Origin of the sequence: Pantoea endophytica, from assembly GCF_002858935.1 — a bacterium.
In the GTDB taxonomy this organism is placed as follows: domain Bacteria; phylum Pseudomonadota; class Gammaproteobacteria; order Enterobacterales; family Enterobacteriaceae; genus Pantoea; species Pantoea leporis.
Map to the genome: position 1 here is coordinate 115344 of NZ_PJRT01000031.1, position 57398 is coordinate 172741.

Annotated in this window: 52 protein-coding genes, 1 tRNA gene and 1 riboswitch (2 of these 54 cut by a window edge); of the genes, 34 read left to right on the forward strand and 19 right to left on the reverse strand. The window is 56.8% G+C overall.

The features are described 5' to 3' along the window. From dppA to PZBJ_RS19205, 5 genes are all read right to left on the reverse strand, one after another. Positions 1–1253: the 5' portion of a dipeptide ABC transporter periplasmic-binding protein DppA gene (gene dppA, locus PZBJ_RS19185; RefSeq protein ID WP_101763804.1), read on the reverse strand. It extends 358 nt beyond the left edge of the window; the window shows 1253 of its 1611 coding nt (coding positions 1–1253); the start codon lies at positions 1251–1253; the stop codon falls past the left edge of the window. A 957-nt stretch (positions 1254–2210) separates the two neighbouring features. Then, positions 2211–2287: transfer RNA gene (locus tag PZBJ_RS19190), tRNA-Pro, on the reverse strand. A gap of 104 nt (positions 2288–2391) precedes the next feature. Continuing rightward, complete coding sequence (eptB, locus tag PZBJ_RS19195) at positions 2392–4083, reverse strand: kdo(2)-lipid A phosphoethanolamine 7''-transferase (RefSeq protein WP_101763805.1); 1692 nt, start codon at positions 4081–4083, stop codon at positions 2392–2394. A 269-nt stretch (positions 4084–4352) separates the two neighbouring features. Next, positions 4353–4781: an organic hydroperoxide resistance protein gene (locus PZBJ_RS19200; protein WP_101763806.1), complete on the reverse strand. Its 429-nt coding sequence runs from the start codon at positions 4779–4781 to the stop codon at positions 4353–4355. Between the two features lie 99 nt (positions 4782–4880). After that, positions 4881–5345: a MarR family winged helix-turn-helix transcriptional regulator gene (locus tag PZBJ_RS19205; protein ID WP_101763807.1), complete on the reverse strand. Its 465-nt coding sequence runs from the start codon at positions 5343–5345 to the stop codon at positions 4881–4883. 62 nt (positions 5346–5407) lie between these two features. On the opposite strand from PZBJ_RS19205, the gene PZBJ_RS19210 reads away from it, so the two are divergent. After that, entirely contained in the window at positions 5408–6001 is a 594-nt protein-coding gene (locus tag PZBJ_RS19210; protein ID WP_101763808.1) for an HD domain-containing protein, read from the forward strand. Positions 6002–6044: 43 nt separating this feature from the next. Here the strand turns inward: PZBJ_RS19210 and PZBJ_RS19215 are convergent, their stop codons facing one another. The 7 genes from PZBJ_RS19215 to PZBJ_RS19245 form a co-directional block, all read right to left on the reverse strand. Then, positions 6045–6341 carry an HTH-type transcriptional regulator gene (locus PZBJ_RS19215; RefSeq protein ID WP_008104629.1) on the reverse strand — a complete coding sequence of 99 codons (297 nt, stop codon included), beginning with the start codon at positions 6339–6341 and terminating at the stop codon, positions 6045–6047. Positions 6342–6588: 247 nt separating this feature from the next. Further along, positions 6589–10188 (reverse strand): urea carboxylase, encoded by a 3600-nt coding sequence (gene uca / locus PZBJ_RS19220; protein WP_101763809.1) that lies wholly within the window; start codon positions 10186–10188, stop codon positions 6589–6591. 79 nt (positions 10189–10267) lie between these two features. Continuing rightward, positions 10268–10903, reverse strand: a complete 636-nt coding sequence (locus tag PZBJ_RS19225; protein WP_101763810.1) for an urea amidolyase associated protein UAAP2 — start codon at positions 10901–10903, stop codon at positions 10268–10270. Then, positions 10903–11610, reverse strand: coding sequence for an urea amidolyase associated protein UAAP1 (locus PZBJ_RS19230; RefSeq protein ID WP_101763811.1), 708 nt, complete (start codon positions 11608–11610; stop codon positions 10903–10905). The genes PZBJ_RS19225 and PZBJ_RS19230 overlap by 1 nt, the downstream gene beginning before the upstream one ends. 11 nt (positions 11611–11621) lie before the next feature. Further along, positions 11622–12368 carry an ABC transporter ATP-binding protein gene (locus tag PZBJ_RS19235; RefSeq protein WP_101763812.1) on the reverse strand — a complete coding sequence of 249 codons (747 nt, stop codon included), beginning with the start codon at positions 12366–12368 and terminating at the stop codon, positions 11622–11624. A 10-nt stretch (positions 12369–12378) separates the two neighbouring features. Next, positions 12379–13191, reverse strand: a complete 813-nt coding sequence (locus PZBJ_RS19240; RefSeq protein WP_101763813.1) for an ABC transporter permease — start codon at positions 13189–13191, stop codon at positions 12379–12381. A gap of 14 nt (positions 13192–13205) precedes the next feature. Further along, positions 13206–14264: a putative urea ABC transporter substrate-binding protein gene (locus PZBJ_RS19245; protein ID WP_101763814.1), complete on the reverse strand. Its 1059-nt coding sequence runs from the start codon at positions 14262–14264 to the stop codon at positions 13206–13208. Between the two features lie 62 nt (positions 14265–14326). After that, a riboswitch (guanidine-I (ykkC/yxkD leader) is annotated at positions 14327–14421 on the reverse strand. A 407-nt stretch (positions 14422–14828) separates the two neighbouring features. On the opposite strand from PZBJ_RS19245, the gene PZBJ_RS19250 reads away from it, so the two are divergent. From PZBJ_RS19250 to PZBJ_RS19305, 12 genes are all read left to right on the forward strand, one after another. Further along, positions 14829–15551, forward strand: coding sequence for a FadR/GntR family transcriptional regulator (locus tag PZBJ_RS19250; protein ID WP_101763815.1), 723 nt, complete (start codon positions 14829–14831; stop codon positions 15549–15551). Continuing rightward, positions 15548–16543 (forward strand): ABC transporter ATP-binding protein, encoded by a 996-nt coding sequence (locus PZBJ_RS19255; RefSeq protein WP_101763816.1) that lies wholly within the window; start codon positions 15548–15550, stop codon positions 16541–16543. Before PZBJ_RS19250 ends, PZBJ_RS19255 begins: the two co-directional genes overlap by 4 nt. Beyond that, complete coding sequence (locus PZBJ_RS19260) at positions 16540–17601, forward strand: ABC transporter ATP-binding protein (RefSeq protein WP_101763817.1); 1062 nt, start codon at positions 16540–16542, stop codon at positions 17599–17601. Before PZBJ_RS19255 ends, PZBJ_RS19260 begins: the two co-directional genes overlap by 4 nt. A 16-nt stretch (positions 17602–17617) precedes the next feature. After that, positions 17618–19135, forward strand: coding sequence for an ABC transporter substrate-binding protein (locus PZBJ_RS19265; protein WP_101763818.1), 1518 nt, complete (start codon positions 17618–17620; stop codon positions 19133–19135). Between the two features lie 17 nt (positions 19136–19152). Then, the gene (locus PZBJ_RS19270) at positions 19153–20094 is read left to right on the forward strand and encodes an ABC transporter permease (protein ID WP_101763819.1); all 942 of its coding nucleotides are present in this window, start codon (positions 19153–19155) and stop codon (positions 20092–20094) included. A 2-nt stretch (positions 20095–20096) separates the two neighbouring features. Continuing rightward, on the forward strand, positions 20097–20978 hold the full coding sequence (locus PZBJ_RS19275; protein ID WP_101763820.1) for an ABC transporter permease: 882 nt from the start codon (positions 20097–20099) through the stop codon (positions 20976–20978). Positions 20979–20987: 9 nt separating this feature from the next. Then, entirely contained in the window at positions 20988–22586 is a 1599-nt protein-coding gene (locus tag PZBJ_RS19280; RefSeq protein WP_101763821.1) for a gamma-glutamyltransferase family protein, read from the forward strand. A gap of 323 nt (positions 22587–22909) precedes the next feature. Then, on the forward strand, positions 22910–23623 hold the full coding sequence (locus tag PZBJ_RS19285) for a DUF3053 domain-containing protein (RefSeq protein ID WP_101763822.1): 714 nt from the start codon (positions 22910–22912) through the stop codon (positions 23621–23623). 457 nt (positions 23624–24080) lie between these two features. Then, entirely contained in the window at positions 24081–26015 is a 1935-nt protein-coding gene (locus PZBJ_RS19290) for a PTS mannitol transporter subunit IICBA (RefSeq protein ID WP_101763823.1), read from the forward strand. 94 nt (positions 26016–26109) lie between these two features. Continuing rightward, entirely contained in the window at positions 26110–27258 is a 1149-nt protein-coding gene (mtlD, locus tag PZBJ_RS19295; protein ID WP_101763824.1) for a mannitol-1-phosphate 5-dehydrogenase, read from the forward strand. 60 nt (positions 27259–27318) lie between these two features. Further along, the gene (gene mtlR, locus PZBJ_RS19300) at positions 27319–27864 is read left to right on the forward strand and encodes a mannitol operon repressor MtlR (protein WP_206098224.1); all 546 of its coding nucleotides are present in this window, start codon (positions 27319–27321) and stop codon (positions 27862–27864) included. Positions 27865–28040: 176 nt separating this feature from the next. Further along, positions 28041–28403 (forward strand): YibL family ribosome-associated protein, encoded by a 363-nt coding sequence (locus PZBJ_RS19305; RefSeq protein ID WP_007893377.1) that lies wholly within the window; start codon positions 28041–28043, stop codon positions 28401–28403. Between the two features lie 7 nt (positions 28404–28410). Here the strand turns inward: PZBJ_RS19305 and PZBJ_RS19310 are convergent, their stop codons facing one another. The 3 genes from PZBJ_RS19310 to PZBJ_RS19320 form a co-directional block, all read right to left on the reverse strand. Continuing rightward, positions 28411–29373 (reverse strand): VirK/YbjX family protein, encoded by a 963-nt coding sequence (locus tag PZBJ_RS19310; protein WP_101763825.1) that lies wholly within the window; start codon positions 29371–29373, stop codon positions 28411–28413. A 188-nt stretch (positions 29374–29561) separates the two neighbouring features. Beyond that, complete coding sequence (gene sodA, locus PZBJ_RS19315; protein ID WP_101763826.1) at positions 29562–30179, reverse strand: superoxide dismutase [Mn]; 618 nt, start codon at positions 30177–30179, stop codon at positions 29562–29564. 160 nt (positions 30180–30339) lie between these two features. After that, complete coding sequence (locus tag PZBJ_RS19320) at positions 30340–31365, reverse strand: LacI family DNA-binding transcriptional regulator (protein WP_101763827.1); 1026 nt, start codon at positions 31363–31365, stop codon at positions 30340–30342. 295 nt (positions 31366–31660) lie between these two features. Between PZBJ_RS19320 and PZBJ_RS19325 the strand changes: the two genes are divergently transcribed. Genes PZBJ_RS19325 through alsE form a run of 4 tightly spaced genes read left to right on the forward strand, consistent with a single transcriptional unit; the run spans position 31661 to position 34420 of the window. Then, entirely contained in the window at positions 31661–32104 is a 444-nt protein-coding gene (locus PZBJ_RS19325) for a PTS sugar transporter subunit IIA (protein WP_101763828.1), read from the forward strand. A gap of 15 nt (positions 32105–32119) precedes the next feature. Continuing rightward, on the forward strand, positions 32120–32386 hold the full coding sequence (locus PZBJ_RS19330) for a PTS sugar transporter subunit IIB (RefSeq protein WP_101763934.1): 267 nt from the start codon (positions 32120–32122) through the stop codon (positions 32384–32386). Positions 32387–32429: 43 nt separating this feature from the next. Beyond that, the gene (locus PZBJ_RS19335; protein ID WP_101763829.1) at positions 32430–33689 is read left to right on the forward strand and encodes a PTS ascorbate transporter subunit IIC; all 1260 of its coding nucleotides are present in this window, start codon (positions 32430–32432) and stop codon (positions 33687–33689) included. A 50-nt stretch (positions 33690–33739) separates the two neighbouring features. Beyond that, a complete protein-coding gene (gene alsE / locus PZBJ_RS19340) occupies positions 33740–34420 on the forward strand; it encodes a D-allulose 6-phosphate 3-epimerase (RefSeq protein WP_101763830.1) in 681 nt (226 codons plus the stop codon). A gap of 77 nt (positions 34421–34497) precedes the next feature. On the opposite strand, the gene PZBJ_RS19345 is transcribed toward alsE, so the two are convergent. Beyond that, positions 34498–35838, reverse strand: a complete 1341-nt coding sequence (locus PZBJ_RS19345; protein WP_101763831.1) for an aspartate aminotransferase family protein — start codon at positions 35836–35838, stop codon at positions 34498–34500. A 174-nt stretch (positions 35839–36012) separates the two neighbouring features. On the opposite strand from PZBJ_RS19345, the gene PZBJ_RS19350 reads away from it, so the two are divergent. After that, the gene (locus PZBJ_RS19350) at positions 36013–36789 is read left to right on the forward strand and encodes a DeoR/GlpR family DNA-binding transcription regulator (RefSeq protein ID WP_101763832.1); all 777 of its coding nucleotides are present in this window, start codon (positions 36013–36015) and stop codon (positions 36787–36789) included. Here the strand turns inward: PZBJ_RS19350 and fdhD are convergent. After that, on the reverse strand, positions 36786–37577 hold the full coding sequence (gene fdhD / locus PZBJ_RS19355; RefSeq protein ID WP_233501805.1) for a formate dehydrogenase accessory sulfurtransferase FdhD: 792 nt from the start codon (positions 37575–37577) through the stop codon (positions 36786–36788). The genes PZBJ_RS19350 and fdhD overlap by 4 nt on opposite strands. A gap of 171 nt (positions 37578–37748) precedes the next feature. Between fdhD and fdnG the strand changes: the two genes are divergently transcribed. From fdnG to PZBJ_RS19405, 9 genes are all read left to right on the forward strand, one after another. Continuing rightward, positions 37749–40796 carry a formate dehydrogenase-N subunit alpha gene (gene fdnG / locus PZBJ_RS19365; protein WP_146001307.1) on the forward strand — a complete coding sequence of 1016 codons (3048 nt, stop codon included), beginning with the start codon at positions 37749–37751 and terminating at the stop codon, positions 40794–40796. A gap of 11 nt (positions 40797–40807) precedes the next feature. Continuing rightward, the gene (gene fdxH, locus PZBJ_RS19370; RefSeq protein ID WP_101763836.1) at positions 40808–41707 is read left to right on the forward strand and encodes a formate dehydrogenase subunit beta; all 900 of its coding nucleotides are present in this window, start codon (positions 40808–40810) and stop codon (positions 41705–41707) included. Beyond that, complete coding sequence (fdoI, locus tag PZBJ_RS19375; RefSeq protein ID WP_101763837.1) at positions 41707–42348, forward strand: formate dehydrogenase cytochrome b556 subunit; 642 nt, start codon at positions 41707–41709, stop codon at positions 42346–42348. The genes fdxH and fdoI overlap by 1 nt, the downstream gene beginning before the upstream one ends. Then, positions 42348–43274 (forward strand): formate dehydrogenase accessory protein FdhE, encoded by a 927-nt coding sequence (gene fdhE, locus PZBJ_RS19380; protein ID WP_101763838.1) that lies wholly within the window; start codon positions 42348–42350, stop codon positions 43272–43274. Before fdoI ends, fdhE begins: the two co-directional genes overlap by 1 nt. Before the next feature lie 117 nt (positions 43275–43391). Next, positions 43392–44003, forward strand: coding sequence for a glutathione S-transferase (locus PZBJ_RS19385; protein WP_101763839.1), 612 nt, complete (start codon positions 43392–43394; stop codon positions 44001–44003). A gap of 8 nt (positions 44004–44011) precedes the next feature. After that, a complete protein-coding gene (gene selA / locus PZBJ_RS19390; RefSeq protein ID WP_101763840.1) occupies positions 44012–45391 on the forward strand; it encodes an L-seryl-tRNA(Sec) selenium transferase in 1380 nt (459 codons plus the stop codon). After that, entirely contained in the window at positions 45388–47241 is a 1854-nt protein-coding gene (gene selB, locus PZBJ_RS19395; protein WP_101763841.1) for a selenocysteine-specific translation elongation factor, read from the forward strand. Before selA ends, selB begins: the two co-directional genes overlap by 4 nt. Positions 47242–47352: 111 nt before the next feature. Beyond that, positions 47353–47637 (forward strand): type II toxin-antitoxin system ParD family antitoxin, encoded by a 285-nt coding sequence (locus PZBJ_RS19400; RefSeq protein ID WP_061719305.1) that lies wholly within the window; start codon positions 47353–47355, stop codon positions 47635–47637. A 10-nt stretch (positions 47638–47647) separates the two neighbouring features. Continuing rightward, positions 47648–47893 (forward strand): type II toxin-antitoxin system RelE/ParE family toxin, encoded by a 246-nt coding sequence (locus PZBJ_RS19405; RefSeq protein WP_233501802.1) that lies wholly within the window; start codon positions 47648–47650, stop codon positions 47891–47893. Between the two features lie 68 nt (positions 47894–47961). Here the strand turns inward: PZBJ_RS19405 and glyS are convergent, their stop codons facing one another. Together glyS and glyQ are read right to left on the reverse strand one after the other, a co-directional pair. Then, entirely contained in the window at positions 47962–50031 is a 2070-nt protein-coding gene (gene glyS / locus PZBJ_RS19410) for a glycine--tRNA ligase subunit beta (protein ID WP_101763843.1), read from the reverse strand. 9 nt (positions 50032–50040) lie between these two features. Then, a complete protein-coding gene (gene glyQ / locus PZBJ_RS19415) occupies positions 50041–50952 on the reverse strand; it encodes a glycine--tRNA ligase subunit alpha (protein WP_008105242.1) in 912 nt (303 codons plus the stop codon). Between the two features lie 347 nt (positions 50953–51299). Here glyQ and PZBJ_RS19420 point away from each other — a divergent pair, with 347 nt between their 5' ends. The 7 genes from PZBJ_RS19420 to PZBJ_RS19450 form a co-directional block, all read left to right on the forward strand. After that, positions 51300–51692 (forward strand): RidA family protein, encoded by a 393-nt coding sequence (locus PZBJ_RS19420; RefSeq protein ID WP_101763844.1) that lies wholly within the window; start codon positions 51300–51302, stop codon positions 51690–51692. Next, positions 51692–52663 (forward strand): D-2-hydroxyacid dehydrogenase, encoded by a 972-nt coding sequence (locus PZBJ_RS19425; protein ID WP_101763845.1) that lies wholly within the window; start codon positions 51692–51694, stop codon positions 52661–52663. Before PZBJ_RS19420 ends, PZBJ_RS19425 begins: the two co-directional genes overlap by 1 nt. A gap of 116 nt (positions 52664–52779) precedes the next feature. Further along, positions 52780–53676 (forward strand): transporter substrate-binding domain-containing protein, encoded by an 897-nt coding sequence (locus PZBJ_RS19430; protein ID WP_101763846.1) that lies wholly within the window; start codon positions 52780–52782, stop codon positions 53674–53676. Positions 53677–53731: 55 nt separating this feature from the next. After that, a complete protein-coding gene (locus tag PZBJ_RS19435; RefSeq protein WP_101763847.1) occupies positions 53732–55261 on the forward strand; it encodes an amino acid ABC transporter permease/ATP-binding protein in 1530 nt (509 codons plus the stop codon). Next, positions 55245–56288, forward strand: coding sequence for an alpha-hydroxy acid oxidase (locus PZBJ_RS19440; protein WP_101763848.1), 1044 nt, complete (start codon positions 55245–55247; stop codon positions 56286–56288). The genes PZBJ_RS19435 and PZBJ_RS19440 overlap by 17 nt, the downstream gene beginning before the upstream one ends. After that, the gene (locus PZBJ_RS19445; RefSeq protein ID WP_101763849.1) at positions 56288–57211 is read left to right on the forward strand and encodes an ABC transporter substrate-binding protein; all 924 of its coding nucleotides are present in this window, start codon (positions 56288–56290) and stop codon (positions 57209–57211) included. The genes PZBJ_RS19440 and PZBJ_RS19445 overlap by 1 nt, the downstream gene beginning before the upstream one ends. Further along, positions 57211–57398, forward strand: the 5' end (the start) of a protein-coding gene (locus PZBJ_RS19450; protein WP_101763850.1) for a dihydroorotase. It continues 1189 nt past the right edge of the window; only the first 188 of its 1377 coding nucleotides appear in the window; the start codon lies at positions 57211–57213; the stop codon falls past the right edge of the window. Before PZBJ_RS19445 ends, PZBJ_RS19450 begins: the two co-directional genes overlap by 1 nt.

Consider the following 57398-nt stretch of genomic DNA (forward strand, 5'->3'; position numbering starts at 1 on the left):
AGGTACTCGCCCCATTCGAAGGTGACGATTTTGGCTTTCACGCCAATTTTCGCCCAGTCAGCCTGAACCATTTCCGCCATGCGACGTGCGTTCGGGTTGTATGGACGCTGAACCGGCATTGCCCACAGGTCGATGGAGAAACCATCCGCCATGCCTGCTTCTTTCAGCAGCGCTTTGGCTTTCTCAGGATCGTAAGCGTAATCTTTGATGTCGTCGTTGTAGCCCCACATGGTTGGTGGGATCAGGTTTTTCGCGGCCTGACCAGCGCCCTGATAAACGGCATCAATGATGGCTTGTTTGTTCACCGCCATGGTCAGTGCCTGACGCACCTTCACGTTATCCAGCGGCTTTTTCTCGGTGTTGAACGACAGGTAACCGACGTTCAAACCAGGCTGTTCCATCAGGTTAATTTTATCGTCTTTCTTCATGCTGGCGATGTCGGCCGGGTTCGGGTACGGCATGACCTGGCACTCGCCTTTCTGCAGTTTCGCATAACGCACAGAGGCGTCTGGCGTGATGGAGAACACTAAGCGATCAATCTTCGGCTTGGTGCCCCAGAAGTCTGGGTTAGCTTTATACAGAATGCGCGAGTCTTTCTGATACTGCTGCAGTACGAACGGACCGGTGCCCACTGGATTGAGGTCCAGCTTCTCAGGCGTGCCCGCTTTCAGCATATTGTCGGCATATTCTTTAGAAATGATTGAGGCAAAGTCCATGCCGAGGTCAGCAATGAACGGCGCTTCTGGACGCGTCAGCGTGAAGCGTACGGTGTAATCGTCAACTTTTTCGATTTTGGCGATCAGCTTAGGCATGTCCATGCCTTCGAAGTATTCGTAGCTGCCGCCAGAAACACCGTGATATTTGTTGTTTTTGTCGAGCTGACGCTCGAAGGAGAACACGACGTCATCGGCATTGAAGGTGCGGGTTGGCTTGAAGTCTTTGGTGGTTTGCCACTTCACGCCCTGACGCAGGTGGAAGGTATAAGTTTTACCGTCCGCGCTGACATCCCATTTTTCTGCCAGACCTGGCTGCAGCTCGGTGGTACCGGTTTTGAACTCAACCAGTCGGTTGTAGATCGGTACCGAGCTTGCGTCGTAGGTGGTGCCCGATGTGAAGAGCTGCGGGTTGAAGCCTTCCGGCGAACCTTCTGAACAATAAACGAGGGTTTTCGCCTGGACACCAGCGGCAACGGTCATAGCAATCAGGCTGAGACCGACCTTCAGCATCCTGGATTTAGCCAGGGAGTTGATCATGTTTTGCTCCATTGTGATGTGATGTTGTGTGCGTCGCCCGACCTCTGATTTTTTTATGCGGTTCGGGCAGGTCAATTAAGAGTAAGCAAAATGTGAGCGGTTATTTTTTTGTGCTGGCACCGTGGAATCTGTCAGACACGTCCTTCTCTACATTTTATTGACGCATCAATTTGTCAACAGTTGCAATGAACGTCAATACAGTGTGGGGTTATTTACATAGAGTGTGACTAAGTGCAAGCAACGATAAAAAACACCCTTCTCAGCCTAAGCCAAAATTAAAAAAGGTGATAAAGCGCTCAATGCCGCGTGATTATCTGGCTATGTAGTCAAATAGCAGTGATTATCACCGCTAAAAAACACACAAAACTTATTGGTAAATGTTGAATATCTGAACGATTCTGCGTGCGTTATGACGTTCAGGCAGCGGAATGTGCTAGGGAAATGGCATAAGAAATCAGCATGATGCATAAACCGGTCATAAGAAGAATGTTTCGCGAATTAAGCGCGCGGGTTCGATTTGGCGTGGGGTACGCGGGAGTTAGTGGAGATAATGGTGAGTATTGCTGGTTTAGGGGATGGAATGGGTATATTTAGGGATTTTGCTATTCGCTCGGTGCGTTGCTCAGGAAAGGCGGCTCGAACGCAAAGTCGGCGTGAATACGTCCCTGTAGCCTCGACCGCCGCATCCCTGCGGCGGACGCTTTGCTAAACGAGCCGCCTTCCCATCGCCAGGTTGGCTTCTGTTTTGCTGTTAAAAAAATGCAGAGGAGTTTGAAGAAGGATGGAATACAGGGCCGCGGAGTAAAGCTTCCGGCGCAGGGATGCGCCGGCAGAGCCCACAGGGATGTGTCCACGGCGACTTTACGGAGCGGCCCTGTATTTCAGCCTGATCGGCACAAGACCCAACAAATTACAGACGAAAAAAAACCTGCTTATAAAAGCAGGTTTCTTCAAAGATGGTCGGCGAGAGAGGATTCGAACCTCCGACCCACTGGTCCCAAACCAGTTGCGCTACCAAGCTGCGCTACTCGCCGATGGGGGCGCATATTACTGCGCTGCTAAAAAAGCGTCAATGCCTTTTACTGAAAACCCAACTGATCGCCTGGAAAGCAAGCAGCGGTCAACAACCCCAAAAAAATCACAGCGCTTTAGCAGGCGCGGCCGCTGGTGCTGAACACCAATTATTTGCGTCTTTAATTCCGCCGTCCGGCGAGGTGTAGCCGAGGCAACCCATGATGGTGTCGAACAGCTCAACATGGCGATGGGTTTTACCCACGCGCTGCTGCGCCTGTAAACGTTCGAAGTTGCTGCGGTTGGTTGGATCTTCAAGATACTTATCAGAAGCCCACACCATCATCGGTACACGGAACTGCTCCGGTGGCGCCATCTCGCGCGGCGTACCGTGCAAGTGCATATTCTCGCTGATTGATTCACCGTGATCGGAGGCGTAGAAGACAATCGCCTTCTTATCACGCAACTGATCGAGCACGCTATCCAGCATGGTATCAACATACAAAATCGAGTTGTCGTAGGCGTTAATCAACTGCGCCTTACTGCACTTCTCATCAACGCCCATGCACTCCGGCTGATAGCGCGCGAAGTCTCGCGGATAACGTTGTGAATAAAGGTAGTGCGAGCCTTTGGTGTGCAGAATCACCACGTGCTTGCCTTTCGGGAAGCGCTGTAACGATGCCTGCAACTCCGGCACTAACAGCATGTCATCGACCGCTTTGCCCTGATTACGCTTCTCTGAACCAATCTGCTCACGGAACGAGAAGTTATTGGTGTCAGCGTTATCGTAGAACCACACTTCGCTCTGCATCGCGAACAGCTCAGAGGTGAAGCCCAGCTCTTTCAACACGGCGAAAACGTTTTGTTCTTTCAGCGTGCGGCCCGGATTATCCATGGTGCCGCCTTCGCGCACGAACATACAGCGCAGCGACAGCTTGGTGGCGGTATCACAAGATTCACCACGGAACGCGACCAGGTTCTTCTCTTTCGACAGCTTCGGCGTGGTATCACGATCGTAGCCGAGCATGCCCATGTGATCCCAGCGCGTGGTTTCGCCAATCACAAACACCATATAGGTATCGTCGATGCCCGCAGGCGCGACGTAAGTAAACTCTTTTGCCGGATCGAGTAACTTCTGGCCATCCCACTCTTCATCAACTTTGGTCCAGGCGAACAGGCCCAGCGCGGCAATCCAGTTGGATGGCAGATACGAGTGCGCCACCACGCCGCCATAGCTCGGCAAATCGATGTTGGTGATCTCTTCATTCACCTTCTGCAACTTGTCGAAATAGCGAATCGGCAGCCAGACCAGCGCCACGCTCAGCAGCATAATGGCTACCGGCTTCAAACGTTGCCCTGGCGTTTTAAGTTGTTCAATCAGTGTCTGGCTAAGCTTATTGCGCCAGATAAGCAGCAGCGGCAACGCACTCACCAGCACCATCCACAGCACGAAATGCAGACCAATCACTTCTTTAGAGAGATCGATATCGGTGGTCATCACCGAGGCGATAATGCCGTAGCCAATCACCACGTTGAAGAACGCCATGTAATAGGCGGCGGCAACAGAGATGATCACGGTGAGTGTGGCGAGAATGCGGTAAACCCATTTGCCGCCCAGCGACAGCAAGCGCATCAGGAAGAAAGTCAGCAGTACCGCTGCCATCACTTCCGCCGCTGCAGAGAGCCAGTTAGAGATATTGGATTTCGTTAAGAAGCCGTCAAAGCGGCGATAAAATATCGGTAAATTCAGTAAGATACCGAGATATAACGCAAGCAGCAGAGACAGCTTTTGCTGCGTTAAACTTTTAATATAATTCATGAAAATTTTCTATTCCCGACCTGGTGTCGTTGTATCAACCGTTATGTGACTGTTTAAAGACAGCAGAGTTCGCTAAACCGCATTAAAAGCGTGACGCAAGATGCAGGATCGGGACGATTCCGACTGGCGAAAGGGCGATGGCGCGAAGCCGAGCAGTAGAACATTTAACCAATGGTAAGACCAGATAAATTTTCTAATCGAACCGGTTAGCGTTTTATTCAGATGTGAAAAAGGCTCCCACAGGAGCCTGTTATCGTGAATAACATCAATTAGTTGATGATGTTCAGCGTCACGTCGATATTGCCACGCGTTGCGTTTGAGTATGGGCAAACGATGTGTGCCGCATCTACCAGCTTCTGCGCTTCAGCTGCATCCATCTCTGGCAGATGAATATTCAGTTTGGCTTCAATACCGAAACCGTTCGGGATTGGGCCAATGCCAACTTCGCCTTCAATCCACGCATCTTTCGGCATCGAAATCTTGTCGCGGCCAGCCACAAACTTCATCGCGCCGAGGAAACACGCTGAATAACCTGCAGCAAACAGCTGCTCCGGGTTAGTCACTTCGCCGCCTGCGCCACCCATCTCTTTTGGCACGCCCAGTTTTACATCCAGCACGTTGTCGGAAGAAGTAGCACGACCATCACGACCGCCGGTAGCTTTAGCTTTTGCAGTGTAAACAACTTTTTCTAAAGACATAATAACCTCATTAATTCGCTATATAATCGCGCACTACTTATTATGCGCAAACCTGAACGTCATCTTTTGGGTTGTCGGGACAGCGACTTCCCCTGTTTATTAATTGGCGCGGTAAAGGCTATCGCGCAACTCGTCTAACTGAGCTTTCAGAGATGCCATCACCTGGTCATCGCAGGCTGTTGCGCACTGAATGGCCTCCGGAATACTTTCTGCTTTGTCACGCAACGCACGACCTTCATCGGTCAGCGTTACCACAACCTGACGCTCATCCTGACGGGAACGCTGGCGATGCAATAAACCCGCGCTCTCCAGACGTTTTAACAGCGGCGTCAGCGTTGCTGAATCAAGAAACAGCTGCTCGCCAATCTCAGAGACCGTCACATCGTCCTGACTCCACAGCACCAGCATCACCAGATATTGCGGATAGGTAATCTCCAGCTTTGATAGCAGCTGGCGATAGACTTTGTGCATCGCGAGATTCGCCGAATACAGTGCAAAGCAGAGCTGCTGATCTAACTGAAGTGGCGCCTGCTTCACTTTTTTGTCATCTTGATTACTGTTCATGGGTTTCAATATAAATAGCGCGCTAGATAATTGCAAGCGACTTTTCTCTGGGAGAGTGAAATATGCGAGATTCACTGGAAGAGCAAGCGCGCCGTTATGCCACTGAGGCGCATGCCGCTGCGGGTCAACGTCGCAAATACACTGACGAGCCTTACATTGTGCATCCGGCGGCCGTCGCCGAATTAGTGCGTAGCGTTACCGATGATGAACAGATGATTGCCGCCGCCTGGCTGCATGACACGGTAGAAGACACGCCCAGCACCATTGACGATATCGAACGCCATTTCGGCCCGCGCGTGGCGGAACTGGTGGACCAGCTCACCGACAGCGCGCAGCCTGCGGCAAAAAACCGCGCCGCACGCAAGCTGGCGCATTTTCGTCATACCGCCGATGCCTCGCCCGAAGCGCAAACCATCAAGCTGGCCGACATCATCGACAACACCCGCGCCATCGTGCAGTACGATGCCGACTTTGCGCGCGTCTATCTGGTGGAAAAGCAAATTCAGATTCAGCTGTTGCGCCAGGGCGATAGCCATCTTTGGCGGCAGGCAGAGCAGACCATCAAACAAGGGCTTGCGCAGTTAGCGCAACCGCCGTACAGCGTGCCGGAGAGCTGGTTCGTTAAACAGGCAGCAAAGTATGGCGCCATAAATTAAAAAACCCGCCATCAAGGCGGGTTGGATCATCCCAAAAAAGGGATTACTCCAGCAGCTGACGCCCTAAATAAGGGTTGGCCTGCAACAACTTCATCAATTTACGCGCCGTAGCGGAAGGACGTGTACGTTGCGCCTCCCAGCTTTTCACTGACGAAACGCTGACACCCATCACACGGGCAAATTCGTCAACCTGCATGCCGGTCATCTCGCGTAAACGCTGCGGCTCGGGAACTGTAGTCTGATTGATTGAAATTTCTGATACGGATGGCTTCGCGTCACGTGTCAAAACAATCTGCTCAAGGCTGCTGAGCAACTCGACCATGGGATCTTTTAATTCCATAGAGAACTCCTTAAAAACTCACTATGAAGCACGTGAAAGTAGAGAGGTAAGCGCCACCAGGCGCTGAAACCGGACGATCAGGCTGTATCCCGAAGCGGTTTCGCATAGTTATTATCAAACCGATGCGGGACACAGCCTGTTGAGCACTGCAAAAGATGTCAGGGCAATGCAACAATAGTTCGGGTTTCTAAGTATGGGACATATCCCCGACTTTGCTGCCAGATTCCTGATTATTTTTTATTCTTTCTTATGCCACTTTTGGGTCGATCACCATAAGCAATTGACCTGCCTGCACTTGCTGCCCAGACTGCCGCGTCAGACTATGGATTTTTCCACTGACGGGCGCGACGATCGGGATTTCCATCTTCATTGATTCGAGAATGCCGACCGTGGCCCCCGCACTGATTTCACTGCCTTCCTCCACCAGCCATTGCCACACGCTGCCCGCCACCTGGCTCTCAACGGGATGACAACCGGCTGGCACCACACTCTCTTCGGTGCTCTGCGCTTGCAGTTGGCTATCAAAGGTAAACTGCCCTTCCGCTCGCCAGCGCGCCAACTCCTCATCAAACGCGTGCTGGCGCTGCTGCTGGAAGGCATCAATCTCCTGCGCGTGCTGCGTCAGCATCGCCTGATACTCGGCGAGGCGGAATTCACCCTGTTCCACGCGTAGCGGATAATCGCCCCACGGGAAACGCTCACGAATCTGCAGCAACTCGTCGGCATCTACCGGATAAAAGCGAATTTGATCGAAGAAGCGCAGTAACCAGGGCTGGGTAAACGCAGCTGTGGGGCGATCGCGGTTCCACATCTGCATAGTGCGTCCAACAAACTGATAGCCGCCCGGCCCTTCCATGCCATACACGCACATATAAGCGCCGCCGATACCGACCGAATTTTCCGCCGTCCAGGTGCGCGCCGGATTGTATTTGGTGGTCACCAGGCGATGGCGCGGATCGAGTGGCGTAGCCACCGGCGCACCGAGATAGACATCGCCCAATCCCATTACCAAATAAGAGGCGCTAAATACGATCTCTTTTACCGACTCAATGCTATCCAGCCCATTGATGCGGCGAATAAATTCAATATTGCTTGGGCACCACGGCGCATTCGGTCTGACGGATTGGTCGTAGCGCACAATCGCTTCACGACAGGCCGCATCATCCCAGCTAAGTGGCAGCCAGACGGTGCGTGCAGGCACGGCCGCATCGGCCAGGCTACCCAATGCTAAATCAGCGTGCAATATTTGCGCCACTCGCTCACTTCTGGCACACATTTGTGCGTCATAATGAATTTGTAGCGAGCGGATGCCAGGCGTCAATTCCAGTTGCCCCGGCAGCGGGTGCGCTTCCAGCCATTGCATCAGCGCATGCACGCGAAAACGCAACGCGATATCCAGTTGTAAATCGCCATATTCCACCAGCAGAAAACGGTCGCCCGCCGCCCGAATACAGAGCGAAGGACGTTGCTCCGTTGCCGCATGATGGTGCAGAACCGGATCAATCAAGGGCAGCGCCGCGTTCACTGTAATCGGTTGAGATTGCAGTTTGATGATCTCGTCACGCTGCGCCTGCGCCAGTTGATCGGCGGTGGCAAGTTCGATCGGTTGGAACTGGACGCGATCGCCAGCTTTCAGCTGCCCCAGCTTCCACAGATCGGCTTCGATCACCGTTGCCGGACAAACAAAACCTCCCAGCGATGGGCCATCGGGGCCGAGGATCACCGGCATATCGCCGGTAAAATCCACGGTGCCGAAGGCGTACGCATTGTCGTGGATGTTCGAGGGATGCATGCCCGCTTCGCCGCCATCGCTGCGTGCCCAGGTCGGTTTGGGGCCGATCAGGCGAATGCCGGTGCGGCTGGAGTTGTAGTGCACTTGCCACTCAGCGGCAAAAAATTCCGCGATGTCATCATCGGTGAAGAAGGTTGGCGCGCCATGCGGACCGTAAATCACCCGCAGCTGCCAGCTGCCGTTCAGTGACGGCAGCAAATTATCCGGCAAGCTGGCCGCTGTCAGCACCTGCGGCGCGGCGAGATGCAGTACATCACCGGCGCGCAGCGCGCGTCCGGCATGACCACCAAATTTGCCGAGGGTGAAAGTGCTGCGGCTACCCAGATAGCGCGGCGTATTGAGGCCACCGGCCAGCAGCAGATAGCTGCGGCTGCCATCTCGTACTTCGCCGAGCGTCAGCGTTTGCCCGACCTGCGCCGTCAGCCGCTGATGCATCGGTATCGTTTGTTGATCAAGCTGCGCGGCAATCGGCGCGCCGGTCAGGACAAAACTGCAGGCCTGGTTGAAGCGCAGCGTCGGGCCACGCAAGGTGATCTCCAGCCCGGCGGCCTGAGCATCATTGTCTAACAGGCGATTACCCAGCTGGAACGCGCGGCTGTCGAATGGACCGGAAGGCGGCACGCCAACATGCCAATAACCGATGCGGCCCGGCGCATCTTGCACTGTGGTTAAGGTGCCGCCGCTGAGAATATCCAGCGTTGGCGGCTGCCACTGCAGGGTGCCGAGCGTGGCGGTGATGATGCGTCCCTGCTGCACGTCCGGCAGCGTGCACAGCTGGCGCAGCCACAGCAAATTGGTTTCGATGCCGTACAGTTCGGTGGCGGATAGCGCCTGCGCCATGCTGCCTAGCGCGCTGGTACGGTCTGCGGCATGTACAATAAGTTTCGCCAGCATCGGATCGTAAAATGGCGAAACCTCCATGCCGCTCTCAACGCTGCTGTCGATGCGCAGCGTAGCGCCCTCAATCGTAGTCGGGAACTGCACATGGCTGAGCAATCCCGCGCTGGGCTGGAACTGCTTAGCCGGATCTTCGGCGTAAAGCCGTACCTGAATGGCGTGACCTTGCGCGACCGGCTGCAAATCGGCCAGCGGCGGCAATCTTTGCTGCGCCAGTTCTACCATCCAGCGCACCGAATCAACGCCATACACCATTTCGGTGACGCCATGTTCCACCTGCAAGCGCGTGTTCACTTCGAGGAACCAGAACTGCTGGCTGGCATCGTCATAAACATATTCCACCGTGCCCGCGCTGCGATAGTTCACCGCCCGCGCCAGCCTTACGGCGGTGGCCTGCAACTGCGCGCGCACCGCAGCGCTCAAGCCCGGTGCGGGCGTCTCTTCCAGTACCTTTTGATTGCGGCGCTGGGCCGAGCAATCACGCTCGCCAAGCGCGATGACTTCACCTGCGCCGTCGCCAAAAATCTGCACTTCGATATGGCGCGCACGCGCAATAAACTTCTCTAAAAACACGCCATCGTCGGCGAAGTTGTTGCCCGCCAGGCGCTTCACGCGGGTAAATGCCGCGTCGAGCTGTTCGGCATCGTCGCAGCGCTGCATGCCAATGCCGCCGCCGCCCGCGGTGCTTTTCAACATGACCGGATAGCCAATCTGCGCCGCCATCTGCTGCGCCTCGGCCAGCGAAGACAGTAAGCCGCTGCCCGGCAGCAGCGGCACATTATTCTGTTCAGCCAGCGCACGCGCGCTGTGTTTCAGGCCAAAGGCCGCCATCTGCTCGGCGCGCGGCCCAAGAAAATGCACGCCCGCCGCTTCGCAGCGCGTGACAAACTCCGGATTTTCACTGAGAAAACCGTAGCCGGGATGCAGCGCCTGCGCGCCACTCTGCGCGGCTATCGCCAGCAGTTTATCCTGATTGAGATAAGTGTCTCGCACCTGACCTTCACCGAGCGACCAGGCTTCATCCGCCAGACGCACATGGCGCGCATGACGGTCGGCTTCGGCGTACACGGCAATCGCCCGGATATTCATGGCTTGCAGGGTTCGAATAATGCGCACGGCAATCGCGCCACGGTTGGCAATTAATACGCGATCAATCATGACTGAATACTCTCGTTGCGGCAGGTCGTCCTGCGTAGCATTGACGGCAGAAAACGGGTCGTCCCGTTGCGTCAGAGAATCACCACACGCTGACTAAAATCGGCGTTGGGTTGTAACCGTTGCAGGGATTGTTGAGCTGCGGGCAGTTGGAGATCAGCACCAGCACGTTGATGTGTGCCAGCATCTCGACATATTTGCCCGGCGCAGAAATGCCGTCGGCAAAGGTCAATCCGCCATCCTGCGTCACCGGCACGTTCATGAAAAAGTTGATGTTGTGGGTGATGTCGCGGCGCGTCAGGCCAAACTCCGGCTGCTCCGCCACCGCCAGCATCCAGCTATCGCGGCACGAATGCATATGGCGCTTCTCCAGGTCATAGCGCACCGTGTTGCTCTCGCATGAACAAGCGCCGCCGAGCGTGTCGTGACGGCCGCAGGTATCGGCAGTGATGGTCAGCATCGGGCGATCGAAGTTCGAGCGCAGCACGCTGCCGGCCGTCAGAAACACATTGTTCTGCCCGCGCAGCGTGTCGCTCATGCTGTAGCGTTCGGCGGTGTCATCAGCATTGAAAAACAGCGTATCGGCGGCTTGATTGCCTTCAAGATCGGTGATGCGTAGCGTTTGGCCCGCCTCGATGCGCTGCAGCCAGTAATCACCGGCATCAATTTGCTGCTGGAAGCGCGCTTCGGCTGGATTGCGCTGACTTTCAATGATCATCACATTTCTCCTTGCAGTTGATACAGCGCGTTATTGCGCAGACCGCGCTGATTCTCGTCGCGCTCGAGACACATCGCCGGCAGCGGCGCGTGTTGCGCATCCAGTTCGATCTGCACCGGCTGGCGCGGATAATCCTGCGATGCGCTGAGCGGATGCGGGCAAGTGTGCAGCAGCACCAGCGTGTCCATCGCGAAACGTAAACGCACGCTGGCACCCGCCGCGCCCTGACGTTCCAGCTGCAAAGTGCCACTGTCGTCGGCGCGCACCTGCGCAAACAGGTTGAGGCAAGACGCCATATCGCGCCGGCCGAGCCCATATTTGGCCAGCTCGACAAGAAAACTGTCGTAGCCATTTTGATGGCGCAGATTGCGCGCCTGCTGATAGGTGCTGGCACCAAAACGCGCGGCGGTTTGTGCGGCATTCAGCGTGCCGCACACGCTTTCGTGCCAGCCGAAGCTGTCGTGTTCGATGCCGCAGAAAATACGTCCCATATCTGAATAGAGACAATGACCGGCGGTGAGGCGGAAAGTGTGCTGGCACTTCAGGGTGTCGGGCGCGTTATAGCGCTCCAGCAGGTTTTCCGGGTTGTAAAACAGCAGGCCGACGTTGGCGCCACCTTCGACATCGGTGAGGGTCAGCGCACTGCCGCTGCGCATCATCAGCGACCAGTGTGCGCCGCTCGGCAACAAGGTTTGATAAGGCTTCATGGTTTTCTCCTTTAGGCGACCTGCGGTTCGGATGGCTGTGCGCGATCCAGCGGCAGATCGTAAGTGATGGTCGCGCCCCAGGCTTCAGGCGCGTGCGGATCGTGGCGCAGCTTGTCGAACACCAGCAGACGCGATGCAAGGCTAAATCCCTCTTTCAAATCGTGGGTGATCATGAAAATGGTCAGGTTATGCTGCTGCCACAAACGGGTGATCAGCTGGTGCATCTCGCTACGGATGCCGGGATCGAGTGCGCCGAAGGGTTCATCGAGCAGCAAAATGCGCGGCTGCTTCATCAACGCCTGCGCCAGCGCCAGACGCTGCTGCATGCCGCCCGACAGCTGATGCGGATATTTATTCTGTGCCTGTTCAAGCCCAACCTGCGCCAGCATGGCCCGCGCGCGCTGGCGAATCGCCTGGCGTTTCTTTCCCCACACGCGGCCCAGCCAACGCGCACTGCTGAACTCGTCGCCCAGCATCACGTTGCCCAGCACCGTCAGATGCGGAAACACGGAATAACGCTGAAACACCACGCCGCGATGCGCATCCGGTTCGTCGGGGATAGGTTCGCCATCCAGTAACAGCTGGCCTTTGCTGGGCGCTTCAGTGCCTAGCAGCATATTCAGGAAGGTGGTTTTGCCGCAGCCGGACGCACCGACAATCGCCACAAACTCGCCCTCTTCAACCTCAATGTTGAGGCGCTCCAGCACCACTTGCTGGCCGTAATGTTTCTCAAGGTTTTTCAGTTGCAGTAACGGCATCGCTCGCCCCTTATTTCGCGTGATACCACGGCCAGCAGCGACGGCTAATCAGCCGCAGCAACAGGTCGAGCAGAAAGGCCAGCAGCGCGATCCACGCCACGTAGGGCAGAATCACATCCATTGCCAGATAACGCCGCATCAGGAAGATGCGATAACCCAGGCCTTCCGTGGCGGCGATGGCTTCGGCGGCAATCAGAAACAGCCACGCCGATGCCAGCGACAGCCGTACCGCATCCAACAGGCGCGGCATCAGCTGCGGCAGGATCACGCGCCATAAAATCTGTGCGCTGTGCGCGCCGAGCGTCTGCGCTTTCACCAACTGCTCGCGTGGGATCTTCTGCACCTGCAGCTGCAAATCGCGGGCAATCAGCGGCGTAATGCCGATGACAATCAGCACCACTTTCGATACTTCGCCGAGACCAAAACAGATAAACAGAATCGGCAGAATCGCCAGCGGCGGCACCAACGCAAACAGCGTCACCAGCGGCGCCAGCACCGCACGCACCACCGGCAGCGCGCCGGTGAACAGACCCAGCGCCAGCGCCAATAGCGCGCTGATCGCCACACCACACAGCAAACGCAGCAGACTGGCGGCGGTATCGCTCCACAACAGATATTCGCCAGTGCGCGGGCTGGGCTGAAACGCCATGCGGCTGATGGCGTCGCCCATGGCGTTAAAGCCCGGCAACAGCTTGTCTGCCGCATTCAGGCTGAGACGCGCCTCCGACGCGAACAGATACACCAGTAGCAGCGCCAGCAGCGGCAGAATGCCCAGCAGCAAGCGCCCCAGCGGCAGCGGTTGGTAGTTGATCAACTTACGCATCGGCATCGCCTCGCTTACAGCTGCCCGGCGGCGGCCATTTTGGTGTACTCATCGGTGAAGCGCAGTTTGAGGTTACCCGCATCGCCCCAATTGCCCGCAGGCGTTGCCACGCCAACCACATCGGCGCTCGGCGCGCCTTCGCCCAGCAAACCGTGCTTGAACGAGAACTCGGCGACCATCTGCATGGTGGCTTTGAGCTGTGGGCTTTGGACGAAATCGAGGGTGGTTTTGGCATCGCTAAACAGATGCGTGGCGGCCAGCTGCTGGTCAAAGCCCGCCAGATCGGTGCCGGAAGCCTGCGCCATTTGTGTACGTGCCGCTTTAGCGCTGTCGGTTGAGCCGGACATGGTTTTCAACGTTTCATACCATGCGCCGGTCAGCGCTTTGCCGAGCTGCGGATACTTCTGCAGCGTGGCGCTGTTGACCACCAGCAGATCGAGGATTTCGCCCGGAATTTGCGCGGAAGAGAAAATCAGATGGCTGTTCGGCTGCTTCTCCGCTTCGGCGAGCAGCGGATTCCACGTAACGATAGCGTTGACGTCGGCGGTGCCGAACGCCGCCACCAAATCGGCATCGGCGGTGTTCACCACTTTGACATCTTTCTCGCTCATGCCGGATTTCTCCAGCGCCCGCGCCAGCAGGTAATGCGAAACCGAGAGTTCGACCAGATTGATCGGCTTGCCTTTCAGCGCTGAGAGGTTGCCCGCGCCTTTCAGCAGAATGCCGTCGTTACCGTTGGAGTAATCGCCAACGATCAGCGCCGTGCTATCCACGCCGCCGGTGGCCGGAATGGTCAGTGCATCCATGTTGGTCATGGTGCAACCAGCAAAACCCCCGGCGGTGTATTGATTCACCGACTCGATGTAGTCGTTAACCTGCACAAACTGGATATCGATGCCGTATTTGTCGGCCCATTTTTTGACGATGCCGCTCTGCTGCGCGTAATCCCACGGCATCCAGCCCGCGTAGATCGACCAGCAAATCTTAAAGGAGGGTTTGTCGGCGGCCAGCGTGTTGACGCTGAACAGCGTGATGGTGCAAAGCAACAGCAGGCGAAGGCAGGCTTTGATCATGATGGTTCCTCTGGCGTTACGGACGAAAAAAAAGCAGGAGGCGGCGAGCAACGTTCTCGCTTTCCTCCCGGGCTTTTTTCCCGCCGTGTAACCGTCAGAGGACGGTCGGTCACTCTCGGACCAGCATCTTTCGACCGGAACCCTAGTGACCCATTGCAAATTGTCTGGCGACCTCGGTTGCCCGCAATCGCTCCTGCATCTGCGTTAACACATACAAAATAGATGCCAAGGTTATATCCCGCTGAAAACCATCGGTTATTAACTCACCGCGCGTCGCCGCACTGCTGGCATTGCACAGATAAGCAGCGCGCGCGCACCACCGTGAAGCAGCATGCCGGTGAGGACGTTGACGCTTCTCGCAATTCACAACTGGCACTGAAAAAACTTTTACTTTGCGATCATGTGGTTATTACACATTGATGACACGCTAATCCGAACCAATTAAATATTGGTTCACTTCTTGCCTACGCTAAGAAAGCTGCCGAATTCACCTTTCATCAGCAAAAGTGCTGGATACGCGGCGATTACCGATCTTTTTCTGATGCATAAACAGGCGAACCAATCATGAATGACACGCCAGAAACCAGCCGCAACTCCAGCACCGCACTTGAGCAACTGCGCCAGCTGATTCAGCAGCAGGAGCACACGCCCGATCGCGCGCTGCCCACCGAACGTGAGTTAGCCGAGCGGTTTGGCATCGGTCGTCGTGAAATTCGCCGGGCATTAGATGTGCTGGAAGAAGAGGGCCGCATCTGGCGTAAACAGGGCAAAGGCACCTTTGTTGGGCCCTCCGCGCCAGTGCAGCCGCTGGTGCTACAGGATCTGCCGCAACAATCGAATCTGCTTGAAGTGATGGAAGCGCGTTTGCAGCTCGAGCCGGGGCTGGCAAGTCTTGCCGCCCTGCGCGCCACCAAAGAACAAATCGCCTTAATGAAACGCCTGCTGGAGCGCATGCACGCCATCACGCCGCCTGAAGATGGCGATCAGCATGAACTGTGGGACAGCGCCTTCCATCGCGCCATCGCCGAAGCGGCGGGCAATCGCCTGATGCTCGGGCTGTTTGATGCCGTCGATGCGGTGCGCCGCGATCCCGGCTGGCAGCATTTGCGGGTGCAGGCGCGTACCCCGGCACGCCTGGATAACTATGACACCCATCATCAGCGGCTGGTGATGCACATCGCCCAGCGCCAGCCCCATGAAGCGGCAGCGGCGATGCGTGAGCATCTGCTTGCGCTGCAACAGGCGCTGATGGAAACGCTCTATTCCCGTCAGGAGGAAGCGCCATGACCGCACATCCCGTTTTATCGCTACGCAATCTGCGCGTGCAGTTTCGTGGTTCGCCGGTCACGGTACTGGATGATATTTCTCTGGAGCTACAGGCGGGAGAAACGCTGGCGCTGGTCGGTGAATCGGGTTGCGGCAAAAGCATCACCTCACTCACGTTGATGGGTTTGCAGCCTGACAGTGCGCAAATCTTGCAGGGCGACATGCTGTTTGATGGCCGCGATCTGCGCCAACTCAGCAGCAGTGAATACGCCAGCCTGCGTGGCAACCAATTGGCGATGATTTTTCAGGAACCGATGACCTCGCTTAATCCAGCCTTCACGCTTGGCGATCAGCTGAGCGAAGCGGTGATGCGCCATCGCAAAGTGAGTAAGCGCCAGGCAATGGACGCGGCGCTGGCGATTCTGCAAAAAGTGCAAATTCCAGCAGCGGAACAGCGGCTGAAAGCCTATCCGCATCAGCTCTCCGGCGGCATGCGCCAGCGCGTGATGATTGCCATGGCGCTGATCAACCAGCCAAAACTGTTGATTGCCGATGAACCCACTACCGCGCTCGACGTCACCATTCAGGCGCAAATTCTGGCGCTGTTAAACACCCTAAAACAAGAAACTGGCACCGCAGTATTGATGATCACGCATGACCTCGGCGTGGTAGCGGAAGTGGCGCAGCGCGTGGCGGTGATGTATGCCGGTCAGGTGGTGGAGAGCGGCAGCGTGGAGCGTATTTTCAACGATCCGCAGCATCCGTACACCATTGGCCTGATGGGCTCAATTCCCAGCCTGAGCGCGCGTGAAGGGGCGTTAGCCACCATTCCCGGCCAGGTGCCGTTGCCGGAAAACATGCCGGCTGGCTGCCGCTTTGCCACGCGTTGCCCCTTCGCCGAAATACGCTGCCACCAGCATCGTCCGGCGTTGCGCGCACTGGCGAACGATCATCAGGTGGCCTGTTTCCGCGCTCCGTTAGAGCAACACGTCACGCTGGGAGAAAATGCATGAAGCCGATTTTAGAGTGCCGCGATTTAAGCAAAACCTTCTCCACCGGCAACCGGCTTTTTTCACGCAATCGCGGCGTGACGGCGGTCGATCGCGTTGCGCTACAGGTGATGCCGGGCGAAACGCTGGCGATTGTCGGCGAATCCGGTTCCGGTAAATCGACGCTGGGACGTTTGCTGCTGCGTTTATTAGCCGCCAGCGCCGGCGACGTGTTCTATCAGGGTGAAAGCATCACCGATGCCAGCGGCGCGCGACTCAATCAGCTGCGTCGCGAATTGCAGATTATCTTTCAGGATCCGTTTGCCTCGCTCAATCCGCGCATGACGGTGCAGCAGATTGTGGGCGAACCTTTGTGGCTGCACGAAAAGATGAGCCGCGATCAGCGCCACGCGCGCGTCGCCGAACTGCTGCGCACCGTTGGCCTGCCTGCGGCCTGGGCCGAACGTTACCCGCACGAGTTTTCAGGCGGTCAGCGCCAGCGCATTGGTATTGCTCGCGCGCTGGCCTCACAGCCGAAATTACTGCTCGGCGATGAGCCGGTTTCAGCGCTGGATGTGTCCGTGCAGGCGCAGGTGGTGAATCTGCTTGAGAGCCTGAAACAGCAGTTTGGCCTGACGATGGTGATCGTGGCGCACGGTTTGGCGGTGATCCGCCATATGAGCGATCGCGTGGCGGTGATGTATCTCGGTCAGATTGTCGAACTGGCCAGCGTCGATGAGATTTTTGATGCGCCGCTCCATCCTTATACGCAAGCGTTGATTGCCTCCGCGCCACAAATGCAGCCGGGCGTCAGTCGCACCATCCCAATGCTGCAGGGTGATTTGCCCAACCCAGCAGATCCACCTAGCGGCTGCCGTTTTCATACCCGTTGTCCCTATGCCACAGCGGAATGTCGCCAGTTTGAACCGATTAATCAGGTGCTGAGCGGCGGCCGTCAAATTGCCTGTCACCGCTGGCAGGAGATTAATCGCGATCGCAGCGTCATCACCCTTGCGCCACCTTCCGCCGCTTTTTTACGTCGCCGCGCCCTGTTTGAGCAGGCGGTGAATCAGCAAGCCTAACCTCTGGAGATACACCGTGAAGCAAGCTCGTCATACGTTATTAACCGCCCTCAGCGGTCTGTTACTGCTCGGGGCTAGCGCCCACAGCCAGGCTGACAGCGTGATTCGCATCGGCCTGGGCGCCGATCCCGACATGCTCGATCCGCATCTGGCGCGCACCTATTACGGCCGTTTTGTGTTTGCGGCCATGTGCGATCGTTTGGTCGATGTTGACCAAAACCTCAAAGTGGTACCGGGTCTCGCGACCGATTGGGCGTGGAGCGAGGACGGCAAAACGCTGACCATGAATCTGCGCAGCGGCGTGACCTTCCACGATGGCGAAAAATTTGATGCGCAAGCGGTGAAATTCAATATCGAACGTGCGCAAACGCTGCCGGGTTCGCTGCGTAAAAGTGAAATCTCCTCGATTGAAAGCGTGGAAGTGAGCGGCCCGATGCAGGTGAAGTTCCACCTGAAAAGCCCGGATGCGGCGCTGCTGAGCCAGCTGACCGACCGCGCCGGAGCCATGCTGGCACCGGAAGCGGCGAAAAAGCCCGATTTCGCCGCTCATCCGGTCTGCTCTGGCCCGTATCAGTTCGACAGCCGTGTTCAGCAGGATCGCATCGTGCTGAAGCGCTATGACAATTACTGGAATAAAGGCGCCTATCACTTCGATAAGGTGATTTTCCTGCCGATCCCGGATGCTTCAGTGCGCCTCGCAAACCTGCGTGCCGGCGATTTGGATCTCACCGAAGGCGTGGCCGCCAGCGATGTGAAAACCGTTGAAGCCGATAGCAAACTGGCGCTGGCAAAAGTCACAGGTCTTGGTTATCAGGGCATCACTTTCAATATCAACAACGGCAAAGTCGATGCTAATAGTCCGCTGAAAGATGCGCGGGTGCGTGAAGCGTTCTCACTGGCGATTGACCGTGATGCGCTGAATCAGGTGGCGTTTGAAGGCTTGTATACGCCAGCCAATCAGGCGTTTTCACCGGTCAGCGCGTATCACGTCAAAACACCGATCGCACCGCGCGATGTTGAGAAAGCCAAAGCGCTGCTGAAGGCTGCGGGTGTTACCACACCGCTGAATCTGACGCTGCTGGTCAGCAATAACCCGACCGCGCAGCAGGTGGGCCAGGTGATTCAGGCGATGGTCGGTGAAGCCGGTTTCAACCTCAATCTGCAAATGAGTGAGTTCGCCACCCTGTTGGATCGCCAGCAGCGCGGGGATTATCAGCTTAGCTTGTCGGGTTGGTCTGGTCGTCCGGATCCGGACGGCAGCATCTATTCGTTTATTAACAGCAAAGGCACGCTCAATGACGGACGCTACAGCAATGCGCAGATCGATGAGTGGCTGAATGCCGCGCGTCTCACCAACGACCAGGCACAGCGTCAGGCGCTCTACACCCAGGTGGTGAACCAACTGCAAAGCGATATGCCGATTGCTTACCTCTACTTTGAGCCACGCATTTTTGGCATGTCGAAAAAACTGCAGGGCTTCAAAGCCTGGCCGGACGGATTGGTACGTTTGGCTGGCGTAAGTCTGGCGCAGTAAACCGCTAAGGAGCGAGGATGCTGGAACTGATTGTAAAACGGCTATTGCTGGCCATTCCGACGCTGCTGCTGGTGAGCATTATGGTGTTCGCACTGCAAAAGCTGCTGCCGGGCGATCCGGTGCTGGCGATGGCGGGCGAAGAGCGCGATCCAGAGGTTATCGCCCAGCTGCGGGCGGAATATCATCTGGACGATCCGATTCCCGCGCAATATTTCGCCTGGATGGGTAATGCGCTAACCGGCGATTTGGGCATGTCGCTGCGCACCAAAGAGCCGGTGACGGCGCTGATCGCCAGCAAATTGCCGGTCACGCTGGAATTGTCATTGCTGGCGATGATTATCGCGCTGGTGATTGGCATCAGCATGGGCATCATCGCCGCAGTGCGCAAAGACAGTTGGGTCGATCACACCACCAACTTTGTCGCGCTTTCCGGGATTTCAGTGCCTCACTTCTGGCTCGGTATTCTGCTGATTCTGCTGTTCTCAGTACACCTGCAATGGCTGCCGGCATCGGGTTTTGTGCCGGTTAGCGAAGATGTGGCGCAGAACCTGAAAACGCTGCTGCTGCCGGCGCTGGTGCTTGGCACCGGACTGGCCGCCACGTTAATGCGCCACACTCGCGCTTCAATGATCGCCGTGCTGAAAGCGGATTACATTCGCACCGCACGCGCCAAAGGGCTGCTGGCAAAGAAAGTGGTGCTCAAGCATGCGTTACGTAATGCGCTGATGCCGATAGTTACTCTCACCACGCTGCTGTTTGGCGAGTTGCTGGGTGGCGCGGTGCTGACCGAGCAGGTCTTCACGCTGCCCGGCTTTGGCAAGATGATTGTCGATGCGGTATTCAACCGTGATTACGCCGTGGTGCAAGGCGTGGTGCTGGTAGTGGCGATTGGCTTCTTGCTGCTCAATCTGCTGGCCGATGTGCTCTATATGATCATTAACCCGAAAATGCGAGGCTGACCATGAGCGAGGTATTAACCGCTGGCGCACTGCCTGCAGTGGCAAAGCCGAATCGTCGGGTGCTGAAAAAGTTTCTGCGTAATAAAAGTGCGCTGATTGGTGCGGTGATTGTGCTGCTGTTTGTCGCCGTGGCGCTGCTGGCACCGTGGCTGGCACCGTTTGATCCCATCAAAGCCAATTTCCTTGCGGTGCGTAAAGCACCTACGGTGCTGCACTGGTTTGGCACCGATGAGCTGGGGCGCGATATTTTGTCTCGCCTGGTGTGGGGCGCGCGTACTTCGCTGCTGGCGGGTTGCATTTCGGTGCTGATCGCCATTCTGATTGGTGTGCCGCTTGGGTTGATTGCCGGTTACTGGCAAGGCTGGTGCGACGGCATTATTTCGCGCTTTATCGAAGCGCTGCTGGCATGCCCGTTTCTGATTCTGGCAATCGCGCTGGGAGCGTTTCTCGGCCCGAGCTTATCAAATGCAATGATTGCCATCGGTTTATCTGCGATGCCGATTTTCGCGCGCTTGACGCGCGGCCAGGTGATCGCCATTCGCCACGAAGAGTACATTGACGGCGCGCGAGCGATTGGCCTGCCCGATCGCTGGATCATCCTGCGTTACGTGCTGCCCAATGTGCTGTCGCCAATTCTGGTGCAGGCCACGCTGGCGATTGCTTCGGCGATCATTACCGAAGCCAGCCTCTCATTCCTTGGCCTCGGCCAGCAACCGCCCTCGCCTTCATGGGGTGCGATGCTGAATACCGCCAAAGGCTTTCTCGAACAGGCGCCGTGGATGTCGATTTTCCCCGGACTGGCTATTTTTCTCACCGTGCAGGGCTTCAACCTGCTGGGCGACGGTTTGCGCGACGCGCTCGACCCACGTGATGACTCACACTAAGGAACGATCATGAGTGAACTGGATTTTAACGTCAGCTATGCCTCACACCGCGTACCGATGATGGGACGCAACGCGGTTGCCACTTCGCAGCCGCTGGCGGCGCAAGCCGGGATGCGTATGTTGCAACAGGGCGGCAATGCGGTAGATGCGGCGATTGCCAGTGCAATGGCATTGACCGTGCTGGAGCCTAGCGGCAACGGACTCGGCAGTGACGCCTTTGCGATTATCTGGGATGGCAAACAGCTGCACGGTTTGAATGCCTCGGGCCGCTCGCCCGCCGCATGGAACCCGGAACGCTTTGCCGGACGCGATGCCATGCCGGAAATTGGCTGGGAAGCGGTCACCGTGCCGGGCGCGGTTTCGGCGTGGGTGGAGCTGGCCGAACGCTTTGGCACGCTGCCGCTCACCACGCTAGCGCAACCGGCTATTGAATACGCACGCGATGGTTTCCCGGTTTCACCGCTGATTGGTCATCTATGGCAACGCGCCTACCACAAGCTGAAAGATCAGCCCGGCTTCGTCGAGTGCTTTGCGCCCGATGGACGACCGCCGCGTGCCGGCGAGCTGTTCCGTAATCCGGCGCAAGCCGAAACGCTGCAAAAAATCGCCGAAACGCGCGGTGAAGCCTTCTATCGTGGCGAGCTGGCGGAAAAGATAGTGGCGTTTGCTGAGCAGCATGGTGCGGCGCTGAGCCTTGATGATCTGAAAAATCATCGCGCCGACTGGGTAGAATTGTTATCACGTCCGTTTGCGGGCGGATCGGTGCAGGAACTGCCGCCGAACGGTCAGGGCATTGCCACCTTGATTGCGCTGGGCATTCTTGAGCAGTGGGATATTGGTCGCTATGAACCGGATTCGGTGCCGTGGCTGCATCTGTCGATTGAAGCGATGAAGCTGGCGCTGGCCGATCTGGATCGCTATGTCAGCGATTACGATCACCTCGAGTTCCCGGCAGAATTGCTTCTCAGTGATGAGTATTTAAAACAGCGCGCGCAGTTGATTAATCCCGATCGGGCCGGAGATTTTACCTTTGGCTCCCCGCAGCAGAGCGGCACGGTTTATCTTTCTACCGCTGATGCCAGCGGCATGATGGTTTCCTTTATACAGTCAAACTACATGGGCTTCGGTTCTGGCGTAGTGGTGCCGGGCACCGGCATTAGCCTGCAAAATCGTGGCTGCGGTTTCTCGCTCGATCCGCAGCATCCCAATGTGGTCGCCGGCGGCAAACGTCCGTTCCACACCATCATTCCGGCGTTTGCCCTCGACGGTGACGGCCAGCCGCTGATGTCGTTTGGCGTGATGGGCGGCCCGATGCAGGCGCAAGGTCATTTGCAGATGGCGCTGCGCATCATGCAGCATAAGCAAAACCCGCAGGCAGCGATTGATGCACCGCGCTGGCGCGTTGAGCAAGGACGTGCGGTGGTGGTTGAACCCGGCATCGACCGTAACGTGCTGGCGAAGCTGCGCGAGATGGGACACCAGATCACGCTGGAAGATCCTTTGCTTGGCTATAACTTCGGCGGTGCGCAGGCGATTGTGCGCGATCCGCAAGGCTTCTATATCGCCGCCACTGAAAGCCGTAAGGATGGTCAGGCGCTGGTGTTTTGATTTAACGTGTTAAAACGGTCACCATAATGGGTGTAATGCCGATCAGCTAAGCACCTTATTAAATCACCGCACATTCCGTAGCGGCGCGATTTATCGCGCAATAAATTGCGCCGCTACAATATGTGCTCTCGGTAATTATGGGTTTTCATGTCTTAACTGACGAGCATTACACCATAATGGGTGACCCTGGAATTCCGCCATTTCCTTATCGGGTGCGCATTTATGCGCACCAGGCAAACGCCGCCCGTTGTACCCGTCAGGCCATTGCACTATTCTTTAGGACCATTCCCATCGAATCGAATTAGCCATAACAGGAGTTCATCATGGCGTCAGGAATTTCTCGCATCTGGATGCGTACCGGCATGCTGATGGTCAGCGCGTTAGTGGTGCTGCAACTCACAGCCTGCGGTGACAAAGAGGGCGATCAGCGTAAAGCGTTCAGTGACTTCCTTCAGAACACGGTGATGCGCAGCGGCGAACATCTGCCAAGCCTGAGTGAAAACCAAAAGCAAACCTTCGGCAATTACGCCAGCGACTACGCCATCCTTTATGGCTTCTCGCAGCAGACCAATCAGGCGATAGAGCAAGGCATGCGCCCAGTGGTTGATGAGTTAGCGGCGATTCGTGTACCACAGGATTACCTCACGCGTCGCGATAGCTTGCGCCAGGCCAGCGGCAATCTGAGCGTGCTTACCCAGCAGATTCAGAGCGCCAAAATGCAGGCGGACAGCAGCAAAGCCACCCTGAAGCAGCCGGATGACCTGAAGAAAGTGTATGACGCGGCCTACGTCAAAGTCGTGACGCAGCCAGCGAGCACGCTGATTCCGCTGCTGCCACAGCTGCAGGCGCTGAGCCAGGCAGCCGTGCAAACCGGCGACTATCTGCAATCGCAAGGCACGCGCGTAACCTTCAACGATGGCGGCGTACAGTTCCCAACCCAGGATCAGGTAACGCAATACAACACGCTGATGAGCAATCTCTCCAGCAACGCGCAAGCGCTGACGCAAGCGCAAAATGCGGTGCAAGGCGGGTTGTAACAGCCGAACTATTTTAGTGGTCGCCATCAATGGCGACCCTGAAAGTCTGTTGTCCCTTTCCAGAATTTCGTCACTTCCTTACAGCTCACTTGTCTGCTGCAGCATATTGTGATCTGGCGCATTTTCGACCAAAAATAGTTTGTGACATTGATCACACTTACACAACAAAGCGCCCACCTTAAAAGGTGACTTAAGTCACATTCATCGCCTTGTTTTGCTTAATTTTTCGGCATCGTTGCTTTCTTACAGCGCCTTTTTGTGATCGATGTCACCTTATCGCCCCCCAATCACCCCAGATTAGAGTGATCTGCATCACACTTAGGTGCAGCTCTACGCAGCGTAATAAACTAGTGCTAGAGTCCGCGTGCATACAGTAATGCCACGGCCCCCGCCGTAACGTTCAAACAAAAACAAACGCGCTCTCTTATTGCAGCGCGTCTCAATAAGGGGTGGGTTTATGTCCTCATCAGTAAAGGTCAAGGTTCAGAGCTTTGGTCGCTTTCTGAGTAATATGGTGATGCCTAACATCGGTGCGTTTATCGCATGGGGTATCATCACTGCGCTGTTCATCCCAACCGGATGGATTCCAAACGAAACGCTGGCGAAACTCGTCGGCCCAATGATCACCTACCTGCTGCCACTGCTGATTGGTTTCACCGGTGGACGTCTGGTTGGCGGCGATCGCGGTGGCGTGGTCGGTGCGATCACCACCATGGGCGTGATCGTCGGTGCCGATATGCCGATGTTCCTCGGCTCCATGATTGCCGGTCCGCTGGGCGGCTGGGCAATCAAATCCTTTGACCGCGTTGTTGATGGCAAGATCAAAAGCGGCTTCGAGATGCTGGTTAACAACTTCTCGGCCGGTATCATCGGTATGCTGCTGGCGCTGCTGGCGTTTGTCGCTATCGGTCCACTGGTTGAAGGCCTGTCTCACATTCTCGCCGCGGGCGTGAATCTGATGGTGCAGAACAACCTGCTGCCGCTGACCTCAATCTTTGTTGAACCGGCGAAAATCCTGTTCCTCAATAACGCCATCAACCACGGTATCTTCTCTCCGCTGGGTATCCAGCAGGCGAGCGAGGCGGGCAAATCAATCTTCTTCCTGATTGAAGCCAACCCAGGTCCGGGTATGGGCGTGCTGGTTGCCTACATGGTATTTGGCCGCGGTAGCGCCAAACAATCTGCAGGCGGTGCAGCGATCATCCACTTCCTTGGTGGTATCCACGAAATTTACTTCCCATACGTGCTGATGGCGCCGCGTCTGTTGCTGGCGGTTATTCTCGGCGGTATGACTGGCGTATTCACCCTGACACTGCTGAACGGCGGCCTGGTTTCTCCAGCTTCTCCAGGTTCTATCCTGGCGGTGCTGGCGATGACGCCAAAAGGCGCTTACTTCGCGAATATCGCTGCCATTATCGCTGCGTTTGCCGTCTCCTTTGTGGTCTCAGCTATCCTGCTGAAAACCAGCAAAGTGAAAGAAGATGACGATATCGAAGCGGCGACACAGCGCATGCAGGATATGAAAGCGCAGTCAAAAGGTCAGGCTGTTGCCGGTTCGCCAGTTGCTGGCGATGCGATGAGCGTTGACCTGAACCACGTGCGTAAAATCATCGTAGCCTGTGACGCCGGTATGGGTTCAAGTGCGATGGGTGCGGGCGTGCTGCGTAAGAAAGTGCAGGACGCAGGTCTGAGCAATATCTCCGTCACCAACACGGCGATTAACTCGCTGCCGGGCGACGTCGATCTGGTGATTACCCACCGCGATCTGACCGAACGTGCGATGCGTCAGGCACCGCAGGCGCAGCACATTTCGCTGAACAACTTCCTTGATAGCGCGCTGTACAGCAACCTGACCGAACGTCTGGTGGCCGCTAACCGCAGCGAAGCGCGTCGTGAAACCGTGCAGACCACGCTGGCTGACAGCTACGACGAAGGCAACGCGCACCTGTTCAAACTGGGTGCAGACAACGTGTTCCTCGGTCTGAGTGCCACCCATAAAGAGCAGGCGATTCGCTTTGCGGGTGAGCAGCTGGTGAAAGGCGGCTACGTGCAGCCGGAATATGTTGATGCGATGCTGGAACGCGAAAAGCTGACGCCAACTTACCTCGGTGAATCCATTGCTGTACCTCACGGAACCGTAGAAGCGAAAGACCGCGTGCTGAAAACCGGCGTGGTGTTCTGTCAGTATCCGGCGGGTGTACAGTTTGGTGATGAGCCAGAAGACGTGGCGCGTTTGGTGATTGGTATCGCCGCTCGCAATAACGAGCACATTCAGGTGATTACCAGCCTGACCAACGCGCTGGATGATGACAGCGTCATTGAGAAGCTGGCCAATACCACCAGCGTGCAGGACGTGTTGGATCTGCTCTCGGGCAGCACCGTCAAAGCGTAATACCCCGTTTTACCTTCCCTGGGGCGGGTAAGCCCGTCCCACATTTCCGGGGCGGACTTGCCCGCCCTTTCGTCATTTGATATGGGTCAAATTTATGAAAGCGTTACATTTTGGAGCAGGTAACATCGGTCGCGGTTTTATCGGTAAGTTACTGGCAGATGCCGGCATCGAGCTGGTGTTTGCTGACGTCAATCAGGTGGTACTTGATGCCCTTAACGCCCGTCATGAGTATCCGGTTCATGTGGTTGGCGAACAGGCAAAAGTCGAAATCGTGACAGGCGTGAGCGCCGTCAACAGCACCAGCGATGACATCGTTACGCTGATTGCTGAGGTTGATATCGTGACCACGGCGGTTGGCCCGCAGATTCTGGAGCGCATCGCCGGTGGCGTCGCGAAAGGTCTGGCCAAACGCAGCGACAGCGGTAATGTGCGTCCACTCAACATCATCGCCTGTGAAAACATGGTGCGCGGTACCAGCCAGCTGAAACAGCACGTGCTAAAAGCGCTGCCAGAGCAGTATCACGCATGGGTTGAAACGCATGTTGGCTTCGTGGATTCCGCGGTAGACCGCATCGTGCCGCCGTCCGAAGCGGGCACCACCGATCCGCTGGAAGTCACCGTGGAAACCTTCAGCGAGTGGATTGTTGATAAAACCCAGTTCAAAGGGGAATTGCCGAACATTCCTGGCATGGAATTGACCGACAACCTGATGGCATTCGTTGAGCGCAAGCTGTTCACTCTCAATACCGGTCACGCCATCACCGCGTATCTCGGCCAGCTGGCTGGTCACGCTACCATTCGTGACGCGATTCTCGATGAGAACGTGCGTGCGGTAGTGCAAGGCGCGATGCAGGAGAGCGGCGCCGTGCTGATCAAGCGTTATGGTTTTGAAGCCGATAAACATGCTGCCTATATCCAGAAAATCCTCACCCGCTTCGAAAACCCGTACCTGAAAGATGACGTTGAGCGCGTCGGTCGTCAGCCGCTGCGTAAACTCAGCGCGGGCGATCGCCTGATCAAGCCAACGCTGGGCACGCTGGAGTATCAGCTGCCGCACGATAATCTGGTTCAGGGCATTGCCGCCGCGATGCACTATCGCAGCGAAGCCGATCCGCAGGCGCAGGAACTGGTCGCGCTGCTGGCAGAAAAAGGCCCGCAAGCCACGCTGGCGGAAATTTCTGGCCTGGATGCCAACAGCGAAGTGGTCACCTCAGTGGTGAGCGCTTACAACGCTATGGCATAATGCGCGCCCTTTAGTGGTTAACTCGGGCGCGCTTGCGTGCCCGCTGGCGGTAGCTGAACGATGCAGGCAATGATGGAAGAGAAGCAGGCTTTTGAAAACCGGGTGCTTGAGCGCCTGAACGCCGGTCGTTCGGTGAGAAGCTTCCTGATCGCCGCCGTTGAGCTGCTGACCGAAGCGGTTAACCTGCTGGTGCTGCAAGTGTTTCGCAAGGACGATTACGCGGTTAAATACGCGGTAGAACCGCTGCTGCTGGGTGATGGTCCGCTGGGCGAACTCTCGGTTCGCCTCAAGCTGATTTACGGCCTGGGCGTGATCAACCGGCATGAGTACGAAGATTGTGAACTGCTGCTGGCGCTGCGTGAGGAGCTGAATCACGATATCAGCGATTATCGTTTTATCGACGATGAGATCCTCGGCCCGTTTGGCGAACTGCACTGCGTGGCCGCCTGGCCACCGCAGCCAGACTTCAACCGCGACGACGACCAACTGCGCTCCATGCAGCAACAGCGCTATCTGCAGATGGTGCGTTCAACCATGGTGCTGTCGCTCACCGAGCTGATTTCACGGATTTCGCATAAGCAGGTGTTTAAAAAGCCGGCGCTGTAGTTTTCGTATGAACAAGCGCGATGAACCGTGCCGCTGCGGATAAGTGCGCGTGAGGCATCTACGTGTTAAATCAGCACGCATTGTCGCGGCGCGATTTATCGCGCGAAGTCATGCGCTGCAAAGTTGCCTGAATTTGATGTATCCTTTGCCTGTTTTCCTTAACGAGTTTTCCCCCAATGAAAGAACAAGAAAAAGCCGAGATCAAACTTCTGAGCGATCAGCTCGATGCGCTCAACCGCAAAGAAGCCCCGCTGTTAGCCTCTGGCGATGCCGAAAAGCTCGGTGAACTGCTGCGTGAAAAAGAGAAGCTGGAGCTGGAAATTGAGCGCCTGCGCGGTGTGCGCACCGAGAAGCTGAGCAAAGAAGCGCAACAGCTGCAGAAGCTGGGCTTTAGCCGCGAAATCACCAAAAAAGAACAAGCCAACATGGGCGCATTCAAGAAAAGCGTGCGCGGCCTGGTGGTGGTACACCCAATGACCGCGCTCGGACGTGAGATGGGACTGAAAGTGATGACCGGCTACGCGAAGCAGCCGTTCTAATCTTGACTTACGCGGCGTGTGAAACGTCGCGTAGGATGCCCGCCGCCTGATGAACTTGTTCATTCAGACTGTCCAGCAAGGCATAACGACGGCGATACTCGGCGCGCTTCTTGCTGGCAATCTCTTCCAAATCTTTACGCTCCGCGCGTAACGGCAACGTAAATAGCTCATCGCCACGCGCCACGCCACCCAACGACAACCAAAACTCGCTGTAGCTGGCAAAGAACTTATCACCTTTACTGTGACGGTAGCGCAGGCTGCGAAACACGTGCGTGGTATCGCCAACGGCGGTGATCGCCTCAACGCCACACTGTTCCGCCAGATTAAATACTACTTCCATCAACAGACGTTTTGGGAATACGCCATGCGCCGCTTTGGTGGCATCGCGAATCACATCGTTAGAAATATGCTTACGCGGCCCCTGCAATCCACCAATTAATAACGTGCGCTTCTGCTGTTCGCGAATAATTGAGAAAGAGAGCGACGCAATTAACTGCGTTTCATAGCGCAATTCCAAAGTAATTTCACCTTCACGGTCAAAGCGGCCCGGACAGCAGTGAATCACATACGTCTCATCATTTTTGCCGCTCAGGCTGGCCAGTAAATTATCACCCGGACTCTGCAACAGCTGACGCAGCGCCGCATTATCTAACTGATCCATCAACGTATAGTGATCGATGATCGCCTGTGCGCGCTGCGCCACGCTGAATCCCGCACGCAGATAAGGACGATGTGGCTTCGCCGGCAGCAAACCCTGCATGGTCAACAGCTGTGGTAACGCAGATAATTGCGCCAACTGGTGCAGGTAATTAAAGGTAGTTACAGGAAACACCAGCGATCTTAAGGCAAATTTCGCGCGAAATCTTCCGCTATTCCATAATTTATTTGGCCTGAACTTTCCGCTTATTAACGGCAAAAAAAGCGGTGCTGACGAATCATTATTCGTCACAGAAGTTGTGATAGTAGACATGATTATTTAGGCTTGGCGAGACAAATTATCGCCACTATATGCCCCAAATTATCAACGGCAGGTTAATAGCTTTCGCAGCGGAATAGTCGTGTGCGGGAATATTCAGGTCGTTTAGCAAGGGTTTATAAAGGCGAAAAAAAACCGGTGAAGAGATCACCGGTTTAGTGCGTTGCGGCTATCGCCTGAACTTACTTCGCAGCAGCGAAACGCGCTGCAGCTTCGTCCCAGTTCACTACGTTCCAGAATGCTTTGATGTAATCAGGACGTTTGTTCTGATACTTCAGGTAGTAAGCGTGTTCCCACACGTCCAGACCGATGATCGGCGTGCCTGAAACGCCAGCAACGGCTTCACCCATCAGCGGGCTATCCTGGTTTGCGGTTGAAACCACAGCCAGTTTGTCGCCTTTTTTCACCAGCCACGCCCAGCCTGAACCGAAGCGAGTAGTCGCGGCTTTCTCAAACTCAGCCTGGAAAGCTTCAACGCTACCGAAATCTTTTTCGATGGCGGCTTTCAGGTCGCCCTGCAGCGAGGTGCCCAGCTTCAGACCTTTCCAGAAGAAGCTGTGGTTAGCGTGGCCGCCTGCGTTGTTACGCAGTGGACCTTTTTTGTCTGCTGGCAGCTGATCCAGTTTGGTGATCAGCTCTTCTACCGGCAGGTCAGCGAATTCGGTACCTTCCAGCGCAGCGTTAGCGTTGTTAACGTAGGTCTGGTGGTGTTTAGTGTGATGGATTTCCATCGTCTGCTTGTCGAAGTGCGGTTCCAGTGCGTCGTACGCATACGGCAGGGATGGCAGTGAATAACTCATGTTCTTCCTCTCCATTTTAGTGTTTTGCAGCACCACCTCACTGGGTGTGCCGCGTAAGCAGTCGGATCATTATAGTTAAAAACATGATCCGTAAAAGGGTTATCAATGCCTTAGAATTGATAAGGATTTGATGAATCTGGGAAAAGGTGCGCACGCACGGCTACACCTTGTGGCTGCTGGCGCGCAGTTTAAGCTGCACCGGCAGTTCATTGATGGCTGGCGGCTCATCACCTTTGAGCGCCGCCAGCAGACGTTTACCCGCCATGCGCCCCATCTCTTCATACGGCAGCACAATGCTGGTGAGCGGCGGCGAACATACGGCCGCCAGCGGACCGCCGCCGATGCTGGCAATCGCCAACTGGCTGGGAATCGCAATCCCCGCCGCATGGCACGCCATGATAGCGCCGCAGGCCACTTCGTCGCTGGTGCAAATCAGCACATCCAGCTCCGGCCAGGTCAGGCGAATTTCCGCCAGCAAACTGTGCCCGGCGGCAAAGGTCGGCATTTTCGGCGAGGTCACCACGCGATGCGGCGCCTGATTCATCGCCAGCATGCCGCTGTGCCAGCCATTCAGCAGCTGGCGGAAGATGGTGTTATTACTCTGCGTGCACAGCAAACCGAGATTGCGATAGCCGCGCTCGACCAGACTTTGCACCAACTGGCGAATCGCTTTGGCGTAATCGACACCAATGCTGATCCCCGCCGAATCCTGATGCACGCCGCCAATATCCATGACCGGCAGCCCGGAATTGCTCAGCAGACGATGCGCTTCGGCGGCGTTATCGAAATTGAAATGCACCATCGCCGCCGGATTATAGGAGAGCAACATTTCGATCAGCTCGCTCTCTTCTGCCGCCGAATGGTTGGCTTCAGCCAGCATCATGTTATAGCCCTGCGGCCGCAGCACTTCCTGTAGCGCTTCGGACACAATTGCACTGCCCGGCGTGGCAAACGATGGCACCACCATGGTGATCAGGCGTGATGTGGCCGATGCCAGATTGCTCGCCTGCACATTCGGCACATAGGAGAGCTCAATCACCGCCGCATCGATTTTGGCGCGAATTTCAGGCGACACTTTCTCCGGCATGCGTAGCGCGCGCGACGCTGTCATGGTGCTTACGCCCACCAAACGGGCAACATCGGCTAAAGTGCTTTTACCGGTACCGCGCCGTTTTTTTTCTGTCATGCGATCTCCTGCATTACTCGCTACTTTTTTGCCAGGACGCAGCTTAAAACCAAATCTGTTAACGCGCCATGTGAAAAACCACAGTTTCGGGCATGCCTCACCCCGCGATCTTTTCAGAATGATTGAGCATGTCAGGTGCTTGCAACCAAGACAAACGCACAGCAAGGAAATGTTAGCGATAACACGTTTTTTAACAATAACGGTGTTAGCGCTAACTTTTGCGACAATCATCACAGAAAACCGCTGAGAAAATAACCTACATTGCACTCCATCGACGAATAAACAGGAATGACTGATGCTCACTCAATGGCTAACGCCGCAACATATTCGGGTAGTAGAGCAGGTTAGCGACTGGCAGGAAGCAGTGCGATTATCTGCCGAACCGCTGCTGGCCGCTGGGGCGATCAGCCCGGCTTATCTCGATGCTATCTTCACTTCGCATGCCGAACTCGGCCCTTACTACGTGCTGGCGCCGGGCCTGGCGATGCCGCATGCCCGCCCGGAACAAGGCGCGCGCAAAAACGGCCTGTCGTTGCTGCATGTGAAAAATGGCGTGAATTTTCAGGCCGATGAAAACGATCCGGTTTATGTGGTCATCATGCTGTGCGCGGTATCTGGTGACGATCACATTCAGATGATCACCGCCTTAGCGGACGTGTTCAGCGACGAATCCCGCCTGCAGCAATTGCTGTCGGCTTCTACCCTGTCAGCGATTAAAGCTGTCATTGAAAATAAATAACCAGAGAACCCTATGATGAAAAAAGTCCTGATTGTGTGTGGAAATGGTTTAGGTAGCAGCTTTATTGTTGAAATGAACGTGAAGAAGATTGTGGCGGAATTAGGCAAAGAGGCGGAAGTGGGCCACACCGATTTAACCTCTGCGAAATCTGAACAGGCTGATTTAATCATTGCCGCAAAAGATATTGCCGACCAATTAGCCGGGCACAGCGCGAAAGTCGTTGGTCTGACAAACCTGCTGGATAATGCAAAGATTAAAGAAATTTTGGCTGAAAATATCTAACAACAGTTTATCCCGAAAAACTTTACTCACTATGGAGTAAGTTATGCTGCAGTTTATAATTAAGGATGTTCTTGGAACACCCGCTATACTTGTCGGCCTTTTTTCCCTGTTTGGTTTATTACTGCAAAAGAAACCGGTTTCTGATGTTATTTCCGGTACGCTTAAAACCATCATGGGTTTTGTTATTCTCATCGCCGGGGCCAATTTAATTGCGGCCACGCTGACCATCTTCAGTCAGCTGTTTGAGCACTCTTTTAATATTCAGGGCGTAGTGCCAAATACGGATGCAATGGCCGCGCTGGCGCAGAAAAGTTACGGCACCGAAACCGCCATGATTATGGTGTTTGGTATGCTGGTGAACATCTTGCTGGCGCGCATTACCCCGTTGAAATACATCTTCCTGACCGGTCACCACACGCTGTATATGTCGGCGATGCTGGCGGTAATTCTGTCGGTAGGCGGCATTCACGGCTTCTGGCTGGTGCTGATTGGTTCGCTGATTCTCGGCACCATGATGGTGGTTTGCCCGGCGATTCTGCAGCCGTTCACCCGCAAAATTACCAACTCGGACGATCTGGCGCTCGGCCACTTTGGCTCAACCGGTTATCTGCTCTCCGCGTTAGTGGGCAAAATGGTCGGTAAAGGCAGCCCGTCGATTGAAGAGCTGAAGGTGCCAAAAACCCTCAACTTCCTGCGCGACTCATCGGTAGCGATTTCGCTGACCATGATGATTCTGTTTATCGCGCTGGTTCTGGTTGCCGGTAAAGAATTCACCGAAAGCATCAGTGGCGGCCAAAACTACATTGTGTTCGCCATCATTCAGTCGATCACCTTTGCTGCGGGCGTCTATATCATCCTCGCCGGTGTGCGCATGGTGATTGCCGAAATCGTGCCGGCCTTTAAAGGTATCGCCGATAAGCTGGTACCCAACGCCAAACCGGCGCTGGATTGCCCAACCGTGTTCCCGTTCGCGCCGAATGCGGTGATCATCGGCTTCCTGTCGAGCTTCTCCGCCGGCTTGATCAGCATGTTCCTGTGTCCGCTGTTTGGTCTGAGCGTTATTGTTCCGGGTCTGGTACCGCATTTCTTCTGCGGTGCGACCGCCGGCGTCTACGGCAATATCACTGGCGGACGTCGCGGCGCAGTGATCGGCGCCTTTGTGCAAGGCTTGCTGATCTCCTTCCTGCCAGCGATTCTGCTGCCGCTGATGGGCGGCCTCGGCTTCGCTTCCACCACCTTCGGTGATGCCGACTTCGGCATTGTTGGTATTGTGCTCGGCCACATTATTTCGTTCTTCCATTGATGTCATCAACAGCGCCTGCGGGCGCTGTTGTTGTAATGAGGAAATAAGTTATGCAAGCCAAATTCTCCCCCTCCTTAATGTGCATGGATCTCACGCGTTTTCGCGAGCAGGTTGAAGCGATGAATAGCACCGCTGCCTTTTATCATGTCGATATTATGGATGGCAGCTATGTGAAGAATATTACGCTGTCGCCGTTCTTTATTGAGAACCTGCGTAAAATTACTGATGTACCAATTGATGTGCATTTAATGGTAAATCATCCGGAAGATATTATCCCAATGTGCATTGAGGCCGGCGCAGATATTATTAGCTTCCACCCGGAAACCGCTAATAACAAAATTTTCCGCCTGCTGACGCAAATTAAAGACGCAGGCCGTCGCTGCGGCGTGGTGTTAAATCCGGCCACACCGGCAGAAACTATTCGTGAATATGCGCACCTGCTGGATAAAGTCACGGTGATGTCAGTGGATCCGGGTTTCGCCGGGCAGACATTTATCCCGCAAACGCTGAATAAGATTCGCCAGTTGATCGCCATGCGCGAAGAGCACGGTTATCACTATCTGACCGAAATTGATGGTTCATGCAACGCACGCACCTTCCGGCAGATTGCTGCTTCAGGCGTGGATGTGTTTATTGTGGGCACGTCAGGTTTGTTTAATCTGGATGACGATGTCGCGCAGGCGTGGCAGAAGATGGAGAGCATTTTCGCCGAGGAAACCGCAGCTGCGTAAACCTGCACATATCGTAGCGGCGCAATTTATTGCGCGATAAATCGCGCCGCGACAAAATGTGCACAATCAATGATCTGTTAACGCCCCAGCTCATTCAGCGATTTATCCAGCGCGCCCACCAGCCAGTCGATATCCGCTTCCTGGAACGCCAACGGCGGACGCAACTTCAGCACGTTGCCGTAAGGTCCCGCCACTGACGTCAGCACGCGGTGTTCGCGCAGTTTCTCGATCAAATCCAGCGCCAGCGCTTTATCCGGCGTTTTACTGGCGCGATCCTGCACCAGTTCGAAACCAATAAACAGGCCCGCACCGCGCACGTCGCCGATCGACTCGTGGCGATCCATCAGTTTCTGCAGTTCACTCAACAGCCTGGCGCCCACCACGCGGCTGTGCTCCTGCAAGCCCTCTTCTTTAATTACCGTCAGCACCGCTTGCGCGGCGGCCATCGCCACCGGATTACCGCCAAAGGTGTTGAAGTAAGGAATCTCATCGCTGAATGCGGCCAGCACATCGCTTTTCGCCAGCAGTCCCGAAACCGGAATGCCGTTGCCCATTGGCTTGCCGGTGGTGATCACATCGGGCACCACGCCGTGACGCGCAAAGCCCCAGAACGCATCGCCGGTACGACCAAAGCCCGGCTGCACTTCATCGGCAATGAAAATCCCGCCGTTGGCATGCACTACATCGACCGCTTTTTGCAGAAAGCCGCGCGGGTTCGGCAATACGCCATCGGATGAGAAGATCGAGTCAGCGAGGAAGCCGGCAAACTTAATGCCGTGCGCTTTCATATCGTCAATCTGCTGCTGGATTTCATTGGCAAACCACTCGCCGAGATCGGGCGCATTCACGCGATAGGCATCCGGCGGTGAAACCAGACGCGTGGTTGCCGCCAACGGCTGTCCGCTGCCGAGCGCGGGCGACACACCTGACGTGAGATCGCTGGTGCCGTGATACGCCTCCTGCGACACGATAATGCCGGTGCCGCCGCTGAAAGCCCGCGCCACGCGGATCGCCAAATCGTTGGCTTCCGAACCGGTGCACATATACATGGCGCGATCAATGGCATCTGGCGTGGTCGCCAGCAGCTCTTCGGTGTAATCGAGAATGCGTTCGTGCAGATAGCGCGTGTGGGTGTTCAGCATCTTCATCTGCTGATTCACCGCCTCAATCACCGCCGGATGGCAGTGACCAATGCTCGCCACGTTGTTGTACACATCAAGATATTTATCACCGGCGGCATCCCACAAATACTGCCCTTCGCCGCGCACTAAGTGCACCGGCTTGCGGTAAAACAGGCGATACGACTCGCCCAACACTTTGCTGCGCTTGTCGGTTAGCTTGCGGGTTGCCGCATCCAGTCCGTCGGCGTGCTCAGCACGAAAACTGTTGGTATCCATGATGGTAGAACGTGTAGCCATGGTAACTCCCGTTGCGAAGGTGAAAGGGGTGCATGCGAAATCGCCGTTTGCCAATATCATGCCTGCTTTGGCGACAAATGCAACCAAATACACAAATACAACCAAATACACATGACGGCGCAATGACACTCAGGTAAGCTTAGGCCCAGGTTGAACACGCCACAGGGAAAAGTCATGCTGCAGGAAACCCGCTTACACCGCATTCGCGCGCTGCTGACCACGCAACATCAGCTCAGCACCGAACGCATCATCAATGAGCTTGGCATCTCGCGCGAAACCGCGCGGCGCGACATTATTGAGCTGGAAGCGCAGGGATTGGCGCGGCGGGTGCATGGCGGTTTGGTCGCCGTCGATAGCCAGCCAGAGCCGCCGCTGCAGGTGCGCCGTAACGCGCAGGCGAAAGAGAAACGCGCAATTGCGGTTGCTGCCGCGCAACATCTCCAGCCCGGCCAAACGCTGTTCCTTGATGCCGGCACCACCACCACCATGCTGGCCGAACAACTGCGCACCATGTCGGGTTTAACCATCATCACTAACAGCCTGCAGGCCGCGCTGGCGCTGAGCGCAGCGGAAGAGCATGAGACGCTGAATAATCAGGTGATTTTAATTGGCGGCATGATGATGGCAGGCGCGCAGCAAACGCGCGGGGAGATGACGATTGGGGAAATTTATCGTTATCGCGCCGATGTCGCGTTGCTTTCGCCGGTCGGCATCGATGCGAAAAACGGTGCCAGCAGTTTTCATCCCCACGAAGCGGCGATTGCCCGCGCCATGGTACAGCAGGCAAACCGCACCATTTTACTGGCGGATCACAGCAAACTCGGCGTGATGAGCCGCACCGTTTATGCAGCGATTGCGGAAATCGATCTGCTGATCTGCGACAGCGGCGCGGTAAAACCCGGCGCGCTGACGGCACTGCAACAAGCGCTGCCGCAGGTGCAGGTGGTTTAACGCAGCCGCTGCGGATGGCTGTAAACCGTGGCGCGGCCCGGTTTACTAAAGCCGACTAGCGTGAGATTGCAGCGTTCGGCCACCTCAACGGCGAGCTGTGTCGCAGCCGATACCGCGAACAGAATCTCCACGCCGCACATGGCGGATTTCTGCACCATCTCATAGCTGGCGCGGCTGGAAACCAGCACCGCGCCCTGCTGCCACGGCTGCTGGCTGCGATTCCCCAGCAGTTTATCCAGCGCCACATGGCGACCGACATCTTCATACCCGCCCTGCAATTCGCCTTGCGGTGACATCCACGCCGCCGCGTGCGTGCAGCCGGTGAGGTTGCCGATCGGCTGGTAGTCGCGCAGCTGCGCCAGGCCTTTATCCAGATTGGCTAAATCAAAGGTTTGGCTGAACGGCAGCGGCTGTAATGGCTTACCGATTTGATCAAGTTGCTCCACGCCACACACGCCGCAGCCGGTACGGCCAGCCATGGCGCGGCGCTGCTCTTTCAGCGCCATAAAGCGGCGGCTGGAGAGTTCAATCTGTACTTCAATGCCATTACAGCCCGGAACCACATCGATACCGTAGATTTCATCCGGGCGCGCAATAATGCCTTCCGAGAGCGAGAAACCTATCGCAAAAGCTTCCAAATCATTGGGTGTCGCCATCATCACAACGTGCGAAATGCCGTTATAGACCAGCGCCACCGGCACTTCCTGCGCCAGCCAGTCTGTTTCCGCAAGGCTGATATCACGCCGCTGATGCACCTGCGCCTGCACCGCTCCTGAGATCTTATTCACATTAATGTGACTTTCCTGCTCATTCTCTGTCACTTTTTTCGCCTCACATAACAACCTTACTAAAGTAGTGGTAATATTAGGTCGCTATTGCCGCAATATTCGTCGGGTTATTGTGACGCCCGATTCACTGCTCTGCAAAAGTAAAAATCATTCATGTTGAAAGGATAATCCATGAACGTCAGCCGAAGAAAATTCTTCAAGGTCTGTGCTGGCGGTATGGCAGGAACAACGGCAGCGCTGCTTGGCTTTGCGCCAGAGGTAGCGCTGGCGGAAACGCGACAGTATAAACTGCTGCGCGCACGCGAAACCCGTAACACCTGCACTTACTGCTCAGTTGGCTGTGGCTTGTTAATGTACAGCCTCGGTGACGGCGCGAAAAACGCCAAAGAGACCATTTTCCACATTGAAGGGGATCCGGATCATCCGGTGAGCCGCGGCGCATTGTGCCCGAAAGGCGCAGGCCTGCTCGACTTCATCCACAGTGAAAGTCGCCTGCAATACCCGGAATACCGCGCGCCAGGCTCCGATAAATGGCAGCGCATTAGCTGGGACGATGCCTTTGATCGCATCGCCAGGCTGATGAAAGCGGACCGCGACGCTAACTTCGTGGCGCAAAACGCTGCGGGCGTGACGGTAAACCGTTGGCTCTCCACCGGCATGCTGTGTGCTTCCGCATCCAGCAACGAAACCGGCTACTTAACCCAGAAATTTACCCGATCGCTCGGCATGTTAGCGGTCGACAACCAGGCACGCGTTTGACACGGACCAACGGTAGCAAGTCTTGCTCCAACATTTGGTCGCGGTGCGATGACCAATCACTGGGTCGACATCCGTAATGCCAATCTGATCGTTGTGATGGGCGGGAACGCCGCTGAAGCGCATCCTGTGGGATTCCGCTGGGCGATGGAAGCCAAGATTCACAACAAAGCCAAACTGATTGTTATCGATCCGCGCTTCACGCGTACGGCATCGGTAGCCGATTTCTATACGCCGATTCGTTCGGGCACCGACATCACTTTCCTGTCGGGCGTACTGCTGTGGCTGATACAAAACGACAAAATCCAGCATGAATATGTGCAGGCGTACACCAATGCCAGCCTGATCGTGCGCGAGGATTATCATTTTGAAGATGGCCTGTTCAGCGGCTACGACGAAGAGAATCGCAAATACGACAAAACCAGCTGGAACTACGAGCTGGACGCCGACGGCTTCGCCAAACGCGACACCACGCTCACGCATCCGCGCTGCGTATGGAACCTGCTGAAGCAGCACGTTAGCCGTTACACGCCAGAAATTGTTGAACGCATCTGCGGCACGCCAAAAGCGGACTTCCTGCACGTGTGTGAACTGATTGGCGAAACCAGCGCGCGCGATCGCACCACCTCGTTCCTGTATGCGCTCGGCTGGACGCAGCACTCGGTCGGTGCGCAGAACATCCGCACCATGGCGATGATTCAGCTGCTGCTCGGCAACATGGGCATGATTGGCGGCGGCATCAATGCGCTGCGCGGTCACTCGAATATTCAGGGTCTGACCGATCTCGGTTTGCTGTCGCAAAGTTTGCCGGGTTACATGACTTTGCCGTCGGAAAAACACACCGATCTGCAGAGTTATCTTGCTGCCAACACGCCGAAAGCGCTGCTGCCGGGCCAGGTAAACTACTGGAGCAACTACCCGAAATTCTTTGTCAGCCAGATGAAAGCCTTCTTCGGCGACAAAGCCCAGGCGGAAAACAGCTGGGGCTTCGACTGGTTGCCGAAGTGGGATAAAGGTTACGACGTGCTGCAGTACTTCGAGATGATGTCGCAAGGCAAGGTCAACGGCTATCTGTGCCAGGGCTTCAACCCGGTGGCGTCGTTCCCGAACAAGCGCAAAGTGATTGATTCACTGTCGAAGCTGAAGTTCCTCGTCACCATCGACCCGCTCAACACCGAAACTGCCACCTTCTGGGAGAATCACGACGAGTTTAACGATGTTGATCCGTCAAAAATTCAGACCGAAGTGTTCCGTTTGCCTTCCACCTGCTTCGCCGAAGAGAACGGTTCAATCGTTAACTCCGGCCGCTGGCTGCAGTGGCACTGGAAAGGTCAGGATGCACCGGGCGAAGCGCTCAATGACGGCGAGATTCTTTCCGGCATCTATTCACGCCTACGCAAAATGTACGCCAGTGAGGGCGGCGCATTGCCTGAGCAAGTGCTGAACATGAGCTGGAACTACCTGACGCCAGAAAATCCGGCGCCGGAAGAAGTGGCTATGGAGAACAACGGCAAAGCGCTGGCGGATGTATACGATGACAAAGGCACGCTGCTGGTGAAAAAAGGCCAACAGCTCAGCACCTTTGCCCATCTGAAAGATGACGGCAGCACCAGCAGCGGTTGCTGGATTTTCGCCGGCAGCTGGACGCCGGACGGCAACCAGATGGCGCGCCGCGACAACACCGATCCCACCGGTTTGGGCAATACGCTGAACTGGAGCTGGGCGTGGCCGCTCAACCGCCGCATTCTCTACAACCGCGCCTCGGCTGATCCGCAAGGCAATCCGTGGGATCCGAAACGTCAGATCCTGAAGTGGGATGGCAGCAAATGGGGCGGCATGGATGTGCCGGACTACAGCGCCGCCGCACCCGGCAGCGATGTCGGGCCGTTCATTATGCAGCCGGAAGGCATGGGCCGCCTGTTTGCGCTCGATAAAATGGCCGAAGGTCCGTTCCCGGAACACTACGAGCCGTTTGAAACGCCAATCGGCACCAACCCGCTGCATCCGAACGTGGTATCCAACCCGGCGGCGCGCGTGTTCAAGGACGATTTGGCATCGATGGGCCAGGCGGAGCAGTTCCCGTATGTCGGCACCACTTATCGTCTCACCGAGCATTTCCATTACTGGACCAAACACGCGCGGCTCAATGCCATCGCGCAGCCGGAACAGTTTATTGAAATCGGCGAGAAGCTGGCCAACAAGCTGGGCATCGCGCAGGGCGACACGGTGAAAGTGAGCTCCAATCGCGGCTACATCAAAGCCAAAGCGGTGGTCACTAAGCGCATCCGTCCACTCAACGTCGACGGCAAAATCGTCGATACCATCGGCATTCCGATTCACTGGGGTTATCAGGGCGTGGCGAAAAAAGGCTTTATCGCTAATACCCTGACGCCGTTTGTCGGTGATGCCAACACGCAGACGCCAGAATTTAAGGCGTTCCTGGTCAACGTCGAGAAGGTGTAAGGAGAACGAATATGGCTTATCAATCTCAAGACATTATCCGCCGCTCCGCCACCAATGGACTCACGCCTGCCCCGCAGGCACGTAACCATCAGCAGGAAGTGGCGAAACTGATCGACGTGACCACCTGCATCGGCTGCAAAGCGTGTCAGGTGGCGTGCTCGGAGTGGAACGATATCCGCGATGAAGTGGGACATAACGTTGGGGTGTACGACAATCCTGCCGATTTGACCGCCAAATCCTGGACGGTGATGCGCTTCTCAGAAGTGGAGGAGAACGGCAAGTTAGAGTGGCTGATCCGCAAGGATGGCTGCATGCACTGCGCCGATCCCGGCTGCCTGAAAGCCTGCCCATCTGAAGGCGCGATTATTCAGTACGCCAACGGCATCGTCGATTTTCAGTCAGAACAGTGCATTGGCTGCGGCTACTGCATTGCGGGCTGTCCGTTCGATGTGCCGCGTCTGAATAAAGAGGACAACCGCGTGTATAAATGCACGCTGTGCGTCGATCGTGTCAATGTCGGTCAGGAACCGGCGTGCGTGAAAACCTGCCCGACCGGCGCGATTCACTTCGGCAGCAAAAGCGATATGCAGGCGCTGGCCGGTGAACGCGTGGCCGAGCTCAACACGCGCGGCTATGCCAACGCCGGCTTGTACGATCCGGAAGGCGTCGGCGGTACGCACGTGATGTACGTGCTGCACCACGCCAACAAACCGCAGCTCTATCACGGTTTGCCGGATAATCCGAGCATCAGCCCGGCGGTAACGTTCTGGAAAGGGATCTGGAAACCGCTGGCGGCGATCGGTTTTGCCGCTACCTTTGCTGCATCCGTGTTCCACTACGTTGGCGTAGGGCCAAACCGCGTGGAAGAGGATGAGGACGAGAACCTGCACGAAAAAGAGGAGCGCGAATAATGAAAAAACGCGATCGTCTGGTGCGCTACAGCGCACCGGAACGCATCAATCACTGGATTGTGGCGTTCTGTTTTGTGCTCGCCGCGCTGAGCGGACTGGGTTTCTTTTTCCCGTCATTTAACTGGCTGATGCACGTGCTCGGCACGCCGCAGTTGGCGCGTATCCTGCATCCGTTTGTTGGCACGGTGATGTTTGCCGCCTTTATCATCATGTTCTTACGCTATTGGAAACATAATCTGATCAATCGCGAAGACCTGGTTTGGGCGAAAAACATCCACAAAATCGTGCAAAACGAAGAGGTCGGCGATACCGGCAAATACAACTTCGGGCAGAAGTGTGTGTTCTGGGCTGCTATCATCAGCTTAGTCTTGCTGCTGGTGAGCGGAATTGTTATCTGGCGCCCGTACTTTGCCGGTGCCTTCACTATTCCGCTGATTCGCATCGCGCTAGTGGTGCATTCGGTCTCAGCTGTGGCGCTGATCGTGGTGATTATGGTGCACATTTACGCCGCCTTGTGGGTAAAAGGCACCATTACCGCCATGGTTGAGGGCTGGGTTCCGGCCGCGTGGGCGAAGAAACATCACCCACGCTGGTATCGCGAGCAGCGCCAACGCCAAACACAACAGGAAAAACGTCCCTGATGAGTATTCGCATCATCCCGCAGGACCAGCTGGAGAAAAGCGAAAAGCACACGGCGGAGCAAGTTCCGCCGTTACTTTTCCCCCGGCTGAAAAATCTGTATAGCCGCCGTGCGGCACGTTTGCGCGACCTGGCCGCGAAGAATCCGCTGGGTGATTACCTGCGCTTTGCCGCGGTGATCGCCGAGGCGCAGGAGATCGTGCTGTATGACCATCCGCTACAGCTTGATCTGCAGCAGCGGCTGACGCAGAGCGCCGAGCAGGGCAAACCGCCGCTCGATATCCACACCTATCCGCGCGATGCGCACTGGCAGCGTTTGCTGCATTCGCTGATCGCCGAGCTGAAGCCAGAGATGAGCGGCCAGGCGCTGGCAGTGCTGGAGAATCTGGAAAAATCCTCCACTACCGAACTGGAAAATCTGGCACATGCGCTGCTGGAAGGCGATTTCGCACAGGTGAGCAGCGACAAATCGCCGTTCATCTGGGCGGCGTTGTCGATTTACTGGGCGCAGATGGCAGCATTAATTCCCGGCAAAGCGCGTGCGGAATACGGTGAGCATCGCCAGTTCTGTCCGGTATGCGCCAGCGTGCCGGTCACCAGCGTGGTGCACATGAGCGTGGGTCAGCAAGGGCTGCGCTATCTGCACTGCAATCTGTGTGAAAGCGAATGGTATGTGGTGCGCAGCAAGTGCTCCAACTGTGAACAAACCGGCGATCTGCATTACTGGTCGCTGGACAGCGAAAAAGCGGCGGTGAAAGCAGAGAGTTGCGGCGATTGCGGTACCTACCTGAAGATGTTGTATCAGGAGAAGGATCCCGCCGTAGAGCCGGTGGCCGATGATTTGGCCTCGCTGGTGCTGGATGCCCGCATGGAGCAGGAAGGATTCGCCCGCAGCAGTCTGAATCCGTTTATGTTCCCCGGCGATTAGCTTTTTCCATGTTTCTACGGTCCGTAGCGGCGCGATTTATCGCGCATTGTGCCAGCGCGCCGCCAGGGATATGTGCGGTTTGTTATCGCGTATTTTCATTCAACACGGAGGCGCACGATGAAACTGATTGGCAGCTACACCAGCCCTTTTGTCCGCAAAATATCAGTGATATTGCTGGAAAAAGGCCTGGTTTTCGAATTCGTTAATCACTCTCCGTGGATCGATGACAGCGATGTACCGCAGTACAATCCGCTGGGCAAAGTACCGGCGCTGATTGACGACAACCAGCTCACCTGGTTCGACTCTTCGATCATCGCGCAAGTCATTGAGCTGCGCGGCGATGCGCCTGCGCTGCTGCCCGATGATGCGCTGCATGCGTTGCACATCCGCCAGCTGGAAAAACTGGCCGACGGCATCAACGATGCGGCGGTGATGATCGTGCGCGAGCAGATGCGTCCCGGCGATCAGCAATCTGAAGAGGTGCTGCTGCGCAACCGTGACAAAATCCAACGCGGCCTCGATGCGCTAGAAACCGCCGCCGCCCAAGGCGAATGGCTCAATAGCGGCACGCTCAATCTGGCCGATATCGCCACCGGCTGCATGATTGGATACCTCAACTTCCGCCGCGTGCTGCCAAACTGGTGCGTAAATCGCCCGGCGCTGGTGAAGCTGGCCGAAAACCTGTTTGCGCGCGAAAGCTTTGCCCGCACCGTTCCGCCCTCTCTGTAAGTCACCCGATGAAAACCCTGTACAGCCAATTACCTGCTATCGACAGCCTGCTGCGCGATCCCGCGCTGCAGCCGCTGCTTGCCGATCACGGAACCGCCTTCGCTACGCGCCAGCTGCGCAGCATGCAGCAGGAAGCGCGCGACCACATTCAGCAGCACCAAACCTTGCCAGAGTGGCACCTGAACTGGCCGGATGAAGCGCTGCGCCGTATCCAGCAACAGCAGCAAAGTGCGCTGCGTCCGGTGTTCAATCTCACCGGCACCCTACTGCACACCAATCTTGGCCGCGCACAGCTGAGCGATCGCGCTATCGACGCGGTGGTGAATTGCCTGCGTCAGCCGGTCACGCTGGAATACGCGCTGGATGAAGCGGCGCGTGGCCACCGCGATCGTGCGGTTAGCGCGCTGCTGAGCGAGTTAACCGGCGCGGAAGCGGCCTGTATCGTTAACAACAATGCCGCCGCCGTGTTATTGATGCTGGCCGCGTTAGCGCCGGGGCGCGAAGTGATTGTCTCGCGCGGCGAGCTGGTGGAAATTGGCGGCGCCTTCCGCATTCCTGACGTGATGCGCCAGGCGGGCTGCAAACTGGTGGAAGTAGGCACCACCAACCGCACGCACCTGAAAGATTATCGCGCCGCCATCGCGGAAAACAGCGGCCTGCTGATGAAGGTGCACACCAGCAATTATCAGATTCAGGGCTTTACCCATGCGGTAACGGAAGCAGAGCTGGTTGCGCTGGGTGACGCTTATCAATTGCCGGTGATCACCGACCTTGGCAGCGGATCGCTGATCGATATGACCGAATTTGGTCTGCCGGCTGAACCGATGCCGCAGCAGCTGATCGCCGCAGGCGTCAGTCTGGTAAGTTTCTCCGGCGACAAACTGCTCGGCGGTCCGCAGGCGGGGATTATCGTCGGCAAGCAGACGCTGATTGATCAGCTCCAGTCGCATCCGCTGAAACGCGCGCTGCGCGTCGACAAAATGACGCTCGCGGCGCTGGAAGCCACGCTACAGCTCTATCGTCAGCCGGAAACGCTGCGTGAAGCCCTGCCGACGCTGCGGCTGCTCACCCGTCCAGCGCAGGATATTCAGCAACAAGCTGAACGATTGCTGCCCGCGTTACAACAGATTTATCGAGATGACTTTTCGCTGGCGATTGCGCCCTGTTCATCCCAAATCGGCAGCGGATCGCTACCGGTTGAACGCCTTCCCAGTTTCGCCCTCACCTTCACGCCACGCGATGGGCGCGGTAGCCAGCTCGTCAATTTGTCACAGCGTTGGCGCAGCTTAGCGCGCCCGGTGATTGGCCGCATCCAGGAAGGCAAACTGTGGCTGGATCTGCGCTGCCTTGATGATGAAAGCGCGCTGATTCAGGCCTTAGCGTCATGATTATTGCCACCGCTGGACACGTCGATCACGGCAAAACCGCGCTGCTACAGGCATTGACCGGCGTGGATGCCGATCGCCTGCCGGAAGAGAAACGGCGCGGCATGACCATCGATCTCGGCTACGCGTACTGGCCGCAGCCGGATGGTCGCGTGCTCGGCTTTATTGATGTGCCAGGCCACGAGAAATTTCTCGCCAATATGCTGGCGGGCATTGGCGGCATTCATCATGCGCTGCTGGTGGTGGCCTGCGACGATGGCGTGATGCCGCAAACCCGCGAACATTTGCAATTGCTGAGCCTGGCCGGACAGCCGCCGCTCAGCGTGGCGCTGACCAAAGCCGATCGCGTGGACGAAGCGCGCATCGCGGAAGTCCAGCAGCAGGTGGCGCAGCTCACGCAGCAACTCGGCTGGCTGGCGGTGCCGCAATTTGTCACCAGCAGCCACACCCAGCAAGGCATCGACGCGCTGCGCCAGCATCTCAGCACGCTGGCGGAACCGGCCTTCGACTCTCGTTACCGTTTCCGTCTCGCTATCGATCGCGCCTTCACGCTGAAAGGCAGCGGATTGGTGGTCACCGGCACCGCGCTGTCGGGCGAAGTGAACGTCGGCGATACTCTTTGGCTTAGCAGCCTGAATCTGCCGCTGCGCGTGCGCGCGCTGCATGCGCAGAACCAATCGGTGACGCGCGCGCAAGCCGGTGAACGTATCGCATTGAATATCGTCGGCGATGTGGAAAAAGCGCAGATCGCGCGCGGCGACTGGCTGCTGTCACAGGCCAGAGCGGAAGGCACCACGCGCTTAACCGTGGCGCTGCGCTTGCTGCAGCCGCTGAAGAGCGCGTCGCAGCCGATTCATCTCCACCACGCCGCCAGCCACGTCACTGGACGCATTACGCTGCTGGCGGATGATGTCGCGGAACTGGTGCTGAACCAACCGCTGTGGCTGGCCGAGAACGATCGGCTGATTATCCGCGACAACAACGCACAGCACACGCTGGGCGGCGCGCGCGTGCTGCTGCTCAACAGTAAAAAGCGCGGCAAACGTCAGGCGGAGTATCTTGCCTGGCTGCAGCAGCTGGCCGCCGCACAAGATGATGACGCCAGCCTGCAGGCGCATCTGGCCTATCAACCGACAGAACGGCGTGACCTGGCGTGGGCGCGCCAGCTTACCGAGCCCGCGCTGGATGCACTGATCAAGCATGCAGCGCCGGTGCAGCTTGATAGCGCGCTGATGAGTGCCGCGCAGGCAGCACAATGGCGGCAAAAGCTGCTGGAATCGCTGGCGCATTTTCATCAGCAGCATCCCGAGGTGCCGGGCATCGGCCACGATCGTTTGCGTCGTGTGGCAATGCCGCATCAGCCTGCGGAATGGGTGTTAGCGCTGATTGATCAACTGCTGGCGCAAGGTCAGCTACAACAGCGACAAGGCTGGCTGCATCTGCCCGACTTCGAACCGCGCTTTAATCCGCATGAAGAAGCTCTTTGGCAGCAGGTCGGCCCGCTGTTTGGCGATCAGCCGCTGTGGGTGCGCGATATCGCGCTGGCGCTGCAGCAGGATGAACAGGCGATTCGCTCGCTGCTGCTCACTGCTGCGCGGCTCGGACATATCACCGCGATCGTTCGCGATCGCTACTATCGCAGCGACCAGATCCAGATCTTCGCCGATCTGATTCGGAGCCGTGCCGCGCAAGAGGGCAGCACCAGCGCCGCCGACTTCCGCAACCAGCTTGGCACCGGGCGCAAAGTGGCGATACAGATTCTGGAATTCTTCGACCGCAGCGGCTTCACCCGCCGCCGTGGTAACGATCATCTGTTGCGCGACGACCGCCTGTTTCCCGTATCATCTGCCTAAAATCTCTCGCGTTGCCTCGCAGTTCAGCTTGTAACTGCGCTGCAACGTACATTCCCTGTTGCGCAAAAAAGTGCCAGAATGTAAGAAATACTCTTACACTGGATAACGATGATGGCACGTACCATGACGATCGATTTAGGCGATGAACTGCGCGAGTTTGTTGAATCTCTGGTTGAATCCGGCGACTACCGTACGCAAAGCGAAGTGGTGCGCGACTCGCTACGCTTGCTGCGTGAGAAGCAGGCGGAATCAAAGCTGGAAAAGCTCAGAGAGTTGGTCAGAGAGGGCTTTGAAAGCGGCCCGGGAAAAGAGTGGGATCATGAAGATTTTCTAAGACGAGCAAAAGCCAGGGTAGGCATTTATGAAAAGGACCATCACGATAAAACCGGAAGCTGATGCAGATCTAATGAAGATCTGGATTTATGGCTACTGGAATTATGGAGAGCAGTTAGCTGATGACTATAGCGCCAGATTCGCTCAGCTCTTCGACAAACTCGCCATGTTTGATTTAGGTCGTAAACGACCGGATTTAGGTCAGCAGATCTATTCGCTGCCTTTCGAACAGCATATTGTGATCTACCGCGCTGAAGTGGATGAAATTTTCATCGGGCGTATCTTGCACCACTCGCAGGACGTTAGCGCCGAGTTTTGAAAACAAAAAAGGGACGATCTCTCGTCCCCTTTATTTTGTAGCATCGCCATTCATGGCGACCACGCCAATTACTGCAGCAGTGAAATATCCGCCACCTGCAGGAACAGCTGGCGCAGCTGTGCCAGCAGCGTCAGACGGTTAATACGCACCGCCTGATCGTCAGCGTTCACCATCACTTTATCGAAGAAGTTATCTACCGCTTCACGCAGCTGCGCCAGTTCAACCAGCGCATCCTGATAGCGACCTTCTGCAAAGTACGGCTGCAGCTTGTCGCCCAGCGCGGTCACGAAGGTCGCCAGTTGGATCTCTTCGTTCTCTTTCAGCAGGGAAGCCTGCACGCTGTCGTTCAGGGTTTCGGTCGATTTCGCCAGGATGTTCGACACACGTTTGTTGGCAGCAGCCAGCGTGGCGGCCGCTTCCAGCGTACGGAAGTGCGAAACCGCCTTCATGCGCGCATCGAAATCAGCCGGACGGGTTGGACGACGCGCCAGCACCGCCTGAATGGTGTCAACGCTGTGGCCCTCTTCCTGATACCAGGTACGGAAACGGCCCAGCATAAAGTCGATCACTTCATCGACCACTTTGGCGTTGCTCAGCTTGCTGCCGTACAAACGCACCGCTTCTTCGGTCAGCGTTTGCAGATCGAGCGGCAGGTTTTTCTCCACGATGATACGCAGCACGCCCAGCGCAGCACGGCGCAGTGCGAACGGATCTTTGTCGCCTTTCGGATGCTGACCGATACCGAAGATACCCGCGAGGGTGTCCATTTTGTCGGCAATCGCCACGGCGCAGGCCACAGGATTTGACGGCAGATCGTCACCGGCAAAGCGCGGCTGATACTGCTCATTCAGCGCCACCGCCACATCTTCCGCTTCGCCATCGTGGCGCGCGTAGTGCATGCCCATCACGCCCTGGGTGTCGGTGAACTCGAAGACCATGTTGGTCATCAGGTCACATTTCGACAGCAAGCCCGCGCGGGTAGCGTGGTTCACATCAGCGCCAATCTGCGCGGCAATCCAGCCAGCCAGCGCCTGAATGCGATCGGTTTTATCACGCAGCGTACCCAGCTCTTTCTGGAACAGTACGGTTTCCAGACGCGGCAGATTATCTTCCAGACGCTTTTTGCGGTCGGTGTTGAAGAAGAACTCGGCATCCGCCAGACGCGGGCGCACCACCTTCTCGTTACCGGCGATAATCTGCTGTGGATCTTTGGATTCGATGTTGGTGACGAAGATGAAATTCGGCAGCAGCTTGCCCGCCGCGTCGTACACCGGGAAGTACTTCTGGTCACCTTTCATGGTGTAAACCAGCGCTTCAGCTGGCACCGCGAGGAACTTCTCTTCGAATTTCGCCGTCAGCACCACCGGCCACTCCACCAGCGAGGTCACTTCTTCCAGCAGGCTTTCGCTCAGATCGGCGATGCCGCCAATTTTCTGCGCTGCCGCTTCCGCATCCGCTTTGATTTTGGCTTTACGCGCCGCGTAATCCGCCACCACTTTACCGCGCTCCAGCAGCAGCTGCGGATACTGATCGGCGTGGTCGATGGTGAATTCTGGCTCGCCCATAAAGCGATGACCGCGAATCACGCGATCGGACTCAATACCGAGAATCTTCGCGGGAATCAGCTCATCGCCGAGCAGCAGCGTAACGGTGTGCACCGGACGCACAAACTGCACGTCGCTCGCGCCCCAGCGCATCAGCTTAGGAATTGGCAGCTTGCTCAGCGCGGTAGCCACCATAGCGGGCAGCAGCGCCTGCGCGCTTTCGCCGGTGATGGCAGCGCGATGCACCAGCCATTCACCTTTATCCGTGCTCAGACGTTCGGCCTGCGCCACGGTGATGCCGTTACCACGCGCCCAACCTTCGGCCGCTTTGGTGGCGTTGCCATCGGCATCAAACGCGGCGGCGATAGCCGGGCCACGTTTTTCAACTTCGCGATCCGGCTGCGCGGCAGCCAGCTGGGCCACTTTCAGCGCCAGACGGCGCGGAGCAGCAAACCAGCTCACTTCGCCGTGCGCCAGACCGGCGCTATCAAGTTCAGCAGTGAAATGCGCAGCAAAGGCTTCCGCCAGACTGCGCAGCGCTTTCGGAGGCAACTCTTCGGTGCCAATTTCCACCAGGAAAGTTTTATCGGTCATGGCTGCCTCTTACTTGTTTTTATTGCACATCGGGAAGCCAAGCGCCTCACGGGACGCATAATAGGCTTCCGCCACGGCTTTCGTCAGGGTGCGGATACGCAGGATATAACGCTGGCGTTCGGTAACCGAAATCGCTTTGCGGGCATCCAGCAGGTTAAAGCTGTGCGCCGCTTTCAGAATGCGCTCGTAAGCCGGCAGCGGCAGCGGTTTTTCCAGCGCCAGCAGCTGCTGCGCTTCTTTCTCATACTGCTCGAAGCAGGTGAAAAGGAAGTCAACGTCAGCGTATTCAAAGTTATAGGTCGACTGCTCCACTTCGTTCTGATGGAACACTTCGCCGTAGGTGGTTTTACCGAACGGACCGTCGCTCCACACCAGATCGTAAACGCTGTCTACGCCCTGAATGTACATCGCCAGGCGCTCTAAGCCGTAGGTGATCTCGCCGGTTACTGGCTTACACTCGAGGCCGCCAACCTGCTGGAAGTAAGTGAACTGCGTCACTTCCATGCCGTTCAGCCACACTTCCCAACCGAGTCCCCACGCGCCCAGCGTTGGGTTTTCCCAGTTGTCTTCGACAAAGCGAATGTCGTGGATGGTGGGATCCATACCCAGCTCTTTCAGCGACCCAAGGTACAGCTCCTGAAGGTTGTCCGGGTTGGGCTTAATCACCACCTGGAACTGGTAATAGTGCTGTAAACGGTTCGGGTTTTCACCGTAACGTCCGTCGGTCGGACGACGAGATGGCTGCACGTAAGCGGTCGCCATCGGCTCTGGGCCTAAGGCACGCAGACAGGTCATCGGGTGTGAGGTGCCGGCGCCCACTTCCATGTCCAACGGTTGGACGATGGTGCAGCCTTGACGCGCCCAGTAATCCTGCAAGGTCAGGATCAGGCCCTGAAAGGTCTTGGTATCAAACTTTTGCATGTTGAATTCGCACGCGATACGGATCGGTTAAAAAAAGAGTGCGCCAGTATACCCTTTGACCGCGGATTGTGCAGCCGGAAATCCAGGCCAATGCGCAGGCGATTACGGCAAGGTTTAGCGGGCAAAAACAGAACAATAAGAAAATCGTATACGATTCACACTCATCGCGAGCACTCAACATAAAATTTTCATTAAAATCTTACATATCATAAGCTTGATCGATATATCAGCAAATCCTATTACGTGATGAATATCACCTTTTTGACCCAATGGTTAAAAATCGCGCGTTGATACTCGTATAATCGTATACGAAATTGCGGTGAAACAGTTTTGCTTGAGATTTCACCATGAAGATTGCGTTGAGTTATCCCGGCATGAACGCCAGCGACCGCCCAATGGGGCCTGCGCCGCTCTCCGCCGCCGTGCTGCATGAACCGATGTTGTTCATTTCCGGCCAGGTGGCGATTGATCCCTACAGCGGCGAGATTATGGGCAACGACATCGCCAGCCAGACGCGTCAGGTGTTGAAAAATGTCGGCGATCTGCTGAGCGAAGCGAACATGACCTTCGACAACGTGGTCCGCGTCACTGTTTACCTGACCGATCTCAGCACGTTCAGCGCGATGAATGCCGCTTACAGTGAATTCTTCCGGTTCCCCTTCCCGGCGCGCGCCACCGTGGGCATTCAACTCAACCATCCTGACCTGCTGGTCGAGATGGAAGTGACGGCGATGCGCTGATGCATATTCACATCGAGAACGACGCCAGCGCACCGCGCGCACTCCATCTCTCTGTCGAGCAGCTGCAACTGCAACTCGACGCGCATCCGCCGTTGCGCAGCCACTTCACGCTGAGCGAAAACCGCGATCCGGCGCAGACCGCCGACTTTCTCGCCCGCTGCGACATTCTGTGGAGCGGACGTAAGCTGGCGCTCGATCAGTTCAGCACGCCGCGTCTGGGTTGGGTGCAGGTGATGTCCGCTGGCGTTGAGCAGTGGCTGGCGCACTGGCCGCAAGGCGTGACGCTCACCAATGCTTCTGGCGTACACGGCGATAAAGGTGCCGAGTTCATTTTGATGGCGGCGCTGATGTTCAACTTCGGCATTCCCGGTTTTCTGCAGGATCAGGCGCAGCGTGTGTGGCGTCCGACTTTTGGCGGCTGCGCACGCGGCAAAATCGTGCTGCTGCTGGGCGTGGGCGGCATTGGCGCCGCGGCGGCAACTCTGCTGACGGCGCAAGGCTATCGCGTGATTGGCGTGACGCGCAGCGGCCAGTGCGATGCCAACGTGGCGCGCTGCATCCGTATTGATGCGCTAGACGAGGTATTGCCGCAGGTGGATGTGGTGGTATCGACGCTGCCGCTGACGCCACAAACCCGCAATCTGTTCGATCGCCGCCGTCTCAATCTGCTGCCCGCACGCGCTGGCATCGTGATTGTTGGCCGCGCTGATGTATTTGATTACAGCGCGATGCGCGAAAAACTCAACGTAGGCGAACTGGCCGGCGCGGTGCTGGATGTCTATCCGCAAGAGCCGCTACCGGCCGACGACCCGCTGTGGCACACACCCGGCGTGGTGATGACACCGCACTGCAGCCTCGACGATCACAGCGCCTACCTCGCCGGTTGCCTTGACGTGTTTATCGATAACCTGGCGCGCTTCCGCCACGGACAACCGCTGCGTAATCAGGTTGATCCGGCACGAGGTTATTAACCCCCGATATTTCCGTAGGGTCGCCATTCATGGCGACCACCTAAAAAAGCACCAAAGACGTTCATAAATCACAAGGTCATCGCTTTCTCATTCACCAGCATCAGGGGAACCTTATTATGAAATTTGCACGCACTGCTTTGTTAATCTCTGGTCTTAGCGGCAGCTTACTGGCGGGCATCTCCAGCGCCCACGCAGCCAGCACCGATCCCATCACGCCTGCCGCCAGCGACTTCGCGGCGATGGCGCAGTGCAAAGCACTGCAAACCAAATATCCGTCGCTGAAAGGCAAAGATCTGGTCGTCGGCCTCGGCGGCTACACCAAAGGCTTTGAAGCGCCATCGGAAAAAGATCCCAGCATCATTGAAGGTCTCGATCCTTCCCTGTTCGAGCGCATCAGCAGCTGCCTCGGCGCGAAACACAGTTACCAAAGTGGCTCGTTCAACGTGCTGCTCACCTCGATCGCCAGCGGACGCGCGGATATCGGTCCGATGCTGTACGTCACCGAAGAACGCATGAAGCAGATAGCCTTCGTCGCCTCGATGCAGGTGCAGGACGGTTCGGTACTGGCACAGGGCAATCCGAAGAAAATTAACAGCGTCGATGATCTGTGCGGCAAAACCGTCGCCGCCGCTGCGGGTTCGTACGAAGCCAACAAACTGGTGCCGGAGCAAAGCGCCAAATGTAGCGCCGCCGGTAAGCCCGAAGTCAGCATGCTGATGGTGCAAAACACCGACAACAGCATTCAGGCGGTGAAAAGCGGTCGCGCGGACGTCTATCTGACCGAAGCCGGTTCCGCCGTTGCCATCGCCAAAGCGGACAAATCGCTGCAAAGCGGCTTCACCGTGGATCTGCCGATCATGGTGGGCTTCCCGATCGCCAAAGACAACGCCACGCTGCGCGCGGCGGTGCTGGACGCGATGAAGGTGATTCAGGCGAGCGGCGCACAGAAAAAACTGCTGGATTACTGGGGCCAGGGCAGCGCTGCCGAGCGTCCAGTGGTTGCGCGTGGTTAATGCATAAACTCAGCCGCCTCGGTGACGAAACCGAGGCGTTGAGGAGGATAACGCCTTGGATGATTTTCTTAAGTACCTGACTTTCCCCTACTTGTGGGAAGGCGCTGTTATCGCCGTGCAGCTGCTGATTGGCGCGCTGGCGGGCGGCATTGTGATTGGCTTTTTCCTGGCGTTAGCCAGCAGCTCAAAGCACGGGTTTATTCGCGTGCCGGTGAAGATTTACATCTATACGCTGCGCGGCACGCCGGTGCTGCTGCAGCTGATTTTGCTGTACAACGTGCTGCCGGAATTTGGTCTGCGTTTGAGCCCGTTCACCAGCGCGCTTATCGCCCTGATGATCAACGAAACCGCCTTCTGCGCCGAAATCATTCGCGGCGGCATTATGGCGACCGATCGCGATCAAAGCATGGCGGCGCAGGCGTTCGGTTATTCGCGCAGCAAAGAGATGATTCACGTGGTGATCCCGCAGGCGCTGCGCGCCATTCTGCCCACCATGGGCAATGAAACTGTCGGGCTGCTGAAATCCACCTCGCTGGCTTCGGTGGTGGGCGTCAATGAGCTGACGATGCGCGGCCAGGCGATTGTGTCGCAAAACTTCCTGTTTATTCCGGTGCTGGTCGCGTCGGGCGGCATCTACCTGATTCTTTCCACGCTGCTGGCGGGCGGTCAGTGGTGGCTGGAGAAGTTCTACAACCTTGATGAACGTGCGCGTCGGGCACGCGCGCGCCTGGCGAAACTGCCGCCGGAAGCAGACGTGATGCCGATGCAGCTACCAAAACGGCGCTGGGATACGCAAACCGCCGCGCCGGTGCTGGAAGTGAATCAGCTGTGCGTCGACTACGCCGGTAAAGCGGTACTGAAATCGCTGTCGTTAACCGTCCGTCGCGGCGAAGTGGTGGTGCTGCTTGGTCGCTCCGGTTCGGGCAAAAGTACGCTGCTGAAATCGATTCTGGCGCTGACGCCACGCAGCAGCGGCACCATTCAGACCGAAGGCCACTTCATGGGCAGCGACGAAAACGGTCGCGCACTGGCGCCGCGACATCTGCCGGTCAACCGCGCCAAGTCGGGCATTGGCATCGTGTTCCAGCACTTCGCGTTGTTTGATCATCTTACCGCGCTGGAAAACGTGATGAGCATTCTGCTGCGCGTGCAGGGCGCACAGCCGGAAATCGCGCGCGGCAAAGCGATGCGCGCGTTGAAAATGGTAGGACTCGGTGATTTCGCCGCCTCGCTGCCGCACGAACTCTCTGGCGGACAGAAACAGCGCGTCGGCATTGCGCGCGCGCTGGCGGCAGAACCGCAAATTCTGCTATTTGATGAACCGACTTCCGCGCTCGATCCCGAACTGGTGCGCGAAGTGAACCAAACCATGCGCAGCCTGGCGCAGACCGGCATCACCATGATCATCAGCACCCACGACATCGCGTTTGCGGCGGGCGTTGCCGATCGGGTGGTGTTCCTGCAGGATGGCGCGCTGATTGAAGAAGGCCCGCCGACGATGCTGCAAAATCCGCAAACGCCGGCTTTTGCCACCTTCCTTGAACATGAAAATGCTGCGGAGGCGCCACATGCCAACGCGCTTTGAACTCACGGCACGCGAGCGCCTCGGCGATGCGCTGTTCCGCTATATGCAGGGCCAACCGGCCGATGCGCTGGGTAATGAACCCGATGCCAATCAGCAGGCGCTGCGCCGCTTTCGTCTGTTACCGCGCGTGCTGCAGGGCAATGAAAGCATCGATACGCAGATTTCCCTGCACCAGCAAAACTGGTCCGCGCCGATTGGCGTCGGCGCGTTTGCCGGTGACCGTATTTTCCATGAAGAAGGGGTGCTGCCGATTGCGCGCGCCTGCAAACGTCTGCAACTGCCGCTGGTGATCTCCGAAGAGAGCGTCACAACGCTGGAGCAGATTGGTGCCGAATACGACCGCTGCTGGCTGCAACTGCGCGCGGCGGGCGATGTCGGCCGCATCAACGCCTTGATCGACCAGGCCGCGCAGGCCGGATTTAAAAATATCGTGCTCACGGTGCTGGCGCCGGTGCATCCGGTGGCCGGGTTACAGCCCGGCGGCTTCTCTATCGGCGACGCCCTGAAACAGCGCGGCTGGCACACCATCGGCGGCACGCAGCCGGGTGTTGCGCCGCTGCCGGCTTTCCCGGTGTGGCGCTGGCAGGAGATTGATGAGGTGGCGGCGCACTGCGCCGATCGCCAGCTTCCGCTGTGGCTAAAAGGCATTCTGCATCATGACGATGCGGCGCAGGCCGCGCAGCACGGCGTCAGCGGAGTGATTGCCTCAAACATCGGCCTGCGCCAGAGCGCGCGCTGGGCTACGCCGGTCGATCAGCTGCCCGATTTGCAAGCGGTGACGCGGCTGCCGCTGCTGCTGGATGGCGGCGTACGCTGCGGCAGCGATGCGGTGGTGGCGCGCTGTCTTGGCGCGTCGCTGTCGCTCAGCGTGCGCCCGATCATCAGTGCTTTAGTCGCCGGTGGCGAGAGCGCGGTGTTCGATCTGCTTTCCGGCTGGATCAATGAAGTTACGGCCATTAGTCATTGGTGCGGCGTCAGCGATATGGCGGCGCTGAACGGCAGCTTTATCACCAAGGAGCGCCACTGATGCAGACACTGATTTTCAACCAAGGCGATGCCAGCGAATCCCGCATCTATTACTGCGCGCACTATCTGGCGCACAGCCTCGGCCTGTTCGCCGCACAGCAGCTGCAGGTGATCTTCACCACCAGTGAATCAGGCGGGCATACGGTACAAGGCGGCCAGGTTCCCGCAGTGCTGAATCGCGACGCCGATCTCACGCTGGGCGGCCCGATGGTGGTGATGAAGCATTTTCAGCAGCACGGTGCAGAGTTGCAGTGTTTCTGCGCCTCGGTGGCGGCCAATCCGTGGTTTCTTGCGGCGGCGCAGGCGCAGCCCGATTTTCAGCTCAGCGATCTGCGCGGCAAACGTGTGCTGGATGTCGGCAATGTCGGCACCGCCACGCTGACGTTCCGCTGGCTGCTGGCGCGTCACGGTTTGCAGGGTGACGTTGAGCTGATCGCCGGTAGCGGCGACCAGGCGCATGATTTCACCGCCGTGGCCCAGGGGGCAGCGGATTATGCGCTGCACGCCATGCATATGCTGGCGCCCGCCATCGCCGCCGGACAACTCCACAACATCAGCAGCCTCGCCAGCGTGTGCGGCCACGTACCCTGGAGCGCCTACATCGCCCGCACCGATGTATTGCAGGAGAAAGCCACCGCTTTCGCCGCCTTCTCCCGCGCCATTGCGCAGGCGCTGACGTGGATCGCCAACCATGACGCCACTGCGCTGGCGCAACAGGTGCAGGCGTTTTACCCCGATTATCCGCGCGAGGCGCTGGTGCGCGGCCTCGCGGCCTATCAACAGGCCGGTGTGTTTCCGCCAGATTGCGTGATTCCGCGCGCTGAGTTTGCGCATTTCAGCCAGCTGTTAACTGCTATCGGCTGGCTCGATTCGTCACAGCCGGTGCCGTATGCGGCGCTGGTGACGCAGGCAGGAGCAGAATGATGAAACAGCTGATTATTAATGGTTTGGTGGTGACAGAAACCCGCGCTGAACTGGCCGATCTGCTGATCGAAAACGGCAAGATCAGTGGCGTGTTATCGCCTAACGCCATCACGCACGGCGTTGACGAGGTGATCGATGCACGTGGCTTGATCATCGTGCCCGGCGCGATTGACGTGCATACCCATTT

Coding starts and splice junctions, on each gene's coding strand:
- eptB (WP_101763805.1), bottom strand. CDS start 4,083: ATGAATTATATTAAAAGTTTAACGCAGCAAAAGCTGTCTCTGCTGCTT.
- PZBJ_RS19200 (WP_101763806.1), bottom strand. CDS start 4,781: ATGTCTTTAGAAAAAGTTGTTTACACTGCAAAAGCTAAAGCTACCGGC.
- PZBJ_RS19205 (WP_101763807.1), bottom strand. CDS start 5,345: ATGAACAGTAATCAAGATGACAAAAAAGTGAAGCAGGCGCCACTTCAG.
- PZBJ_RS19210 (WP_101763808.1), top strand. CDS start 5,408: ATGCGAGATTCACTGGAAGAGCAAGCGCGCCGTTATGCCACTGAGGCG.
- PZBJ_RS19215 (WP_008104629.1), bottom strand. CDS start 6,341: ATGGAATTAAAAGATCCCATGGTCGAGTTGCTCAGCAGCCTTGAGCAG.
- uca (WP_101763809.1), bottom strand. CDS start 10,188: ATGATTGATCGCGTATTAATTGCCAACCGTGGCGCGATTGCCGTGCGC.
- PZBJ_RS19225 (WP_101763810.1), bottom strand. CDS start 10,903: ATGATCATTGAAAGTCAGCGCAATCCAGCCGAAGCGCGCTTCCAGCAG.
- PZBJ_RS19230 (WP_101763811.1), bottom strand. CDS start 11,610: ATGAAGCCTTATCAAACCTTGTTGCCGAGCGGCGCACACTGGTCGCTG.
- PZBJ_RS19235 (WP_101763812.1), bottom strand. CDS start 12,368: ATGCCGTTACTGCAACTGAAAAACCTTGAGAAACATTACGGCCAGCAA.
- PZBJ_RS19240 (WP_101763813.1), bottom strand. CDS start 13,191: ATGCGTAAGTTGATCAACTACCAACCGCTGCCGCTGGGGCGCTTGCTG.
- PZBJ_RS19245 (WP_101763814.1), bottom strand. CDS start 14,264: ATGATCAAAGCCTGCCTTCGCCTGCTGTTGCTTTGCACCATCACGCTG.
- PZBJ_RS19250 (WP_101763815.1), top strand. CDS start 14,829: ATGAATGACACGCCAGAAACCAGCCGCAACTCCAGCACCGCACTTGAG.
- PZBJ_RS19255 (WP_101763816.1), top strand. CDS start 15,548: ATGACCGCACATCCCGTTTTATCGCTACGCAATCTGCGCGTGCAGTTT.
- PZBJ_RS19260 (WP_101763817.1), top strand. CDS start 16,540: ATGAAGCCGATTTTAGAGTGCCGCGATTTAAGCAAAACCTTCTCCACC.
- PZBJ_RS19270 (WP_101763819.1), top strand. CDS start 19,153: ATGCTGGAACTGATTGTAAAACGGCTATTGCTGGCCATTCCGACGCTG.
- PZBJ_RS19275 (WP_101763820.1), top strand. CDS start 20,097: ATGAGCGAGGTATTAACCGCTGGCGCACTGCCTGCAGTGGCAAAGCCG.
- PZBJ_RS19280 (WP_101763821.1), top strand. CDS start 20,988: ATGAGTGAACTGGATTTTAACGTCAGCTATGCCTCACACCGCGTACCG.
- PZBJ_RS19285 (WP_101763822.1), top strand. CDS start 22,910: ATGGCGTCAGGAATTTCTCGCATCTGGATGCGTACCGGCATGCTGATG.
- PZBJ_RS19290 (WP_101763823.1), top strand. CDS start 24,081: ATGTCCTCATCAGTAAAGGTCAAGGTTCAGAGCTTTGGTCGCTTTCTG.
- mtlD (WP_101763824.1), top strand. CDS start 26,110: ATGAAAGCGTTACATTTTGGAGCAGGTAACATCGGTCGCGGTTTTATC.
- mtlR (WP_206098224.1), top strand. CDS start 27,319: ATGCAGGCAATGATGGAAGAGAAGCAGGCTTTTGAAAACCGGGTGCTT.
- PZBJ_RS19305 (WP_007893377.1), top strand. CDS start 28,041: ATGAAAGAACAAGAAAAAGCCGAGATCAAACTTCTGAGCGATCAGCTC.
- PZBJ_RS19310 (WP_101763825.1), bottom strand. CDS start 29,373: ATGTCTACTATCACAACTTCTGTGACGAATAATGATTCGTCAGCACCG.
- sodA (WP_101763826.1), bottom strand. CDS start 30,179: ATGAGTTATTCACTGCCATCCCTGCCGTATGCGTACGACGCACTGGAA.
- PZBJ_RS19320 (WP_101763827.1), bottom strand. CDS start 31,365: ATGACAGAAAAAAAACGGCGCGGTACCGGTAAAAGCACTTTAGCCGAT.
- PZBJ_RS19325 (WP_101763828.1), top strand. CDS start 31,661: ATGCTCACTCAATGGCTAACGCCGCAACATATTCGGGTAGTAGAGCAG.
- PZBJ_RS19330 (WP_101763934.1), top strand. CDS start 32,120: ATGAAAAAAGTCCTGATTGTGTGTGGAAATGGTTTAGGTAGCAGCTTT.
- PZBJ_RS19335 (WP_101763829.1), top strand. CDS start 32,430: ATGCTGCAGTTTATAATTAAGGATGTTCTTGGAACACCCGCTATACTT.
- alsE (WP_101763830.1), top strand. CDS start 33,740: ATGCAAGCCAAATTCTCCCCCTCCTTAATGTGCATGGATCTCACGCGT.
- PZBJ_RS19345 (WP_101763831.1), bottom strand. CDS start 35,838: ATGGCTACACGTTCTACCATCATGGATACCAACAGTTTTCGTGCTGAG.
- PZBJ_RS19350 (WP_101763832.1), top strand. CDS start 36,013: ATGCTGCAGGAAACCCGCTTACACCGCATTCGCGCGCTGCTGACCACG.
- fdxH (WP_101763836.1), top strand. CDS start 40,808: ATGGCTTATCAATCTCAAGACATTATCCGCCGCTCCGCCACCAATGGA.
- fdoI (WP_101763837.1), top strand. CDS start 41,707: ATGAAAAAACGCGATCGTCTGGTGCGCTACAGCGCACCGGAACGCATC.
- fdhE (WP_101763838.1), top strand. CDS start 42,348: ATGAGTATTCGCATCATCCCGCAGGACCAGCTGGAGAAAAGCGAAAAG.
- PZBJ_RS19385 (WP_101763839.1), top strand. CDS start 43,392: ATGAAACTGATTGGCAGCTACACCAGCCCTTTTGTCCGCAAAATATCA.
- selA (WP_101763840.1), top strand. CDS start 44,012: ATGAAAACCCTGTACAGCCAATTACCTGCTATCGACAGCCTGCTGCGC.
- selB (WP_101763841.1), top strand. CDS start 45,388: ATGATTATTGCCACCGCTGGACACGTCGATCACGGCAAAACCGCGCTG.
- PZBJ_RS19400 (WP_061719305.1), top strand. CDS start 47,353: ATGGCACGTACCATGACGATCGATTTAGGCGATGAACTGCGCGAGTTT.
- PZBJ_RS19405 (WP_233501802.1), top strand. CDS start 47,648: ATGAAGATCTGGATTTATGGCTACTGGAATTATGGAGAGCAGTTAGCT.
- glyS (WP_101763843.1), bottom strand. CDS start 50,031: ATGACCGATAAAACTTTCCTGGTGGAAATTGGCACCGAAGAGTTGCCT.
- glyQ (WP_008105242.1), bottom strand. CDS start 50,952: ATGCAAAAGTTTGATACCAAGACCTTTCAGGGCCTGATCCTGACCTTG.
- PZBJ_RS19420 (WP_101763844.1), top strand. CDS start 51,300: ATGAAGATTGCGTTGAGTTATCCCGGCATGAACGCCAGCGACCGCCCA.
- PZBJ_RS19425 (WP_101763845.1), top strand. CDS start 51,692: ATGCATATTCACATCGAGAACGACGCCAGCGCACCGCGCGCACTCCAT.
- PZBJ_RS19430 (WP_101763846.1), top strand. CDS start 52,780: ATGAAATTTGCACGCACTGCTTTGTTAATCTCTGGTCTTAGCGGCAGC.
- PZBJ_RS19440 (WP_101763848.1), top strand. CDS start 55,245: ATGCCAACGCGCTTTGAACTCACGGCACGCGAGCGCCTCGGCGATGCG.
- PZBJ_RS19445 (WP_101763849.1), top strand. CDS start 56,288: ATGCAGACACTGATTTTCAACCAAGGCGATGCCAGCGAATCCCGCATC.